This window comes from Legionella steigerwaltii, assembly GCF_001468065.1.
GTDB lineage: Bacteria > Pseudomonadota > Gammaproteobacteria > Legionellales > Legionellaceae > Legionella > Legionella steigerwaltii.
This window is the reverse complement of sequence record NZ_LNYZ01000042.1, coordinates 40,544-98,214: the sequence shown is the minus strand read 5'-3', so window position 1 is coordinate 98,214 and position 57,671 is coordinate 40,544. Positions and strand designations below refer to the sequence as shown.

The following is a 57,671-nucleotide window of genomic DNA, read 5'->3' as shown; positions in this document are numbered from 1 at the left end:
TTCGCCCAGAGATAATGTAGTTGATATGCGATGCTTCACAGCTCTTGGTTCCAGCTGTTGGTTTTACACATTCAGACCATTTCCATCCTGGCTGAAAGGTAGCCCGCATTACTGTAAGTCCTTCAAAGTTCACCACTTCAATTTTGGTTTTGGGTAGCTCACGAAGTTCATCAGGGGTGCTTAAATTTTTTACTTCCATGTCGATCATGTAGTGCTCCTTTTATGTCGAATTTTGTTTAATTTTAGCACATAAATTTATCGGCCGGTCGATGAAGCAACATAATCATTTTCAGCTAATTGTCGGCTAACTGGGTTTAGGCTTTTTATAGGGATGGCTTTATTATTGCTAATGTCTGATAAGAATGTGTAGCGAGTAGGACGGATTATATAGTTGTCGGGCCAAGGCCCGACGCTTAAATGAAAGTACTTAAGGCTTTTGCCAAATTGGGGCACCAGTATGCCTGTTCAGGCAGGTGATGTAAGTTTTTGTCCCTTTACGGTCTTTAGAAAAAATAAAAACATAATCACCTGCAAATTGCCATGATAATATTTTAGCGTGGAAGGGGACGTTCCATAAGCGTACTCCCGCATAGGTGTAGGCAGTGACATGATCTTCACTATCAAATGATGAAAGAACCATCACAGAATCAGGAGTGAGCTTCATTCGTTCCTGTTGGAACTCATAATCTTCTACAGGAACAGTAGCTGCTTGGGTGATCAGAGCGGTGGAAAATAAAAAGCCCAGCAACATCATTCGAAACAATTTCATATTAAAAACCTCTTAGGTGAAAATGAAGGTATCCCTACGGTCAACTTTCCCACAGGGCGTATAGGACAATTCGATTTGGTTCCTAAAAAATCCCAGCGGACAATACAATTATTCTGCATTTTTGTAAACAGTGTGCGATGTATTTTAGCTACCTAATTTTTGGAATATTTCTCTATCAATTATGAGAGCAAGGTCGTATCAAAAGTTATTGGTTCAATAATATGAATTTTTTCAAAAAAACTTTTTTGGCTTTCATCGTTTATCCGCAGGATTAAATCACTTTTAAAGTTAGTAATCATTAAAAAATAGCTATTGAGCTCATTTTATTTTTCCGTATTAATAAGATGCCTCCTATCAAAATAATCAGGTCTATAATTTAACTAATGTAGTATATTGGATTTTATTATGTCCCATTTGCTGGATTTATATAAACAATATAAGTCATTGATCAGTGTAAAAAGAATCCTTTTGAGTCTCTTCTTGAAAATAGCGGATCAATACGCTAGTAGAGAGCACCATTTAAAATTTCTTATTTCTGATCTGTTACTTCAAATTGAAGAAAAAGGATGATTCATTTGCGGTAGATGCCAACTTTTTTAGGATAATAAAATGCCCCTTATCAAAAGGAAGATTTGATGGAAATGAAACACATTAAAAAAGACGTGAAACAATTTTTACTCAATTCTTTTAGAATTAAGGATATTGGTTATTCGGATAATATTTTTGATACAGGCGCAATGCACTCTTTATTTTTCATTCAATTATTAGTTTTTATCGAAAAAAAATATAAAATTGATCTTGAGGTCGGGGAGTTTGATCCAAAACAGTTAACGAGTATTGATGCGATCGCTGGTTTTATTTCCAGTAAACTATAATTAACTCAATTCGGATAATTGTGATAGAGTTTTGGCCGTATAATGCATACAGAATGGACGCATCGATATGAAACAAAAAAAACTGACTCTTCTTGGTGCAGGGACAATGGGTACAGGCATTGCACAACTTTTCGCGCAATGTGGATTTTATGTCACCTTAATTGATAATCGTCAATCGCAGTTAGATAAAGCAAAAAACACAATCGCTAAAAATTTACACTATCTGGTATTAACTCAGAATTTACCATCGAAACCTTCACCTGAAACAATATTGGGATCAATTTCTTTTACAACAAAACTCGATGAACTCAAGCATTCGGAATACATTATTGAAAATATCCCTGAAAATTGGGAACTGAAAAAAGAGTTATATCAGGTATTAAATGAACAATGTAATCCAACGTGTATTTTTGGGGTAAACACTTCGTCCATATCGATTACTAAAATAGCATCATTCGTTGAACACCCTCAGCGCGTTATCGGTGTCCACTTTATGAACCCGGCACCACTAATGCCTATGGTAGAGGTGATTAAGGGATATCACACTGACGAATTAACCATAGAAAAAACCAGATCATTACTCGAGCAAGTCAATAAAAAAATGATTGTTGTAAAAGACTCCGCTGGTTTTGTGAGTAATCGAGCCATGATGATTTTTATTAATGAAGCTATTTTTATGGTCCAGGAAAACATTGCATCAATCGAAGACATTGATATTCTATTTAAACAATGTTTTGGACATAAAATGGGACCATTGCATACTGCCGATTTAATTGGTTTGGATACGGTTCTCTATTCTTTAGAATCAATCTATTCACAGCTCAATGATCCGAAGTACCGGCCATGCTGGTTATTAAAAAATATGGTCGATGCGGGGCTACTTGGACAGAAAACAAGAAAAGGATTTTACCAATATGAATAGGATCTGCTTACAATTCTACTTTCTTTGCCAAAATAGCAAATTGTAAGCAGATCCTAAGGAGGAATTTTGCCCACTTACCACCCTCGATATGTAAAACAACAGCGACTCTTTAATCAGTTCGTAGAAAACTGTCTTCACCCTCATGCAAAAATCTTTGATAAAGAACAAAGCATTCCACGCGATTTTTTTTATACATTAGCTCAAAATGGCTTTTTAGGCGCTTGCATTCCCAAACAATTTGGTGGGCAACAATGGGATGAATTGACCCTTGGCATCATGCATGAATCATTTGCAAAAGAGCTATGTTCCTTGGCAAATATTTTAACTGTATTGGGTATGGTGAGTAAGTCACTCGTGCAGTTTGGTTCAGTAGTGCAGAAGCAAACCTGGTTACCTCAGATTGCATCAGGGAATATTTTAGCAGCATTAGCATTTACTGAATCTAATATTGGTAGTGATTTGGAACATGTTGAAACTCAATTACTGGATAAAAATGATGAATTTATTTTAAAAGGGAATAAAGAATACATTACCTTAGGACAAATAGCGGATTTGTTTTTAGTTTTAGCAAACTACCAAGGACAACCCACTGTAGTTTTAGTTGAAAAGGACACGCCAGGTTTAACTATTTCAGCGATGCCTAATTTTTTAGGCTTACGCTCCAATATGCTGGCAGAAATTATTTTTGATAATTGCCGAATTCCTAAAACAAATGTATTAGGAGGTATCGGTATGGGGTTCGCCTATGTTGCCCAAACTGCTTTAGATGAAGGGCGTTATACCACAGCATATGGATGTGTTGGTTTAGGACAAGCATGCTTGGATGCAGCGCTTAGCTACGCTCAAGAAAGAAAACAATTCGCTCATACACTCGATGAGCATCAGTTAATTCAAAAAATGATCGCGGAAATAATTGTACACGTTAAAGCTGCTCGAGAATTGTGTTTTAACGCCGGAGTACTGAGACAACAAAAAAATCCGGCATGCATTGCGGAAACATTAGTAGCAAAATACGCTGCTTCAAAAATGGTTGTTTTTGTATCCAATCATGCATTGCAAATATTTGGCGCAGCAGGGTTTGATGAAACTTATCCTGTTGAGCGATATTATAGAGATGCTAAGGTAATGGAGATCATCGAAGGAACCTCACAAATGCACGAGATACTCATTTCGAAGCTTTGCATCAATTAAGGAGGCGATAAAAGCATGCATTATTTTTCTAGTCTCCTATGAGGGGATATTTTTATAAAATGAACTCTTCTGATCAGTGCACAACAATTTGCTCTTTATTCGAAGAGCAAGTAAAGCAAAATCCGGAAAATACCGCTGTTTATCTGGAAGATCGTCAGATTTCGTATGATGCTTTTAATAAACAGGCCAATCAATATGCACGATATCTGCAACGAAAAGGGCTGCCATTAAATGGAATTGTTGGCATACAACTCCCACGCTCTTTTGAAATGCTCGTGGCAATCTTTGCCGTATTAAAGGCAGGAGGAGCTTATTTACCAATCGATCCTCTGGCTCCTGTGATGAGAAATCAAACCATTCTTGAAGACAGTCAAATCCAATTTCTAATCGTTGATGATCAGTCATTAGCGACAGCAAAACCCGGTCTTCAAGTGTTAAGCATTCATGACGATGTGAGTCATGAAAAAAGCCATAATTTAAACCTGCTTCGAGGAAAACTCGATTTAGCTTATGTGATGTATACATCAGGTACTACAGGCAAACCTAAAGGGGTTATGATTTCGCATCAGGCCCTAGTTAATCGAATTCTATGGATGCAAAACACATTTCCTTTACAAAGTCCTGACGTCTTGTTTCATAAAACGCACATTTGTTTTGACATCTCAGTTTGGGAGATTTGCTGGTGGTCTGTTGTGGGCGCCGGTGTAGCTCTTTTACCACCAAAAAAAGAACATGATATTAAGTTATTCATTCATATGATTGAGCAATATCAGCTTAATGTTATTCATTTTGTACCTTCCGTATTCCATATCTTTTTAAGTTATATTGAACAAGATTTTGCTATAAGTCGCTTAAGCTCTTTAAAGTACGTTTTTTCAAGCGGAGAGGCGCTTGATGCGCGAAGTGTTAATCTATTTAATAAGCTATTTCAAGATCAAGAAACACAGTTAGTCAATTTATACGGCCCCACAGAGGCTACAATAGATGTTTCTTATTTTATTTGTGAAAAGCACACGCGTTATCGGACTATTCCAATAGGAAAACCCATCCAGAACACTCAATTTTTTGTGTTAGATGAGCAGCTCAATTCAACCGGTTTTGAACCCGGAGAATTATTCATTTCCGGAATTGGCTTAGCTCAGGGTTATTTAAATAATCCAGTACTTACTCAAGCATCATTCATAGACAATCCTTATATGCCTGGAGAAAAAATGTATCGTACTGGAGATATAGTCCGTTGGAATAAAAAGCATGAATTATTATTTTTAGGCCGCAAGGATGACCAGGTAAAACTACATGGAATACGTATTGAATTAGGAGAAATACAATATCATTTATTAGAGCATCCCAACATTCAGGATGCAGTTGTTGTCTGTGAGAAAGTGGATTTTCTTGATCATAGGCTGATCGCCTTTTTAATTGCTCATAACCAACAAATTGAGTTGAGTAGTGCTGAACTTAAATCGTTTTTAAAAACCAGAATTCCAGATTATATGGTTCCAGAGCATTACATCTGGTTAAATGCTTTGCCAATAAAAGAAAATGGAAAAATCGATAAAGAGAAACTATTGAGTTTCATTTAGGGTCTGTTTACAACTCGACTATCTTGGCCAAAATGGACGTGATTTTATGCGCTGCTCTACTCACATACTTCGTGTATGGTGCGTTTCGGTGCTCTAAAATTAAGTCATTTTGGCTCAATCCAGCGAATTGTAAACAGACCCTATCCTTAAGCAATACACGAAATAAAATGATCAATTTGTTTATTATTCAAATAAAAAATGACCTATATTTAAAATATACCGATAAAGCAATGCAAGGGTCCTTTAAATTATGAACATAAATTCTCTTTCAAACAAAGTTGCTATTGTAGGTATGGCTGTAAAACTTCCTGGAGCCAATGATCTTGATGAGTATTGGGATCTATTGAAGTCTGGTAAAGAGGCTGTGAGTCAATTTTCTGCAGAGCAATTACAAAGGTCGGGTATTTCAGAGCAATTAATTGCCGCTCCTTATTACAAACCATACAGAGGCATATTAGATGACTTAGAATCTTTTGATGTTCCTCCATTTAAAAGTACTACCAAAAATTTTGAATTGTTGGGTGTTCAAGGCAAAGTGATGTCTCATTTAACTTATCGTGCTTTGAGTGCCATGAGAAGTCAGGCAAATGACGCAAATAACTTTCTCAAAAATACTGCTGTTTATATTGGCGCCAATAATCAGCCAGCCGCCCATTTCTTAGGAGCCGCGTACTACCAAGCGATCGATACTCAAAAAGCGATAGAAAGGTATTATTCAAAAGTAATTGCACCTTATATTTCTTATCAATTTGGGTTTCAAGGAAGTTCTATTGATTTATATACGGCATGCTCGTCTTCTTTAACCGCGGTGATACAAAGCTGTCGCGAGTTAAATAGTTATCAATGTGATATGGCCATTGCTGGTGCGTGCTTGATCGATTTACCCCAGGAAGTTGGATATATTTATGAAGAGAACGGATTATTTTCCTCTGATGGTCATTGCCGTTCTTTTGATGCTTCAGCATCCGGAACTTTATACTCAAATGGTGCTGGGTTGGTTGTTTTAAAGCGACTTGAAGATGCAATTGCAGCTAATGATCTAATCCATGCGGTTATTATTGGATCTGCAATGAGTAATGATGGTAACTCATCAAAAGAAGGATTTATGGCGCCAGGAATTCATGGCCAATATACTTGCATTCAATCCGCTTGGAAAAATGCAGGAATTGAGCCAGGTGATCTTGATTATATTGCAGCCCATGGTTCCTCAACCAAACTGGGTGATGCAACAGAAATATATGCACTAAAAAAAGCACTTAGGGATGTTACACAGACACATCATTGTCCAATAAGCTCTGTAATTAGTAATCTAGGTCATACAGGCATAGTATCGGGTATGGCCTCAATTATTAAAACAGTACTTATGCTCAAAAATAAAGCGATTGTGCCATCAATTAATTTTGAAACTCCGAATCCAGATTTTATGTTGGACGATTCGCCCCTATATATTGCCACACAATTTCAAGATTTTCCCAGCATAAAGAAACACTATTTAGCGGGTGTTTCTAGCTATGGTGCAGGTGGAAGCAATACACATCTGGTTTTACGTAGCTATTAGAGCTTGTTGGAAATTCTACTATCCTATTCATAGTTGTAGCCTGGGTGAAGGCAAAGCCGTAACCCGGCTTTCGAGTAAAAAATCACGCTCCTATATCCCGGGTTTCGCTGCGCTGCACCCAGGCTACAACGATCACAGGAAACCTAAATTTTCGTTAGAAGATTGCATTTAAAGACAGTATCTACGATCATTCACCAACCGAATTCGATTTCAATGGTATGAACCGATTCAGTTTCCCCGAATACAAATAGATCATTTCAGGAACCTCAATAATATTTACTTTGGCGTCAAACAAACCTACTTTGCTTAATCGTAAGCGTATATTCTCTTGTAATTCGAACTTGTTTATAAAACCAGTGCTTACAATTTTAATATTAGCTCCATCTATTGTTTGTTCAACTTGATATTCCTGAATATTTTTTTCGGGTAAAAGTGCTCCTAAAAAAAGGGAATGATGTACAAAAATATTGCCAGGATAATTAAAGTCGCATCCAGGTCGACCTTTAGGTGCTTTTATAAGCTGATGTTGGACGCCACAATCACAGGTTTTATTTAAAAATAAAATTTCATCCGAGTTTTCGTAGCGGATTAGTGGCAAAGTATAATTATATAAATTAGTTATATACACTTTGCATGCCATAATTCCTTTATCCACAGGACGATTTTGTGCATCCAGAGGCTCAACAATGCATTGATCATCATTCAAATGCATCTCATCGGTATTCGCTCGACAACTTAACCCTACCATACCCTCGGTACAGCCAAATACATTAAAAATATCCACTTTAGGCCAAGTTTCTTTGATTAAAGCTAGAGTTTGCTCAAAAAGGGGTTCTCCACCAAGGATAAGAATCTTTGGTTCGATTTTTATATGTTCTTTTTGAACAAGTTGACATACTTTGTGAATGTATGAAGGAGCGGCAGTTATGATATCAGGAAGAATTTGATTGAGACGAGTAATGACTATGTTTAATGGGGTCACAGCCATAGGTAGGAAATATGTATTTTCATTATGTCGCCAAAAGGTTTTTGCTAAAGAGTAGGCCGCAATAGCCGTGTTTGCCACAAACAGGCTTACTGTTTTTGAATTTGCATTGAGCTTTTTAGTTACCATTTGGGTGCGTTCATGATTATAGAGTGGAAAGCGGATAAATGCAGTGTGAAATGAAATCCATTCATCCCAATCATAAATAAATATGCCTCGTTTTCCACTACTTCCTCCAGTGGCCACGACATGATAATTGGAGAATAGATACAAGGTGTCGAGCCTGTCATTTTTTTGGCTCATATGCTTTTCAACTAAGGCTAATGAAAGCTTAGGATTGGTAACAATTGCATCCCAATTTTCCATTAAAATGGTTTTATTTATCGTAGGAAGTTCTTCTAATCGTTCTTTGGTGAAGTGCTCTATGTTGATTTTTGCGAGAGTATTTTTATACCAAGGAGATTTTGATTTTGCATGCTGCAATAATGCCCTTAGTCTTTTATTGACTAAGTCTTGTAGTATTTCTTTGGAATAGTGAATTGCTTCTCGATTTTGTTGAAACTGTTTCTCGAAATCTCGAATGTGCTGCAAGGTTAATTCACGAGGAGTTATTGACCTATAATTCCTCTCATCCGTTCGATGAAACAAATGATTGAGCTTATTTAAGAAACGAAAAAAAGACATAAAATTACCTTACTTAATGCTCTTTAGAGCATTTTCTTTCCTTTTTAAAACGTGTTTTTACCCCTTTGATTGTAGTATAGATTGTTTTTTGCTTTTGTTTGATGTGCCAAAAGCTTCAGGTTTCTTGCAGATTAAAATTATTGTACCGAGTCTTAATACTATTCAAAACATTTCTGTCCAGAACGATTTAAAATTTGTACGAATCGCTCACCCTGTTGTCAACATACCACAAGAAATGCCGGTGACGGTTTTTCTTAAAAGAGGTAAATCTTTCCTTTTCATAGCTTCAATCTGAATGAGATTTAAGGGATGGACCAGGGTTGATCTTAATTGAATGCTTTCCCCAAGCCAGGGTTGATGAAAACAAAAATCCTTCTCACCTGTTATTTGATGGAAGAATAGGATTGTCGATTCCAGTTCTGCTTGAAAAGGTTTGAGATATTTATTGGAGCCAGTCAATTGGTATAAGTACTGTTCCCAGATGGGGAGGTACACTTTAGAAAGGGTTACACCCAATTGTTTGACAAAGGAAGCAAAAAGAGCATTTTCTTTATAGAGGATCTTAAGTCTATTTTTTTCAAGGTTATTTAGCTCTAGCCAAGTGGAACCAACACCCCACCAAGTTGGGAAAAGAAGTCGTGTTTGGGTCCAGCATAGGATCCATGGGATAGCCCGAAGTTTTCTTTGCTCAGATCCTGATTTTCGTTTGGTTGGACGAGAGCCAATCTTCAGTTCATTCAAAAAATGATAGGGCGAGGCTTGTTCAATTGTGGACCAAAACCATTCGCTTTGTATCAGCGCTTTATATTTTTCACTGACTTTTGTGGAAAATAATAACAGTTCTTCAGGATAATCAATATCCGTGTTTTTATCTTTTTGTGAATAGATATCAAGGAATTTGTCAATCTGACTTTTGAGTATGGAACTCGAACCAAAGAGTCTTGCAACCATTTCTCCCTGGATAGTCACTTTATAATTTGCCATCGTTTCCTTTGACCAGGAAGCGGTTTGTTCTTTGATATCTCCACCTCCTCGCTCAATACTGCCACCTGAACCATGAAAAAAGATAGGCCTAAGGCTCTTATTTTCCAGTGTAGACTGAATGCTTTTTAAGCTTTTCGCAATCATGAGTCGGGAGGGCAATACTCCATTCTCTTTAGATGAGTCAGAATAACCCAGCATGACTTCATAGTTTCCATCCCACTGCCTAAGATGCTTCTGTCTAATATCTTCAGTGATTGAATTATTTAAAATTGTATCAGCGCTGGTGAGCGCACGGTGATTTTCAAACAAGGGCACAACGGGTAGAGCGTAGCTTCTAAAAATTTGTTTCACCAGGTTAATTCCATTTTTTATATCTTCAGCGGATTCAACCATGCTGAGGATAAAGCCTCGTATATAGTTTTTGGGATCAGTCCCATGGGTTATAGAATAGACTTGCTCAAGCATTTTGGAGATTGTTGTTTTTTTGATACTGGTTAAACTCTCTCTTACAACGGCCGAATCTTCTCTGAGTTCTATAGGGATGACCAGTGCGGGATAGAGTTGAAAAATGCTGGAAATGATAGAGAATTGTTCTAATTTGAAATTTAAAAATTTCAGGGTCTCTGTCTGTATCGCAGCTAATTCTTTTTCGAATGTAGATACTTTTTCATAATCTCTTGGTTGTATTTTCTTAAGGTCGTGTGCTTTTTTAATCAATCGATTGATCTGATTTGTCACTATTTTGTTTTCATTTAATGCGGTTGAGAGCTTGATAATTTCTAGTATTTCTTTTAGGGCCTCCTGAATGTATGCAATAAAAAAGGATCGAGAAAGCTCAAGACTTTTAACCATAATTTTTTCATTAACACCTGAGTGTCCATCTTTATCACCGCCTACCCAAGTACGTAATTGAATAGGGACGCCTTTAGTTAAAAAGGAATGATAAAGTTCAATGTTGAGTGGATTGAGTGCGTATTGATAGATGTATTGAGCCTCATCTACTACGCTTGGTTTTTCATAATAGGAAATATTAATCTGAAGTGAGATTTTAAGCATTTGATCAAGATGAGATTCAGCCATCAGGTAGGGGGATTTAAGAACCTCAACAAAATAATCACGAATTGCTTTAAACAGCGTTAAAAATTCATTTGTGCGGGCTTCTGTTGGATGTGCTGTTAAGACGTAATGAATGCCCTGAGGCTTGTCAGGATAGACCTTTTCTTCCCTTTGGTTGATGCGAAAAATGCGGTAAGCACTTTCACAGACATTAATGAGTTCCATCATGAGAGAAAACCCATGAGCAATTTGATAAAGCTGATTTTTATCAAGTTTGGAAAGCTCAATTTGAAGGTTAGAAAGTGCATTTCTCAGTGCAGACTTTTCACTCCCAATCGTGTTTTGCATGGATAGTCGCATTTGCTCAATTCGCTCATAAGTTTCTTTTCCGTAGACTTCTGCGATGGCTTTCCCTAAACGAGTAAGTGACCAGGAGATCATACGGCTGAGCTCTCTTGGCAGATGGGAGACATTTTGTTTCATTGAAAACTCCGATTTTTCCTTATTCTATTTTTTTAGAACAAAATTTTTTCTCATATAAAAATAATAGAGATGTATTTGTTATTTTTCTAATGAGTCTGACTCTGTAGAATATCTAATAACTTCCCTTTATTGTCTATAATCAGGTAGCATGTATAGTAGCTGAAATTGAGCTTCTAGAGGAAGCAGCTGAGCCCAGTGAATAAGTTTTCAGCTGCTTTTTCTAGAATGATAACTTATAAGGGAGCCATTCAAATGACAGACAAGGATGACCGTAAAAAATTCACCACAACAGACGCAGGAATACCTGTACCCAGTGATGAGCACTCTCTAACCATCGGACCCAATGGGCCAATTGTTCTACATGATCACTATCTGATCGAGCAGATGGCAAATTTTAACCGCGAAAAAATCCCAGAACGTCAACCACATGCAAAGGGTGGCGGAGCATTTGGTCATTTCGAAGTAACAGAAAATGTAAGTAAATTCACAAAAGCCGCAGTATTCCAACCTGGAACAAAAACAGATGTAGTTATCCGCTTTTCAACAGTTGCAGGTGAGCGCGGAAGCCCTGATACTTGGCGCGATCCTCGCGGATTTGCAGTCAAGTTTTACACCAGCGAGGGTAACTTCGACATGGTCGGAAACAATACTCCGGTTTTCTTTTTGCGTGATCCAATGAAGTTTCAGCATTTTATTCGCTCTCAAAAGCGTCGTGCAAATAATAACTTACGGGATCATGACATGCAGTGGGATTTCTGGACTCTTTCACCGGAATCTGCGCACCAGGTAGCATGGCTGATGGGCGATCGCGGCATTCCGAAGACCTGGCGTCACATGAATGGCTATTCAAGCCATACTTACATGTGGGTGAACGCTCAAAATGAAAAATTTTGGGTAAAGTACCACTTCAAAACAGATCAGGGGATCGAATTCCTGAACCAGCAAGAAGCGGATAAACTCGCAGGCACCGACGGTGACTATCACACACGTGATCTGTATGAAGCAATTAAGCGAGGCGACTATCCAAGTTGGACACTGTATATGCAGGTTATGCCATTCAAAGCGGCTGAGACATACCGCTTTAACCCTTTCGACCTCACAAAAGTATGGCCACATTCCGACTATCCTCTCATCAAAGTGGGTAAGCTAACTCTGAATCGCAATCCAACTGATTATCACACTGAAATCGAGCAAGCTGCATTTGAGCCTAACAATATGGTTCCTGGTACTGGAATTAGCCCAGACAAGATGCTTCTTGCTAGAGTTTTTTCCTATTCCGATGCACATCGAGCACGATTAGGAGTGAACTACAAGCAAATACCGGTTAACAAACCCAAATGCCCTGTTTACAGCTACAGTAAAGATGGCGCAATGCGCATTGAAAATGTTTCTGATCCTGTTTACGCCCCTAATTCCAAGGGGGGGCCAAAAGCAGACAGTTCAAGAAATCCTGAAGTAGCAACATGGGAAGCACATGGAGATTTTGTACGTGAAGCATACACACTGCGTAAAGATGACAATGATTTCGCACAAGCGAATACGCTAGTACGCAAAGTGATGGATGATGAAGCCCGTAACAGACTAATCAGTAACGTAGTCGGCCATTTAAAAGATGGAGTAACCCAACCTGTTCTAGAGAGAGCGTTTGAATACTGGAAGAAAATTGACCAGGAAATCGGTGAACGCATAGAAAAAAGTGTAAAAGGAGGCTGATACCAAACGCATAAAGCTCGAGCACATCGTGTCATCAATTTCAACGAGCAAGAGCATTCTACCCTCTTGTAGCCTGGGTGAAGGCGAAGCCGGAACCCGGGTTTCGCTTCGCTGCACCCAGGCTACAGGGCTACGATTTCTTAGGTTGACGCAATTAGCTGAGGCCTTTATCTTTCGGAAACCAGTTTTTGTGTGTAAATGGCAGGCTTTCTGGATAATAGCGCCAAACAAAACACAAGCAAGCTAAACAATAATAAGTAGCCTAAATCCCAATACCGAGGCAAAATCTGTTTGCCACCATAATTACCAAGATAAGAGAAAATAAAAAGACCGATAAGGTATAATACAAACCAAATTGCTTGTTTTATATCAAGATCGCGATGCGTGTTTTTAACGAAACAATAAAGATAGGAACACATTAGCCCCAGAGTGGTGATCACGAACAACTTTCGCATACTGTGGAAACCAGCCCAATAAACACCAACCGTGCAAACATAAAATCCGATAAATGCAACGATATTACAACCCTTCAAACGAAAAGGTCTTTTATAGTTTGGTAATTGCTTACGTAAACAAACAAGTCCTATAGGGCCCATGGAATAGCTAATCATTAATATTGCGACAAGAAAAGCCGACATTTCCTGCCATCCATGTAGCACGAGTGACATTGTGGCAGCAAGTAAAAAGTTTATCCCTAAACTAATCCAAGGCACTTGGTATTTATTTCGTTTGGCAAGGATTTTAGGTGCGTGAATAACTGATCCCATACTGCTTAACATATGAGCTGCGGTCGTTGAATAAACCAAACCGGTTGAATAAGGCGATATAAAAGCATCAGCGTACAATAAAACACTCAACCACAGCATTCCAGCTAGTGAAGCCAGAGCTGCGAAAGGCCCTGCGTCGCCAGTAAATGATAAATTTAGCCAACCTTGTTTCAGCGCATGTTCGCTCACACTACAGATAAAAGACCATTGTAATCCTGTGTAAAGTAACGTTGTGAATAATAATGAGCCACTCAAAATTAGAGGAATATATTTTCCAGGTTTCTCAATTTCTCCCATCATGATAATCACTTGCCTAAATCCCAATAAGGAGAAAAGCACACCCCCACTTGACATCGCAGCCATAACACCCTGCCATCCATAAGGCATAAAACCACCGTATTGGAAAAAATTAACTGGAGAATAGCTTACTGTGATTAAACTTATTATGGTGAGGGCAGGGATTATTATCTTCCAAACTGTGAACGCAGCATTAATGCGAGCAAATAAACCAATGCCGAAATAATTAAACAAAACAAAACTCATTAATACAACTAAGGACAACACATAACCTAATGGAGTATTTTTATAATACGCACCAGAATGGGTTACTAGGCTTGGAATATAATTACTGGCGTACTGAATGACACCTTGAGTCTCAATTACAGGTAGTATGGCTAAGGAAAACCAGGTCATGTTATTGATAATTACGCTGGTTAAACGCCCATGAGTGTATAAAGGTAAACAAGCCAAACTATCGGACTGTGGAAACATCGTTCCTAATTCAGCATAAGAAAAGGCAACAAATAAAAGTAAAAACCCAGCCAGTGGCCAAGCGATAATCGCTGCAGGGCCGGCAAAATGAGCAGAATATAAAGAGCCAAATAACCAGCCTGAACCAACCATGCTGGTAATTGAAATCCAAAGTAAACTCAAAGCACTTAAATTTTTATTCATCTGTATGTTCTGCTTTATTTTTTTAATCCATACCCCGTTTTAAAAATCCAGCTAATAATTGCCAGACATATTACGGTAAATGCTAAAATCATCGTGACACTGATTGTGACACTCACATCACTGTGTTCGTAAAAGCTCCAGCGAAATCCGCTCACCAAATAAACCACTGGATTTGCCAGTGAAATCTGATACCAGAACGAAGGCAGCATATGGATGGAATAAAAACTGCCACCAAGAAAGGTGAGCGGGGTAATGATTAGGAGAGGAATCAATTGTAATTTCTCAAAATCATCGGCCCATATTCCTGTGATAAAACCAAGTAGGCTAAAGGTAATGCTGGTCATAATTAAAAAAAATGTCATCCAAAGCGGATGTGCAATATGCAGCGGTACAAAAAACCAGGCTGTTGCGAGCACAATCACACCGATGAGCACCGATTTAGTTGCTGCTGCCCCCACATAACCTAATACTATTTCGACAAAAGAAAGCGGGGCAGAGAGAATTTCATAGATGGTTCCTGTAAAACGCGGAAAATAAATGCCGAATGATGCATTGGACACACTTTGGCCCAAAACGGTTAGCATAATAAGGCCTGGAACAATAAAAGCACCATAAGGTATGCCATTAATCGCTTGCATGTGGGAGCCGATAGCAGACCCAAACACAATAAAATACAGGACAGTTGAGATAACAGGAGAGGCAATGCTTTGTCCAATCGTACGAAACGTGCGCGACATTTCAAATGTATAAATTGCACAAACACCACGTATATTCATTTTTTCCCCAACAATCCAATGAAAATTTCTTCTAAACTGCTTTGATGACTGTAGATATCTTTGGGTCGTATGCCATGTGATTTTAGGTTATCCAATATTTCTGAAATATCATTATCGGCTTCAACATCATACGTCAGAATCAATTTGCCACCATTGTCATCTTCTTCTAGTGTCAAAGGGTAGTCTCTTAATCCTGATGGTATGGTTGCTAGTGGCTCGCGTAACATGAAAATCATCTGCCGTTTACCCATTTTATGCATTAACGTTTTTTTTTCTTCAGTCAGAATTAAATTGCCTTTGTTAATAATACCCACACGGTCGGCCATTAGTTGTGCTTCTTCGATATAGTGGGTGGTAAGAATAATCGTAATACCTGTTTCACGTAAGGTTCTTACTTGCGCCCACATGGATTTGCGCAGCTCCACATCAACACCTGCTGTAGGCTCATCAAGAAAGAGAATTTGAGGTTCGTGTGATAGCGCTTTGGCTACCATGACTCGACGTTTCATCCCACCCGACAAGTATTGAATCTGTTCGTCTTTTTTATCCCAAAGTGAAAGACGTTTCAGTAGTCCTTCAATATATAAAGAATTCTTTGGCTTGCCAAATAAACCTCTGCTGAAGGTTACTGTGTTCCATACCGTTTCAAATGCATCAGTCGTGAGTTCTTGTGGAACTAAGCCGACAGCAGTGCGTGCCTCACGGTATTGGGTGATGTTATCATAGCCCGCTATGGTAACAGTGCCACCAGTGGGTTGTACAATGCCGCAAATTGCATTAATGAGAGTCGTTTTGCCTGCTCCATTCGGCCCAAGCAACGCAAAAATCTCACCCCGACGAATCTCAAGGTGGATATCATCCAGTGCTTTAAACCCATTATCATAAATCTTTTTAAGCGCTGTGATTGAAATGGCAATATCGTTTTGCATGAATGGGCTTTACTCCTTGCGTCTTAAGGACATTATGCGGCCAACGAAAATTATATGCTACGTTCAATTTCGGTTACTATGCTATTTTTTATAATTATTTATTCGTAGCAATATATCTTCCTACAAGCTGGGAAATAAAAATAGCTAAATAGGCTTGTCCACAGAAGGCTTCCATCCAGGACAGGCATTGCATGACTGGGTCTGTAGCTACCACATCGCCAAATCCCACCGTGGTTAATGTGATAAAAGAAAAATAGATTGCTCTAGTATCAGCGTAGGGTTCCAAACCTGATATCGATTGAGGATACAGTAAATAAATAAGTAAGTATAAATAGGCGAAAGTTAATCCAATAAATAGATAAGCAGAGAGAGAACCAAATAAGGTTGTAATACTAATTGTTTTATCCTGCAATGTCAGTTGGATACAGGTAATAGTCATCAATAGGAAAAAAAGTATTCCAAATAGTAATCTTAAAATATGTTCAGGAAAACTTATTATCCATATGTTAATTGCAATCAAACCTATTTCGAATACTCCTAAAATGAATAGGGCGTAAACAAATTTTTGCTTATGCTCAGCAATTACTATCAAGCTCGTAATAATAAGTGTAATTAAAAACAAATCTGCTATTGGTCGTATGCCAGTTAGAGCGTCAATAGCTCTGAGCATACAAAAAATTAAAATAACAAAGAACAAAAAAAGGAAACGCAATTTTTTTATCAGAGCTATCATCAATAATCCATTAATTAAACTCCTGTCTATTTAAAAATTATAGAATCTAATTGGCAAAACTTTGATTCAATAAAAAAGTTTATTGATAAACATGGAAATTCTGGTCCAATTTAATTCAATATTGAAGATTCCGCTTATTCCAGTATCTATATGTTCAAAATTGAATAGGCAGAAAATTATAGCCATGGCTTGGAGATGGGATATGAGTCAATTAAATACTATCAAATTTAAAATTTTCTGATTATATTAACTCGAACTTTCTAAAAATTTTGAACGTAATCTTAGACGCTACAAACTAATTTTAAAAAAGGATCGATTAAATCAATATGTTGTGGTGATTACCGAACTATTTAATCTTTTTAAAGGAATATGCCTCGATGAAAAAAATTTTAACCCAACTTACCGCTGCTCTATGCCTGATACTAACGCAAGTATGCATCGCTGCTGCAGGCTCTGTTTTTGATGTGTCGGCTACAGGAAATCCTGGTGCGGTTAATTTAAATTTATGCCTAGATGGGAAAGGGGTACTGCCACGTGCCAAAACACGAATGTCTCCGCATTAAGTCTCAATATAAGAACTACTGTGCCCAATCACGTTTATTTATCTGCTGGAATTAAAATCAATACACCAGGATATAAAATTGCTGACCTAGGTGTCGTGTGTAAGCCAATACCTAATGGGTACTGTCTATTTTCAGTTAGCGATAAGACTCCCAAAGCGATTACCCTTTTAAAAACGAACGCTTATTCAATTAGTGGAAGTATTTCTGGATTGACAGCAAACGGACTCGTATTACACAATGGCAGCGATAATTTACCTGTCAGTGCCAATGCCAACGCATTTCAATTTCCTTCATTGGTTCCCTACGGAGGGAGTTATAATGTTACTGTGGTGAGCCAACCTGCCAATTTAACCTGTACGGTTACTAATGGCTCGGGTTCTAATATAACCGCTGATGTGACCAATGTAAGTGTTTCTTGCACCGTAAATACGTATACTGTAGGTGGAACAATTTCTGGATTGACGACAAATGGATTGGTCTTACAAAACAACGGCGGTGATAATTTACCCGTAAGTGCTAATGACAAAATATTCCAATTCCCAACTGCACTGACTAATAACAGTTCCTATCTCGTTACAATATTGAGTCAACCTACAGGCCTTACCTGCACTATTACAAATGGTGCTGGAGTTATTAATGGCTCGTCAATTAATAATGTAACGGTTAACTGCCACCCTAGATTTGCTTATATTACGGATCTATCCGCTAATCTGTGGCAATGCCCAATGAATGCTACGGGTGGGTTTAGTGGTACATGCACGTCCTTGACTAATACACCCTCACTATTTCCGACTACTGGTGCAACGCTCGATACATTTTCTGGTACCACTTATGCCTATATTGGTACTGAAAACAATCCACTATGGCAATGCCCAATCGATCCTACTACAGGTGGCTTTAGCGGTACTTGTACTAACCTTACCAATTCACCATCATTTTTTGATGCCTTTGCCCCTTCATTTCATACTTTTTCAGGTGTCACCTATGCCTATGTTGGTGATTTAACTAATACGCTATGGCAGTGTCCAATAGATGCAACAACAGGTGGATTTTCCAGTAGCTGTACAGCCCTGACCAACACACCAGCATTTAATGCGATTAGATTTCTAACCTTTCAAACTTTTTCTGGTATTACCTATGCCTATCTAAGTGATACAACAAGTAAAATTTGGCAATGCCCAATGAATGCTACCGGAGGTTTTAGTGGTACCTGTACTGCGCTTACAAACCCAACATCGCCATTTAATAGTACGGTTAACGTGGCGTTTTATACTTTTTCAGGTACAACCTATGCTTATATTGCAGATAACACTTCTACACTCTGGCAGTGTCCAATGAATGCTTCAGGTGGATTTTCTGCTCCATGCACGGCGCTTACAAATAGCCCAGCATTTCTTGATATAATCTTCAATTCATTTTATACATTTTCTGGCACTACTTACGCTTATATCGGCGATGCAACTCAAACACTTTGGCAATGTCCAATGAATGCTACAACAGGTGGATTTGCTGGTCCATGTAACCCGCTTACCAACACACCAGCATTTTCGGCAACAGTTAGTGCTACGTTTAGTGCTTGAAAAACAAGAAGTAGGTTGGGTCAAAATGATCCAACCTATTTGCTGGAAAATTCTCTGTTTGATCGATACCAAGAATCGTCGCATAATCCACTTCAGGTATCTTAAATATGTTGTATAACTTGTTTTAATAACGAATGTAAAAAGGAGAAGGATAAAGATATGAACCATAAAAAAACATATAGTGTTCAAGAAACACGAGCAAAAGATGTAAGTCTTAAAATAAATCAACAAGAATTTGAAGTAAAAGGAGTCTGCAAAAGCTCTTTATTTACAAGTTCAAGTCTTTATAAACATAAAAGGAATCAACCCTCATGAATGAAAACAATGATCAAAGACAACTACGCTCAAACGAAGAACTTATTGATTTCAGAAAAAAACACTTTTTACCTACTGCTGGATTTTACCATAAAGAGCCAATTCAACTTGTTAAAGCGCAGGGTACTTACGTATGGGACTCCGAAGGAAAACGTTACCTTGATGCCATAGGTGGAATTGTTTGTATCTCAGCCGGACACAATCATCCTAAGATCAAAAAAGCGCTTATTGACGCACTCGAAGATGATGTAATTCAACACACGAGCTTACTCTATTTAAATAAGGAACCCATCGAAACCGCAGAACGGTTGCTTGAAGAGGCACCTAATGGTATGGACAGGGTATCCTTTACTAATTCCGGTTCCGAAGCTAATGAACTTGCCATAATGGCAGCACGCCATGCAACCGGAGAAACGATGGTAGTGAATGTACGTCACTCGTATCATGGGGGTACTTCTGCTGCACTTGCCTCATGTGGCCATTCAATCTGGCGTTTCAGGGGACAGCCTGTTACTGGCGTAACATCTGCTGTTGAACCCTATTGCTATCGTTGTCCATTCAAACAAAAACCTGATAGTTGCGATCTGTCATGTGCGAAAAATGTTGAAACAACCATTCAAAATTCAACACACGGAAAAATCGCTGCTTTTATCCTGGAACCCGTGCTGGGTGTAGGTGGTTTTATTACTCCTCCTGATGAGTATTTTACAGAGGTCGCCCGCATTGTTCATAATTACGGTGGTAAATACATCAGTGACGAAGTACAAACCGGAGCAGGTCGTGGGGGTGGTGATGTTTTGCTTACCAAAACTTTGGATATCGATGCAGATATGGTAACCATGGCTAAAGGATTAGGTAACGGCGCTGCAGTTGGGGCAGTACTGATGAAAACTGAGGTTGCTGAAACAATGACTGGAAAAACGTATTTTAATACGTTTGCAGGTGACCCATTGCAAATGATCCAGTCTAGACTCACATTGGAAATTATTAAAGAAGAACAGCTTGTTGAAAATGCACGTCTTATGGGCAATCTACTAAAAGATGGTTTCCAGCAATTACAAAAGAAATACCCTATCATTGGCGATGTCCGCGGTCGCGGCTTGCTTTTAGGGATTGAACTTGTCAAAGATCCCATAACAAAAACACCAGCATCTGATGAAGCATTTCAGTTAATGGATTTGTGTAAGGATAAAGGGTTATTAGTTGGAAAAGGAGGACAGTTTGGTAATGTCTTTCGAATAGCACCGCCTTTGACAATTAATCAGGAGCAAGTAAATTTCATACTCGAAACCCTTGAGCAATCCTTATCAGAGTTAGCACGATTATATACTCTATAAAAAAACATATGTTGGCTCGAGATGGCCTAAATGTAGCCCGGCTGCTTGCAGCCGGGAAATCGGGCCATAGGTTCGATATGGATTTTTAATTGGACATTGAATCTATTCTTTGTATGTATCTTGAATCAGATTCCTCATCTCTTCGTTGCAAAAAGGATGAACCATTATTTTCATTGTCAAAAAAGGAAAAGGAAGTTTCTGAAACTTTTGGACTGGGTGTATCTTCCATCCTAGATACAGATTCTTGAGTTTCCGAACGTGTATCGGTTGCCTCCTGACTATTTGTATCCGCATCAAAATAATCATCGCTAAACCAACGGCTTGTCAGTCTGTTCCTAATCGAAGTAGCTGCTGATTCAGCTTTGGGAGCATCTTCCTGAATACGTGGCTTTTCAGTGTCAGTTGCAGGGGGATTGAGTAGTTTTACCTGATCTAGATTGTCTAATTTTTCTGCAAAATTAGATGGAGTTGCCCAAGGATCGTTAATTAAAGACTTGCCACCAGCTGCTAATAAATGTCCTGTAAGCGTAACACAGTTATATACTTCTGTGTTCTTAGGATTCCCTGAAAGAATGCTGTGTAGAAAGCCAGATGTTTTTACTCCAGGGAGAAGTTGGTAGCATACTTCGCCTGTATCAAATCCTTCTTTTATTCGGGTGAGCTCATTTCTCATTTTTTGTGTATCAAGGCCACGTACTACAAATACTTTATCGGGTTTTACAGGTAAAATCTCGACAGGCTCCATAAGATTTGCGAACTCTTCTTTGGGTCTAATTGCTTCCTGCATGCAATCATCTTCTAATTTTGTAGCTAAAGTGGCTTTTAATGGCCATATTGACGTAAGACCTCCAGCAGGGGTTGATTTTGGCCAAATACTCCCATAATCGTCTTTAAACTTAATTGAGACATGACCAAGGCTATTGAATCCGCTTGACCAAACATAGATGATGGCTGTATCGTCTTCTATTAGATCTTCTAATTGGACTGATCCTATACTTGCGTCTTCCTTTTTACTTAACATAAAGGATTCCTCCCTTTATTGGTTATTTTAACAGCAAACCAAACCAATGCTGTTGATGCGACGAACATCTTTGATAAAAATTGCCCAAATGATTATATGGAACAATGGGGCTGGTTGCAAGGTTAGTAGCTAAGGCACGCCTTCATGAAAACTATGAGAGACATTCTCTAGCACAAAAACATACCGCCCTTTAAAAGGGCGGCAGCTTGATTAAGTTAAAAATAAGACCCAACAGTGGCATCACATCTTTGAGAAAAATTCAAATCACTTTCTTCTTCCCTTTGTTGAGGAATAGTTTCACTGAAAAAGGATTCAGAACTTTCTGAAGCTCTCGGAGTAGAGGTATCTTCATCTCTAGATGCTGGCTCTGGAGTAGAGGTATCTTCATCTCTAGATACTTGCTCTTCAGATGTGTCTGTCTGCACCTCCACTTTTTTAGGTTCCTCGGAAGGCGCACTATCATGAGCAGACCAATCATAATCGTAGCTAATCGAGCTTCCATACGTTGTTTCTCTGCTGGAATGAGTTTCTTTCGAAGTTTCTTTCGAAGTTTCTTTCGAAGTTTCTTTCGAAGTAAAGAAGTCTCTTACAGAATTGAACATGCTTCTAAAAAGACCGGGTTGCTCTGTATCAGTATCTTCTGTTGCTTTAAACTGAGACTCAAAATGACTATTAATTTTTGCTGGTGCAGGAAAGGACATTATGCCTTCGGGTCTCTCCATACCACCTGCTTCGAGGACTCTGCTTACTGCTTCGGCACAATTAATTACTTCAACTTTTGAAATTTCAGAATCAATGAGATCTCTATCGAACGTCTTCAATCCTAACATCATATTCGTGGTAGAAGAATTGCTGTTCAAAATTGCTGCTGTAGTTTTTGTAAGTGAACCCGGGGTTAAGCTAAAGCTAGCCAGTCCTGAATCCATTGATTCGTTTAATTGTTCCATCGCTTCAATAACCGCACCTATATTCTCTATCTTATCAGTAACGTCATATGAGGAATGAATAGGACTGTCCGATTTAGATGGGGAACTATGATTTACTGCTTTTGTAGGGAAAACATGGAACGTAGCCGTTGCAAGAGGTGTTAGTGCAGATAACTCAGAAGTTGGATAAACACTAATCACGTGCTTTCTACCCCCATGAGTCGCTACTATTGAAACATGTCCAGTACCACCGACTTCGGGATGTTTGTGGTAATTTACCACTACCTTTGAAGTTCTTTCGACAACTTCGATTTCTATTTTCTTTTGCATAATACACACTATATGTTTTAAAAGTACAGGATGTATTATAAATGAACATTATTAAGAGGGTATTAAGTGTTATTGCTCATTAAACTCAAAACTACTTATTTAAACCATGCGCTGTTTATTCAATATAACGGGTTTGTCAAGCACCTGTATAATATCAGCAGAGCCATATATGATTGTTCTTCCAGAGCGATAAAGTGCTGTTAAAATATTTTTATCTTGAAGATTATGAATAGCATAATAGGTTCTTGATAGAGACACATCTAATTCATTAGCCATCTCACGAGCGGTAAAGAAAGGAGTATTGAATAGCTGATTTATGATTTTATTTTCAATAGTTTTTAAATGAGTAGAGGCACGAATTTTATACTCTTTAAGTATTTGTTGGATATGCTCCATTCTAGAGACTAATTCACAACAGACTAATGAAATAATATCAAAAAAATAAATAAGCCACTCATACCAATACCCTTTGCGCGCTTGACTAATTGCTTTCGAATAGGCCCCTACAGTTGAATAAAAATAGCTGTATATGAAAAACACGACTACAGATAAAAAATGCTCCGGAAATTGTTTATTTTGAGCAAGTAATAATCCAATTAATAAGTTTCCAATTCGACCATTTCCATCATAAAAAGGATGAATCGATATAAATTGAACGTGGCTAATAGCCGCGTGCAGTACTGGAGAAAACGTTTTATCTTGAAGAAATAAATCATGATTTATCAAGCAATAAGGTAAACATTTTGCAGACGGAGGTTTATATTGGATTTTCCCTGTTTTATGATTTTTTAATACGACTTGTTTTGCCCTGATTTCTCCGGGATGAAAACGTTGACTATTCGAATCATCTTGCGTCATTTTTTTGTGTATTTTTTGTAATAATTCTATGGATATCAAGTTAGTGCTTAATAATTCCAAACTGTATTCAATCGCTACATGATAGCGAAGCAATGTACTTAAATCAGTTAAATTTCCACGTGGACAAACGATTATTTTATGCTGGTCTGTAATTTCTTCTTTTTGAGTTAGCGATGGATTAGTTATGAATGGTTTTAGAAGTAACGAGGGGGTTAAAAAATATTTACTAATAGTGTTTAGACGATTTAAATAGTGCTCCGCTTGCAATAATGACTGTTGCAATTTTTTATTCCATATTAAGGCGGGCATGGGGTTGAGAGTAAATAGAGTTTCTTCGCGAAACAAAATGCTTATTTCTGCAGTAATATCCTGTTTTTCCACGATAAATTGCATTGGCTTCACGTGATTGCTATAGGTCAGATCAATTAATAATGTGTGGTAGTTCCGGCTGTATGCGTCGTAGAATAGGCCGTTTTATTCGTTAGTTTACTAAGCTTTACCAAATGTTTTGATCTAATTTTTACCGTGCTTTTAGAAACATCCCGGGCGTTTTTTATATCAGCAGATTCCAGAGATATTGTTTGAGGTTTATTTTGCAAATCGTTATTTATGTTTCCCCAAATAGGAGATGCAAAAGTATTGATAATGGCTAATGAGGTCACAATTTGTAATTTTTTACCCTTGTCCATTCCTGATTTCCCTTTCATGGATAATATAAATTAGTATAAACAAATCATGATTTTTTTCAAATTTGTAATACCCTATTTTGGGATCACTTATTGAGTTCAATAAGCTTATCAGCTTAAGATAGCCATTTAGATACCGAACGGTTATTACTCAATTGTGGATTTACAATGCAATCAGAAGAAATATCAAATGAAGAAAAGGCAATCCTCTCTGATGAAGAACTACATGCTCAAGCGAATCAGTATATAGGTGAATTTAATCAACTTATCTTTCAGAGTCTTCCTCCCGTGATATCACAGATTATTGAACGGGAAATTTGGAAAAAAAGAAATAATTCCTATAACAATTTTGGGGAATATGCTCTTGATAAATCAGCAGACGGCCTGGGTATTACCAACAATGAAATGTTGTGGTTATTACGGTCTGCCATGGACATAAATAAGCAGCATGTAGCTCATTGGGGGGATGTTCTTAGCATGGTGGATAACTGTGCCAGGGTATATGCAAAGGAAAATAAAATCTCTATTAAAGATCTGAATAATGACCTTAGAGAGCAAGATAATACGAATCCTAATCTGTATCAGGAAAACAATATTACGTATTTACCCTCTCGTTCGAGATCTGTAGATGGGCAACTTTTGAAATTAAAAAAGAAAGATCCTATTGCCTATGAACATGTGATACAAGGAAAAATAAATCTAAACGATGCGTGGGTCAGAGTTCCCAGAAAACAACAACATCCTATTGAGACAATTAAAAATAAATTTTTTAACTTGTCTCAAGCCGATCGTAATGCCTTTTTGGAATGGCTTGAACAAGAAAAAGATAATCTTCAAAATTAGCAGTTTAGTAACTGTCTTAAATTTTTATTTGAAGGCAGTTGCTGTGCATGCTTATCCTTCTACTCGCATGGTAATCCTTACAGGATAATAGCAACATGGCAATATGCTATTATTATTTAATCTATGTTATCAGTATTGGTAGGGGATTATTATGCAAGAAAAGAGTCAGCCTACAAAAGAAGAGAAAGGATCTTCATTAAGCCTAGATCAAAAAAAGAAAATATGCGTTACAAATATACAAGCTGTTATGACAGCGCTTCTCAAGGAGTATCCTGAACAATTTAAAAAAAATCCAAAAGACTATTTTAAAGTAGCCGTTTCAGAGCGGCCTAAGAAGGCTAGTAGTTTGGTAATGGGCAAAGATGAAAATGCTGGGGTGGGTTTTTTATCTGTAATGCAACCCACTGGCGACGCGTGTAAAGTGATTCAAAAGCTTTTTGAAGGATTCACAAATGTAAGGCCGGCTTTAGTAACTCGCGATTTTAGGGAAATAGCTTATTTCTGTAAAAATACTGATGCAGAAGTAGATTTACTTTTAAAGAAATCAGAACAGCTTAAAAATCTATATGGTCCGTTTGATATTAAACTACTTAGGTCATTAGCTTCTCCTGTGCCTGCGTCTACAGGAGGTCTTGGTTTCTATGATAGAAAGCCAAAATCATCTGCGCTTGAAGATGAGAACATCTCCAGCTTAGTCGCTAAATTATTTACAGGGAAATCTATGCATTCAGTTAAAATAGAAGCGGATCTAATAAGCTTTAGAGGTAAACGTGAAGACGCCGAGGAAGTCTTTATGAAAGCAATGGAATCCTTAAAAGAGAGCGGTCTTTCAGCAGATGGGATCATGTCTAATTTGAAAATAAAATATGAACCAACTATTGAAGTAACACTCGATATAGAAAAAGTTGCTGCTGAATTGAATAAGCCCAAAGAGGAAGCTGGATTAGACTCGATCGGCACTTAGGATCCGATGGGGACGGTCCGGGACGGACCCCAATGTGATTTGAACAAGTTGACTAATAATTATTGGGGTCCGTCCCGGACCGTCCCCATATTTACTGGTCAAATCACCACTGATAATTCGGTAATATTATCTGGATTAGTTGTCGTTGTTTGTTTTTCATTCTCTTTATTATTATTGAACATGCTGACTTGTACAATTAGACCTTTTGCCGGTGGTAATTCTGGTTTAGCAAGCTGCTCTGTACTAATTTTTGGAACAGCAAAAGTATCTTCCACGTCCGTGGTAGGAGCCACTCCATTAAATTTACGGTGTTCCTTTTCATCTTGAGGCAGAGCCAAGTACTCTTTAATCTCCTTTCGCCATTCTTCTTGCAATGAGCCATCTTGCAGAAATTCTTCACCATATTTCTCTATGAGCGTATAAAACGCACACCAATCTTTTCTTCTACCACCCTCACGATTGATTCGTTGATGTAAGCTAATGAAGGCTTCTTTCGGTGGTAAGACAGGAATTCCCTCCTTTTCTACAGAGACTATATGGCCAGCGCCAAAATCGTCTTTATTGACCAGTTGAACTGTTAAATCTGGGTTTTCTTTAGTTGTATCCACAAAAGTACAATCATAAACTAATATGTTACCACGGGTAACTATTCTATAAGGTGAACCCGTTTTTTCCAGATGCTCTCCTAAGCAACAGATTATCTGATGCGCTAGTTTCACATTCGATGCAAGGATATCTACATCACCCGGATTATCATTTTTCTGAAAATCGACCCCATGGAGCAAAAGCCCCATACTTCCTTGAACAATAGGTTTAATTTGGAGATGTTTTTGCGCGTGTTTGTCGTAAGTCGAAAAAGTAGATGTCACCAAAGCAGTTACTTTTTTAAGATTTTCTGTTGAATGTGGGACAGTAATTACAGGAGCATGATTATGTTGCACACTTGTTAATTTGGCGTTTGACCTTTGGCCTGGAATATTTCTCTTTAATCGACTATTTCTCTCAAATTTTAATTGCATTTTTACACCTGTCATATTTATTTTTGTATATGATAATGCCTTAATGTTAACATTTTATTAAATTAGGATTATATTTGGTCATTAAATGCAATTTCATTATTTTTGAGAAAACAATGGTTGATGTTCCAGTAGACTTTTTGCCTCTGTGGAATGGCGGTTACCTGGAGCTCGAAGTGGAGCGTAACGTGTCAATTTGAATTGATTGTCAATACAAATAACTGTACTATTATTGACACATTTATGCTGTGGAGGTAGTCAATGCTCGATTGTGTGGAAAATAAAGTGGTATCGGGAAATAGATATCGTTTAAACGCCGCCGATGAACTACTGTTGCAGCAAATTAAAAATAATACATTCGATGAAAAAGCATTTTTTAGCCGAATGAGAGAGTCCTGTAATCTCAATTTGATTATTAAACTGGCCAATATAAGTCCAATCTTTAAATCACTCTGTAAAAAGGACATCTACGACTCTTTATGGAAGCAACAATACTGTTTATACGGACTTTATTTATCGGCATCAGAAAAAATTCAGACTGTTTTTTTGCTACATGAAAATGTAGATGTGTTCGATTTATTACAAGGGGCTTATTTTTTTCACAAAGCACAGCAAGTGAAAAAACAACAAGACCATTTTTCTTTAGAGGAAATTTTCTGGTTACAAAAAGCAATCACCTTTAATTCAGTGCATGCAGTTCAGCGATATAATCAATATCTTTACTCCAAAATTGAGCAATCTCAGCTGGATAGCGACTATTGTGACGAACTATTAAAAGAGGCAATAGAAAATTGTAAAAACTTACTTGAGCTTTATGGAAGCTATGCTTATATGATGTTGGCAGAAGCTTATTTTCATTATGCCAATTGGGCTATTCGAGAAGATAATCTAAGTGGAGTCTCTGCTTCTATCGAAGCTGCACTAAGAGCTTGTGATCTAGCTCAAACTTATTTAGACAAAAGTCAAAGCTCTATCCATAATGCAAGTCTTGGTCAAGGATTAGCAGCGAGTAATTCATTTGAAATTAGTGAGCCGTTACAAGCAAGGGCACTTCTAGAGAATTGGCTTAATGAACAACAGATTTTAAACCAAAGGCCTATGAAACTACAGTAACTTCCTTTCTGAGACATAGGTAACAAAATATACCGGAGACATAGGTTACACTCATTGCATTTTCATGAGCTCTGAATAGGAAATCAAGAGTCAGAAAATAAGCTATAATTTAAAATAATTAATTTATGTAAAAAGATATGAAAATGCTTTACCCCCCAATTCTTTTTATCTTAAAGGCATTAAAGTTTTTAGTTTGGTGCTTAATACTTACGATTATTTTGGGGGCTGTTGCCCCTTATATTAGCCACATACATTCTTACTCTTATTTAACGTCATTACTTGGTGTAGACCATGCAATTCATGAGAATATAAAACATTATATTCCCACAAGGGTAGGTGGCTGGGATATTTCCAGATTAATTACAATTATTGGCCTATTAATTGTTTCTTCCATTATTTCTAAATGTATTTTTGTTATACAAAAAGCAAAAATTAAGGCTAATATTAAGGAATTTAAAAATAAAACAATGACAGCAGAACAACAATCTTTAATACACAGTATGGAAGAAACCATCGGCAGCTCAAAATTTAAGGAAAAAAGCAGGCAACAGTTAGTGAAGCAGTTTGTCGAACTAAAAAAGGAACTTGAAAAAACAGGAAGAGATCTATCATTTTTAGCAATCGACGTGGTTGAATCCACTGAAATGAAAGTCGGGGAAGATCCTGTTGTTGTTGAGCATGATTTTAATCAATATCACGATTTTATTTCGTGTAAGTTTAAGGAAAATGGCTTCATTAAAGCATCCTGGACCCCTGATGGAGTTATGGCTTGTTTCAATACAACTGAACAAGCCATTGCAGCTGCAAGAGATATATTGTTAAGTCTGACCGATTTTAATAAATCAATTAAAATGATGAAACGTGACTTTCATATTCGTTGTGGCATAAATACTGGTTTTGTGTATTATGATTTATCAACTCCTTTAGAAGAGTTTAGTGACAGAGTTATTGATATTGCGGGACACATGCAGAAACATGCTCCAATTGATACGGTGCTCATAGCTAAAGACCTCGTTAAGCCCATTGAGTCCCATGAACTATTTGAACCTACCAAAAACACAGTCGATGGATTTGAAGTATATGAGTGGAGCTCAGCAACTAACGTGAAAAATCCAAATTAGTATCAATGGGGACGGTCCGGGACGGACCCCAATGTATTTTGAACAAGTTGACTAATAATTAACGGAGTCCGTCCCGGACCGTCCCCATATTTATGGCGAGGAGGATGTCAAAACGGTTCTTCTCTCTAAAGTAGCAAACTCTTCATTCGACTCTGTATCAAAAAATCTTGGCCCAGTTTGCCTAATTTTAGAATTATTAAGTTTGGGAAATTTTTCTGATACTGGTAATCGAGTATTGTTTTGAAGTGTATCTAAAGCATGACTTTGACTCACTGGCTTCTCCACCTGTGAAGGATATTGAGTCGATTTTTTTCTATGAAAAACGCTAGGCCAAGTAAAAGCTATCGATACGAATACTAAAATGACTGGAGACAATATTGCCATGGTAATGGTTAATGCAAATTTTTCCCCTATTGCTTCACCCAGCGTTTCACCAACATGAATTCCGCTTCGGATTCCACCGGCAACAGAATAAGCAAGAGAATCACCTATCAAAGCACATAATTTGAGCATATTGAGGGCTCCATGCTTTATCTTTTGTCCTTTTGTTTGGTTTTCTTCCGGTGGTTGATATAGTGATTCAAATTTTTCTTTTAGATCGACATATGTTTTCGGGTTAAAGACTTTATATACTTGTGAAAAAGTATTAACAAACATAGTTGTCGAAGTACATATCATAGCAATAGTATGTGCTAAGAGGGTATCAGGAGTCGCACCTACAGCATTAAAAAACTTATTAACCCCTGATACAGTAGTAAACCAAGTTAACGTCGCATAAACAGCTAAAAAGATCGTACTTACGATTCCTAATAAGACACATCGCAAAAGACCATAAGGTTTTTGATAATCTTCAATAAAAAGATTTTTAAATTTTGCATAATTTTCACGTATGCCTACAGCTTGAAACGAATAAAAAGAAATCGCTGCAATCACAGATAATCCAATCGTAGCTGCCAAAACTAGAGGATTAGAGATAAGCAAACCTGCCCCTAAAAAAGTAAGAAGCCCAACGAGACCAGCATATCCAGTAATGCCGGCAGAAATACATGCCAACAACGTCACAATACCAAAAAGTAATTTCTGACCTCTATCGAGTATTGTTTTTTCCTTTTCATTTTCTTCAGGGGTCTTAAACGTTTTCTGTTTGCTAGGTTGAAAGCCAGCACTATCAAGCATGGCCTTCCCACGACTTAATAAACACACTATCCCGTTACATAAGGAAAGTACTATCGCTAAGCCGAGGCTAAAACCAAAGGGCGCTCCTAAAGTACTTAATAATCCCAGACAAAAGACCATACAAAGCGCCATGGAGGTAACCACTTTACCAATGACTAATGGCACTCCTTTTATCAGCCTATTTCTATTTTGAATGGGGGTTCTTGTAAATTCTTGGCCATTGCAAGAGCAGGTAGCAATTTGTAAGACCTCTTGCTTAGATAATCTTTTTCCACCCGAAAGTATCTCTCCCCACTTAAAGGTAAGGAAGCTCCAAAAAAAGTGGGAAAACGGACGTATTAAAATATCTGTTATGCGAAGATCCCCATTTAGAATGGCTTGTTGAACTTTTTGCGATTCTTCCTCAGTAAATTGATATTGATTGAACGAAGCAATAATCCAATCTTTTTGAGTACGAAATTTTCTTCTCAAAACCGTTATGACATCAGGACGTTTATGAACAGCAGAATTGATTTGCTCTTTTTCTAATAAACTAACTATTTCTTTCATTCCAACAAATCCCTTTTTAATACAAAGTGCGTAGCTTATTTATAATTTCATAAGAATTCCATTTAAATTTTTAAAAAATTATCAATAGGCAGCATGCCGCTACCATTTTCATTAAAAATGATTTGACATACTTGGCGAGTTACATTCTAATCGTATTTTTTTATCATGATAGGGAACTTCATGGCATTTTTGACTTTTCTAAAACCTGCCCCTTATCTTAATGAAATTCAGGATAAAACTATTGTTGAACGGCAATATCGTTATTGGCGTATTCGCACCTTTTATGCAATGTACATAGGATATGTTTTGTTTTATTTTACGCGAAAAAGTTTTACCTTCGCGATGCCCGCATTACAAAGCACCTTGGGGATGACCAAAACTGAACTGGGAATGATTGCTAGCATTTTGAGCTTAAGTTATGGCATCAGCAAATTTTTGAGTGGAATTCTTGGCGATAAGTCAAATCCTCGTTATTTAATGGCGATTGGACTAATTTTGACCGGTATTTTTAATATTTTGTTTGGTTTGTCTTCCACCTGGTGGTTATTTGCTATTTTTTGGGGATTGAATGGTTGGTTTCAAGGGTGGGGATGGCCAGGATGTACTAAATTATTAACCCATTGGTATTCTCAATCAGAACGCGGTCGTTGGTGGAGTATTTGGAATACATCACATAACGTTGGGGGGGCATTGATTCCATTGATTGTTGCTATGTGCGCGCAGTATTTCGGCTGGCGTTCAGCCATGTTTGTGCCTGGAATCTTCTGCATTTTAGGAGGTCTTTTTTTAATCAATCGTTTAAGAGATACTCCACAGTCGCTTGGTTTACCTGCGATAGAGCAATATCGGCAAGATTTTTCTGGATTATCAAATCAACATCAAGAAAAAACAGAACTATCAGTTAAAGAAATTCTTTGGAATTATGTGTTAAGCAACCCATATATTTGGATACTGTCCATTTCTTATTTGTTTATTTATGTTGTCCGAACAGCCATTAATGATTGGAGCATGATGTACTTAACGGAAGTGAAGGATTATTCCTTAATCACAGCAGGGAGTTGTGTCATATGGTTTGAGGTGGGTGGTTTTTTTGGAAGCCTGGTTGCCGGCTGGGCCTCTGATAAACTATTTCAAGGTAAACGCAATCCAATCAATGTACTCTTTACTGCTGGTGTATTTGCCACTTTGTTGCTCTTTACCTTGACTAGAGGATATACCCCATTCCTCGATTCTTTGTTTCTTTTTTTCTTTGGTTTCTTTATCTTTGGACCGCAAATGATGATTGGTATGGCATGTGCGGAGTTAGCACATAAAAAAGCAGCGGCGACTGCAACTGGCTTTGCCGGATTTTTTGCCTATTGTTTAGGTGCTGTTCTGGCTGGTGCTCCATTAGGTGCAATTATCAAAAATTACGGCTGGGATAATTTCTTCCTCACATTGTTTATTTGCTGCCTGATTCCATTTTTTTTGATGCTGCCACTCTGGCATGTGAAATCCTCAAGGCATCGTAAATCAGAATTTACAGGCAATTCTGAGTTTGCTTAGTAACATCAGTGGGGACGGTCCGGGAGGACGGTCCGGGACGGACCCCTATGTGTTTTGAACAAGTTGACTAATAATTAACGGAGTCCGTCCCGGACCGTCCCCATTCTCACGTACCCTCATTTTCTCTTCAATAACAGGTAACTTGAGGCAATCGAAAATCAACAATTCCCCTATTTTAATGATTCCTTAAGAAAGCATTTGTATAATAATCGCGCAACTCTTGATTTATTTAAATTAAGGAGTTGACATATCAGCAATATTTAATAAGAGGAAATTATATGAGCTTCTTTAAGCATGATAAAAACCGCGAAGGTTGTGTTAAAATTCCAAAGCCACAAATCGGTGATCAAGCTTGTGTTAAAACCCCAGATTTTACAAGTATTCTAAAAACATCCATTTTTGGCAAAACTCAACCTGAGTGCATTAAAACTCCTACTCGTGGTCAAATAATGAGTGCTATAGGAGATAAAATACTCGAGTCACTAACTACTAATCGTCCATGATCAATACTCACTATAGCCACTCTAGCGCTTATAGCGCTTAGGGGACGGTCCGGGACGGACCCCTACGTGTTTTGAACAAGTTGACTAATAGTTAACGGAGTCCGTCCCGGACCGTCCCCACCATTTAATTAAAGGTAGTCTATACAGCTATGCCCAACAGTGAGCCAATACCTGCACTCACCATCATCGCTAGCGTTCCCCAGACCACAACACGTAGTGCTCCTAATATGATGCGAGCTTGGCCAACTTTTGCAGCCACTCCTCCGAGTAATGCTAAAAATAGAACTGCCATCACTGATATTGTTAGAATAAGATAGGTTCTTGGAGCAATAAAAATGATTAATATCGGTAATAATGAACCCAGAGTAAAACTACAAGCGGAAAATATTGCTGCCTGAAGAGGACGTGCACTCGATATTTCTGTAATACCAAGTTCGTCGCGAGCATGTGTACCTAATGCATCCTTAGCCATCAATTGTTTTGCAACTTCTTTTGCGAAAGTGGGCTCTAATCCACGATTGATGTATATAGTGGTTAGCTCTTCCATTTCATTTGGTAAACTCGACTCAAGTTCATTCTTTTCACGTTGCAGAGCAGATTTTTCTGTATCTGCTTGTGAGCTTACGGATATGTACTCACCTGCAGCCATCGACATAGCGCCAGCAATTAATCCTGCAATCCCTGCTACAAGTATTCCATTATATGGCGTGTGAGCAGCAGCAACACCAATCAACAAGCTCGCAGTAGAAATAATGCCGTCATTTGCACCCAATACCGCAGCGCGTAACCAGCCAATTCGTTCAATTCGATGATATTCTTTATGTTGCATATACATCAAAACTCCTATGTGGAAGATCTGAATCGATATGCCACGAGTTACTCTTGTGGCATATCAGATTTGTGTTTATATACTGCATTTTCAGGAATATCTGTAGATGAATAGACACTTATTATTTTGAATGGTTTCTTCGCATTGAGATTAATAAAATTATGAGGAATTCCTTGAGGGATAAAGATCATATCACCTGCTGTGACGGTTGAATTTTTACCATTGAGAACCGATTTAGCCTGGCCTTCAACAACAAATATGACCTGATCAAATTTATGGGTTTCCATCCCAATCTCATTGTTGGGGTTAGTCTTAGGGGTGATATTCATAAATACAACCTGCGCATCTTTACCCGTCACAAGTGCTAGCTTCCAGTTTTCATTCCGTTTTGCCATTTCAAAAATTTTGGGAGTAATGACTGCGTTTATTTTATTATTAACTGTGCTTTCTTCAGAACTAGCAAATGATGATGTTGCGATTAAAATTGACACCAATAACGTAGATATAAAAGTTCTTTTTATCTCTTTTATTTTCATAAAGGCTCTCCATAATTTAAAATTAGTTATTCACTCTATATCAACATTTGATCTTCTTTTGAGTTGTGCAATAAACGCATAAGCCTATTTAGTGTAGCATATGATTAAATTGGACATGATGAAATTAGAAAAACTATAATTTTCTCCGTAAATATTGGCTAATTACTCATTAGATTTAAGCTTGGTTGTGTGGGGGACGGTCCGGGACGGATCCCCTATGTGTTTTGAACAAGTTGACTAATAATTAACGGAGTCCGTCCCGGAGCATCCCGTCCTTTTGATACTGGTCCATCATCGCCACTCGAGGTCGGGCGCCATGCCTAATAGTGCAAGCAGTCCCCATACACATAGTGATAGGCAACCGCCAGTATGCCAATACCGGTTGCGAGCAAGAATAATACACTCAGCCAGTGAGGCATCATGATGCACAATTTGCGCCGGTGATTTTTCTTGCTATCACCAAAGCGATCATAATGGCCACGCTGAGTGAGCCCGTTAGTAGGATCTCAAATGGCCACAGGTTATGCGAGGTTGGGTCGACCGAGACGTCGATAAAAAGACGCAGTACCACGAATACCATTAGTGCCATCGGTACTGCTGCAGCGATGCGCCAGCCGTCACGCCATCGCCATAATCCCCATGCAGGCATAGCGATGCCCAAAGCGCCGAGTGCGAGTATGCCCAGCATGAAACCACTGAACATGATCTTGTCACCAATAGATAACGGCGTATTCATCCTCCTCTCGTAATCGGCTTTTTGCACCGCAGTATCGATCGCATCCAATCGAGTTACCCAATCCGGATTACCCTGCGAAGTAGTCGGTTGATTACCACCAGTGACCTGGACCGGATATGTCGCAACTACGGAGGTTCCCCCAAAAGAACCATCGCCTGCAGAAATTCGAACCTCATCCACCTGTGTACCTGGCTTGAATAGAAAGAACCAGCCGAGAGCTTCGCCACTGCCGGCTGGATAGACCCGCGATGGGTTACTGCCTGCATTTACCACCTCGCCATGAAAATATGGCTTTACCCAGATCCGGGTTGGATGATCGCTCTGATAATATAGGTGCAAGTAGAAATTCTGCTTGTTGCCCAACGTGACTACATTACTGGACGGATAGGTCGAAACTACCTGCACTGTGGTTGCGGCATGGGCACTGGGAGCAACAGCGTCCAGCAAAATGCTGAGGGCAAAAAACAAAATTGCCGTCATTCTGCGCATGCTGGATCTCCTTGCAATTTCGACATTTAATAGCATCATTATTTCCTACTGATGTGCCCATGTGACGCATAATCTTACCCTGGATGAAGATTACCAGAGATAATACTTTCACGAATTTTCTCATAAATCAAATCAATTAGTATCGCTATTATTGCATTACTCACTGCAGTGATGGGGAGTCACAGTTTACTGGAATTTATTGCTCCTTTTGATGTACAGGAAGTCAAAGATGAATTCCAACCCTGTTAACTGATGGTAGGTCCATTACAATAGAGTCAATGTTTTACACTGAAAATCCAAACGTAGAGAAATGCTTCATGTTACTCTGGCTACTTTTATAGATAAATTTCATGTTAAGGAAATTCAAACTAAGTACGTTTAGAGTCCTTAGTTAAATTAGAAAAAATTGTTGTCATCACTAAGATTCACAGTTCGGCGGTAGCGTGATGCCATCCAGGGTTTTGTCAACATATAGAGTCCCTGATTGGTAGTAAGATTAAACCACTTATTGATGTGCCCCATGTCGGTGGGAGCCGGCAATTTCTCTTCTGTACCATAAAAGAACAAAAGTAGTTCTTTCATCATGCAGTCACTGAGAGGCTTTAAGTAGCTTAACGGATTAGCAAGCGCACCACAGTAATCTACTGGGTTACGATATTGCTCTCTATCGATATTATCCGAGATAATTGCAATCCCATAACGCACTTTGAATCTAAGGCTCTCCAGAGCCTCATTATCTGCGCGATTATCTAAATTTCGAGCTAGATCTTCTGCAAGTTCACGTGTTGGATTCGCATAAGTCACTGCAAGCTTCAATGGATTTTGTGTGTTTCTGGAGGCCATATATACAAAAGGTCGATATTCGATTGCCATTAGAGACTGTGCAGTTCCTTTGTCTTTTGTATCGAACCCCCATTTATTTAAAGGCCACATCCAAGAAGTGAGCATTAAATTCACGAGTACATCGCTATTATTTTGAAGAAAATCTTCAAGATCAGTATTTGTCTCGTAGAGGCCGGTACAGACTGGTACCGCATGCTCCTCCAGATAATCATTGTCTAAAATTTTACCAAGAAGGCTATCCGATTCGTGTAACACCTGTTTCGCTATGTTACGCACATAACTCATTAGCAATTGTTTCGGCCGCAGGGAAAGAATCGCGATTTTTTCGTTGTCTACAAATCCTGATGCGTTGGACTCTTCAGAAGTGGAAATCATGGTGTTTGAACTCCTGGATTATAGGAATTATCGGGGGCGGATTTGATATAAGAATCTAAGTCTTGGAGTGCTTCCTTACCTGCCGTTGGAGCACATTTATCGTACCCCAAAAAACCTTTGGCTAATTGTTGTGCGTCTTTTAATGAAGGCTCTCCCTCTAAGGGAATGTTTTTTGCTTCTTCCCTAAGCGGATGATGATATGGTACTTCTAGGCCTGAGCTTTCAGCGATGCTGGAGGGTGTATGCGGACTGATTTTTGAGTCTTTAGTAAGTAAACAATTTACCAAATCTCTAATTGTATTTTTGCTAGTCATGTTTAAGTCATAGCCTATCTACATCCACTATAAATTAAGGTATAGCATACCAAATATTATTTTTCCATTTCCCGTGCTGGCTCGTGATGTATCAAAAATAGGGTATAGGAGTTTTAAACCACCTATTCCCCAAATACAAATAAAGGTTGTATTTGATACGTCCAATGAGAAGGAAGGATCCCATCTCGAATAGATCGATGGATGTTTGCTAATGTGTGATTTTAAAGAAACTTTTAGATCAAAAATGAAGACGCGATTCCATTTTTTGCTCTAATTAAGTATTTATAACAAATTATCAAGTATTCACAATACAACAAATAAATTGCGGAGATACCAAGACATGGACTAGTGAAATTCATTTAACGCCGTCACAATTCTTTCTGTACGAGAATTTTCAGAAGCGTTCTGAATGGAATGTTCACCAGGAGTATTCGAAATAAACTTCTTGAAAAAACTAAAGCTGCTGTTATTCAGTGCATATTTATGTATATCTTTAACTAAAGTTACATTTTGCGCAGATACATCATCAAGATGAATATTAGCTAATCGCCAAGCTTCTGCTGCTCTTGTATTAGGATATTTCATGACGTAATCAACAATATGATCGTAAGACAGAATCATTTCTGGCTCATAAAATAGCCCTTTAGTTTTTAATGCATTACTTTGACCAGAATAGAGGGCATGATAAATTCTTCTAAAAGCTTCAACTTTCTTACCATCCTCAATTGAGCCAGCAATGGGATATAATCGTTGACCTAAAGGTATCGAATTTATTGTATAGCCTGCTAGTTTTAATATTTCAATAATGCCGCATAAATGGGCTATACCAACAGCAATAAATATTATGCCTAATTCTTGTTCTAAACATTTTTTAATGGATTCAGCTAATGTGGGATCTCTATCATAACTCAGTTCCTTATGATATTGATGCACCACACTTGGTGTATGTCTATCTTCTTGAGGATGGGCTTTAAAGAATTTCATATCTTGTTTTAAATAAGCTTCTTTCGATAAATTGAAAAGTGTTTGAGTCCTATGTAAGTTATTCGTAATATAGTTATAAAATTTATAGTGAAAAACAAAATCAAACTGCAATCCATACAATAAATGTATTTGTTTTTCCCAGTCTTCTAGATAAAGAACGCGTTTATCTTTTTTTTTAGCTGCAGAGATAAGTTGTAAATCTAATGGATTTATAAGTCGTGAAGAATGACTCCCAATACTTAATGCCAAAGCTTCCGGGATAAGAGGTTTACACTCCCCTGAAATAATTTCCAGATCACCTGTAGCATTTAGAGTCAACGGAGGTTGTTTAGCACTCCAAGTTTTAATAGCCTGCTTAATTTTTTCCTGATCAACGAGACTTGTATCTACCTCAAAGACACAGCAATTAGAGCTATCAAAGGCAACTTTTACTTCTAATGGTAAGGTTATAACTTCTTCATCATTAACATGCATTGTTCCGAAAAGATAACTTTTGCTACCATTAGGAGATATAATCTCATAAAGCATAATAATTCCTTTTACTTCAATATGAATACGCTGTTATTTACCTATTATCTAGTTTGACTAAATCATCCTAATTTTAATCAAATTTAATCCAAAAGATGCATGCTGGATAATTTATCGGAAGTATTTTGTATTGTCGATGATTTTTTTAAAGCATTTGAATACCTTTAATAGGATTATTAAAAAACAAAAGCTTTAGGAGCAATTCTGGCGTTTTATTTTAAATAACTGGTGATGTACTTTCGTGTAGGTCCGCCCCATCTCATAACTCAGTGCACAATGGGGTCGCATCTTGACTCTTGCTTTTTTTCAAGAGGTTATGAGGCGCAAGTCACTTTTGTTTGATATTCAATTTGGTTGGTTATGACATGATATTATTGAGCAAAAGGTAAGACGTGGCACTGCGACTGCGGACTAAAGATCCAGCAGAATCATTGGCTATCGTGGAGTAGTTTAGATACTGCGACTAATTATAGCATATGCAACATATTTGGTCTGAAAGTTCAAGAAACCATCTTATGACTATGCTATAATTATCCAAAGAATTGCCAGTCAATGGGGAAGGGTAGAATGTTTTTCGCTCGAGAACTCGAGAATATCGCTTGTCTAAGCCAAGATATACTAAAAGGAATTAAAGATTTAAAAGAAAATGATATTGTTTATTTTTCTCTTGGAGCAACACAGGATCAAGAGTTTATTCCCCCTAATCTTTTTAACGAAGCAGGAGAACACCGACAGGTGGTAGGGTTTTGTTTCAATAAGGATTCCAGTATTCTTCACAAAGTTCTCCCTCAGGATAAATCAAAAGCAAATTTTTCAGTTAATGCATATAAAGTGGATATTGCAAGTATTCCCCAACGATGGTTAGAGGCTTGGTTTAGAAAATTGGCGGAAAAGAAGGTTGTTACCGTGGTATATGATGGGGTAGGGATGTACAGTCTCTGTTTTAACTTTATACAAGCTGAACGAGCAGGTCTACAAAAAAATCCGGACTTTCAGTGCATTCATGCGGCAGTAGAACAACCAGCTCTCATAGACTCTAGAAAGTTTGATTTCTATGGTTCAATCACTGACGATAATAAGATTAAGCATGATTTCCTACCTGTAGTAATGGGTAACCAATCTCCAGTAACACGCGACGAATTTTGTGCTCGTTGTGAATTAATTTGCAAATATGATAAAAATTTAGCAGGGCTTGAGCGCACACATTTCTCTAGTATCTTTGAGAGCATAATAGCAGGAGGAAATCGTGAAGCTTTTTTTGAATTGCCGGTGGACCAGTTATTTCAATTAGATAAAGTTCTACGTATTGCAGATAAACCTTCTGAACATGTGATACATAATCTTTGGTGTGTAAATAAAGTTCTTGAACTGACTCGGGGAATAATGGAGGGTGAATCTAAAGAGAGTGATAGTGCTCCTCCCCCAATGAGCCCGTAGTATTAGCAGCTTTTCAAAGAGCCCCCAAAATCCCCACAATGGGCTTTAGAGGGTTGAGAGAATCAATTGTAACTTATTGAATTTAGAGAATGTCCTTATTGAGACATAGGTAACAAAATATTCCGGAGACATAGGTTACACTCATTGGCATTTCAGGAGAAGGGAATGCCTTGAAAGGAGTGTAATAAGGTGGATGAAAAGATAAAATTTGTAGCAAGATTATTAGATGGTGAACAAATGTCTTCTTTATGTCAGGAATTTGGTATTTCTCGAAAAACTGGATACAAGATCTATGATCGTTATAAGGAAAGTGGATTAGAAGGTTTAAACGGTACCTTATTTTTTTTAACAAGCGCTCATTTTAACAAGGCCAATCGATATTTTCCAATTTCGTGAAAACCAAGAGCTTGGTAAGCACATATAGCAGAATTATCATTGGTGAATAAAATTGCTCTTTTGACTTGTTGGGCAGCAGCTTGCTCTAAGCAAAGATATACCGTAATTCTAGCAAACCCTTTATTTCTTAAAGAAGGAGGAGTATAAACAGGACCAAGCTGTACAATATCGGGTAACTTGGCATTAAACCCACATAATGAAACAGGTATGTTATTTACAAATAAAACCCATCGATTTTGGCTAAGCTTTGTATCTTGAATTTCATCAATAATGGATTCTTCAAGTTTGGGATTATTCAGATCATCTCCAAGTGCTTCTATATGATAAGCGATAAGCCATTCTTTGATGACATCCATTTCACAATCTTGGAGTGTTTTTAGTGTGCAGTTATATGAGTCCATTGATTGAGGAATAATCATTTTGTCAAGATTGAGCAGGAATAGTTTTTCCTGATAATTAATAGCAAATTGTGATGATTGTAAGCCCAGCCTCTCAATGACAAAATTGGCTTGAGTGTCTTCACCCAGTATTCCACCAATTGGTCTTATTTTTTTAAGTTTAAATTCGTCTATCAAAGCTGATAATGCAGAGAAACTTTCAGCTTGCATCATTACATTACCATTCCAATAATGAACTAAAACACCATTAAGTTTGTTGTTTTCATAGGAACCATAATATTCTCCGTGAAATGGCACATCTTGGTAGGTTATTCCTGAGTGGTATAAATTATTCCTAATGAACATAGTCGTTTCTTGATAATGATTGAGATAGGATGACAATTCATCTATGTGCAATTCTTCTAGCTTTTTTATCGCAATCATTTTTTTCTCGGTATGATAAGTATTTAAGTTTAAAGCATATAATGCCATGCCTCTATGATCATAACCATGGCCAATCTATCTAATTCACAGTATCTCAACAAAGCATTTCTAATTTCTTCTCGTTCAAAATAACTCATATTCGTAAACTGTAATTTTTGAGATGTAAAGGTGAATAAGGTCAAATGCAAATCCATTTGATACAAATATTCTTTATTTATTTGTAATTAACGAATTATGTATCATTATTTAAATATGAATGAGTACTTCAATCTATTTAAGCCCGGAAAGAATATAAATCATGTATAACCGATTATTTTCTCCTACTAGTTCAGCACTAGGAGCCGCTTTGTTCTTTGGGGCTAGCACGCCATTTGCGAAACAACTTGTTGGGCAAATGTCACCTTTGTTGCTTGCCGGATTGTTATATGCTGGAAGTGGCATAGGATTACTATTCACACGTTTGGCCAAAGACCGTGGCTGGCGTCATTCTGGAATAGTAAAAGGAGATTGGATTTGGTTGCTAGGGGCCATAGGTTTTGGCGGAATATTAGGACCGATTCTGTTAATGTTTGGTTTACAACAAATAAGTGCAGCATCGGCATCGTTATTGTTAAATCTTGAAGCAGTGTTTACTGCTTTATTAGCATGGTTTGTTTTTAGGGAAAGCACCGCTTATCGAATTATGCTTGGCATGTTTCTAATTGTAGTAGGCGGTATTTTACTCTCTTGGCCCTATAGCAACACAACTCAAGAAAATATACTTGGAGCAGTTACAGTTACAGGTGCTTGCTTATGTTGGGGGATTGACAATAATCTTACTCGTAGGGTTTCTGCTGGTGATCCCTTTTTTATTGCAGGAAGCAAGGGCTTGGTCTCTGGAACCGTGAGCACAAGTCTTGCATTGAGTTTAGGTATGTCATTCCCTCATTGGTTGACTGGATGTTATGTACTCTTAATAGGCTTTATTGGTTACGGTGCCAGCCTTGTTCTCTTTGTTTTTGCATTGCGTGGCCTAGGTACTGCGCGAACAGGAGCCTATTTTTCAACAGCTCCCTTTATAGGAGCAGCAATTGCAATTTTGTTTTTTCATGAAACGACGTCTGTTTTATTTTGGATTGCGGCTACATTAATGGGGATTGGTATATGGTTACATCTTACAGAACACCATGAGCATGAACATACGCACGAACCTTTTGCTCATAGCCATAGTCATATTCATGATGACCATCACCAACATAAGCATGATTTTCCTTGGGATGGTAAGGAGCCACATATACACTATCATCGCCATGAATTTATGAAACACTCTCATCCTCATTATCCAGATATCCATCATAGACATAAGCATAAATGAGTTTCTTGGCAGCTAAAACAACTAAGCAGGTCGAATTAAATATCAAGAAAAAACATTGAATATAATTTATGCTCAGAGCTATTTTTAATTCTCATGAAAAAAGATGATAAGGATATTGCTCAATGAAAAGGGAAAAGCGGGTCTAAATCAGTTACGGCTTAGTCAGCGCTCAAAGATAGGGGAACGTGTTCATTATGTATTACTCTCTAATTCAGGAAAATCAGTATCTGAAATAGCCAACCATTTAAGCCGTAATGAACATACCATCAGACTGTGGCTCAAGCGTTATATAGAGAATGGACTGATGGGCTTAGAAACCCGAAAAAAGCCAGGCCGTCTTGCAAAGAAAGCGCCTTTGATTGAATCACATCTTCCAGAGCTTTTGAGCAAATCCCCGCAAGACTATGGTTATCAAGAGGCGGGTTGGCAGATAAACCTATTACAAGATTGGTTTATAAAGCAAGGAATACCTGCTTGTGATAAAACGATAATAAAGTCTATGAATAAGCTGGGATTTGTGTACAAACGTTTTTCAAAAACCATGCCGTTGAATATCCCATCACCTGCTGAAAAGAAAGCACGCATTAATGAAATTGTTGAAGACATTAGCCAAAACACACTATGGATATTGAAATATTGTTCGCTGATGAATCCCACTTTTCGAATCAACCTTATGTAAGCAGAGGTTGGTTTAAGCACGGTGAAAAAAAGTAGTCAATAACGTTAAAAACAGGTTAAGTAAAACGATTTTTGGTGCATTAAACATGCGAACAAACCGATTTTTATTGGAAACAAGCAGACAAGGGGGATAGCCAGCAATTTATTATATTCCTTCATCAGCTACATAAAGCTAATCCTGATAAAAAGTTAATGGTTATTCTTGATAATGGTTCCATTCATAAAAGCAAAAAAGTGCAAGCTTTTGGCAAAAAACATGATTGGATAGAGTTGTTTTTTCTTCCTGCCTATTTACCTGAATACAATCCAATTGAGCGCTTTTGGCATTGGCTCAAGCAGAAAGTTTATGGTTGTAAATCATTTACAACTATGGAGGAGCTTATACAGCAAATACATAAATTAATCTGGCATTTTCATGAAGGGAGAACGGTTTCTAAAATTCATTTCAATTACGATGCTTATTCTGATTTGTTATAGATTTTAATTCGACCTGCATATTAAGAGATCTCTTTACCAAGCTACATTTGTTGTCGAGATTCTGGATTTATTTGTTGTTTTTGGATGTGAATCAGTTTATGAACTTCATTATCAAATATTTCTTTTATCTTACTAACAGGCATTCCATAGGTTGGTGAAAGTTCAACTGATTTTGCAGAATGCATCTTACGTATTGCCATAATAGTATTAAATACCTCTTTGACTTCAATGTTATCTTCTGGAGAAATTTTATCCGCAATTATTAACTCTAGTGCTTTTATTGACCTGGAAGGTTCAAGATTTAATATATTGTTAAAAAGAGAAAAATCGGGCATAACAGGGGGCTCAAATTTTTGAAACATTAATACTGGCCAGTGATATGGTCGCTGAAATAGTTTCTGATATGGAATCTCAGGGAAATAAGACAGGTCCTCGTTTGTTATTGGTGCATCTTCTTTTTTTTCTTGCATTTATAACACCTAATAAAAATGTACTAATATTGATCAATGGTGATTCGAAATATATTTTTAATATTCTTCTCAACAAGCTTTAGCGATTTAATAAACAATTTTAAAACAAATTGTTATCGTCTCTAAACTTATTTTTCATGGAAATTAAAAATAACTCGGAGCATAAATTATATTCAATGTTTTTTCTAGATATTTAATTCGACCTGCTTACACAAAATCCCCACAACATTTTGTTGTGTTGTATTTCATCTTTAATCGGAATACGATTACATTTATCACTCTTATTAGATAGAGCCTTGTATTGGGTCTAAATGCCAAACAGACCTATTTTATCGACAAACGAGATTTTAGGCATCAGAAATGTGCAATAATGTCCATTGCTCCCAGTACAGTATAACGTTTGGTTGGTGGAATTCCTGCATTGACATTGCCATTGAATGCATTTCTATCAAGGGCATAGTCATAATCAATTTCTGGACGCAATTCGATTTGCGGTGATAACCAATGTTGCCAACCGAGCCCGAAATTAAGATAGCGAGTTTTTACACCAGTACGTTGGCCTTGTTTATCATCATAAAATTCTGGTCTAAAGGAAATATTATCAAGAGGAGAGAATTGATAATTAATGTAAGCTACGGTAGCTAAGACTGAAGCAGTACAAGTAAGTACCGATGTGCTATTACATTGTGCTGCATTTGGCGCATTAAACGGTATGTATTGAGGTGAAAAAGGGGTTCCTCCAGCGGCAATGGCAGCAGCCACAACAGGGTTGTTGATGTTAGCAACGTTGTTTTGATGGAGTGTATAAATTTCATAAGCAATATGCCAACGATCGTTGAATTTGTGGTAAAAAGTGAAGCCATACCACTGCAGATTATTGTAACCCCACACTCCATTATTGATGCCATCCATACAGGGATAGAATGTGTCTTTGCCATCGTTCCAAGTAAAACGAGCACAGGCAACAGCTGTTAATCTTGCTCCTGGGTCTTTCAGAAAGGTTGAATTCGGATATAAGGGGTTTGGAGCAGGATTATTCACTTTCTTCCCTATATTCCAAATCGCGGTATCAGTTCCTCCTACTAGACCTAATTGGAAAATGACATTTTTGGCAACTGCTAAACTCGCGACGACACCTTCGTTGGTGTAGTTATCAAAACTGTACGACATAGAATGTGAATACATATAATTATTGGGCGCGAGTTGTGCCTCGATATCAGGAATTGAAATATAGCGTCCAACTCGAAAAAGTAATCCTTGAGCCACTTTAGGAATATATAATTCACCATAAACCATGGGAAAGTCGTAGCCATAAACCGAGTTGTTATTTAAAAGCTGATAACTGGCAATCCCATATGCGGTAGTATAGCGGTAATTTTCCCCATAAATTCCTGATAGTCTAAAACCCCAATCGAGATGGCTTGTTTGAACCGTATCGGGAACGCGTTCGATATAGAGAACAGCTTGATCCAGTTCAACAGTATTGGGCGTATACATATAGGCCATAGGTGCATTGCCGCCTGGTTTTACAGTGTTGGTGCTTATGTTGCCTCCACCATTGACCCAACCATAAGCTTGAATATGATTTTTTTGTAACCATTTTCCAGCAGAGGTTTTAGCAATGCCAACCATGAATGGGCTATCAACGGAATTAGGTAGGCTGACCCCTAAAGATGTTGTAGCCCCATAAGGCCATTCTGTAAATGGCATAGGCGGGGTGGATTCCGGCGTGGCTGGCCAGCCGACTCTATGAGAGGGAGGTGCGTGAGGATCAGAAGGAGCTGCGGCATGTCCCATTTCCAATTTATAATAACGAAAAAAACGGGCAAAAAAATTCTCACCTAAATAACTGTCCAAACATGCGTAGTTGTCATAAGGATTGCATTTTGAGGTAGTTTGAGTTCTATCTTTTGCCCAAACAGAAATAGTAGTTGTAGTTAAAATGAAATAAAAGAATGTCCCTAAAAAAATAATTTTTTTCAAATTTAAAACTTCCTGTAAAAACTTAATAAATTAACAAAGCAACTTATTGAATAAAAGTTAAATCTTAGACAAAAATATTTGAATAAAGAACACCTCGAGGGTAATTTTTTTATGTTTCCCAAGTGGATGACCAATAGTCCCGCTGCTTCTGATCATTAAATATTATATAAAATAATATGTTATCTACTTCCTACTAACTGGTGTTGTAACTTTTGTGGGGAATATTCGACACAAAATCTCTGCAATATTTTAGACAAATGAAGGGTATAAATTGTAAGTTATTGATTTTTAAATATTTTGTTGGTGGGCCCACTAGGACTTGAACCTAGGACCAACGGATTATGAGTCTGTAAAATAGGGGTTTTAGCTACTTTTACCAACTTTGAATTTCTTTTAAAAACCCTTTAAAATCAACGTTATTAAGCCATTTTTAATTTTATTGACAAATATTTGGTTTTAAATAAACTGTCTACATGGTGTCTACATGGAATTTTAGGGGTAAAAATGGCAGTCACTGAAAAAGGTATTAAATTAACCAAAACCATCGTTGATAAACTCGAGCATATTCCCGGCAAAACCCAAACCTTTTATCGTGATAATGATTTAAAAGGTTTTGCTTTAAGAGTTACTTCTGGTGGTGTTAAAAGTTTCATCGTTGAAACCAGAATCAATGGCAAGGTAAAAAGAGTCACTTTAGGCAAATACGGCAATTTGACGGTTGAAGAAGCCAGAAAACAAGCCAAAAGTCTGTTGGGTAGTGTAGCCCGAGGCGATGATCCTATAGCGGAGAAGAAAACCAAGAAAGTTCACGCTATGACCCTACAGCAGGTATTGAATGACTACCTCAAAGCAAGAAAAGACTTAAAACCACGCACCTTAAACGATTATCAATGTGTGCTGCATGAAGTAGTACCTGATTGGCTTGATAAACCTCTGGTGAATATTACCCGCGAGATGATTGCCAAACGGCACACCAAACATGGCCAGGCAAACAGTAAAGCACGTGCAAATAATGCCATGAGAGTATTAAGAGCCATTTTTAATTACGCCATGTATGAATATCAAGATGGCAACGGACATCCAATTATTACTATTAACCCAGTCAAATACCTCTCGCATACCCGGGCATGGTATCGAGTAGATCGAAAACAAACAGTCATCAAGCCGCATCAATTATCTGACTGGTATAAAGCGGTCATTGTATTGGTTGAGACTGATAATTACCGCAATGCCTTATTGTGGCATGATTATTTTTTATTGCTCCTGTTCACCGGCATGCGAAAAATGGAAGCAGCTTCTTTACGTTGGGCGGATATTGATCTCAAATCCAAAACCATCACCTTGCAAGATACTAAAAACCACGAAATCCACACATTACCTATGTCTGATTTTGTTTATGAGTTAATGGAACGCAGGAGCCGGAATAAAACCAGTGAATTTGTATTTCCAGCGGAAAGTAAAACGGGCTATATCTATGAGCCTAAAAAGGCGGTGAATAGGGTGGTGGAGTTATCCGGTGTACCATTTACTTTGCATGATTTGAGAAGAACATTCGCCACTATTGCTGATAGTCTTGATTTACCTGCTTATGCGTTAAAAAGGTTACTCAATCATAAAATGAATAACGATGTAACAGCAGGGTATATCATGAAAGACGTTGAGCGATTAAGAAAACCCATGCAACAAGTGGCTAATTTTATACTTAAGCATATGATGGAGACTGCGGATATTAGTTAATCAAAAAAATTTAATCGCTTGCACCGTTGCTCTAGCAATTCGAGATATTTTTCCTGCATCGGTTGAGATAAAAAACTGAAACCAATCAGCTCTTGCCATTTTGGCATTACCTGATGGAACTCTTGTACGATCCCATCGATGACGTTCTGGTTTAATCCTAATTTTTCAATGGCAAAATATTTAAGAAAATCACTCTTTGTTAAATTATTTTTTTTTCCTTTTAGAGGTAAAGCCAGTTCTTCTTTGGTATTTTTTTGAGCGATGGTTGAGTTAAGTAAATCGTAGGCTGGTGACATGGAAATTTTTCTATCCTTAGTAATTAATGAAAAATTTTTTAGATGCATGTCTTCATTGCCGACCAAGAAGTTAAACAACGTCAACTTAAATAATTTCACGAATTCAATTTTTGGGAATGTACAAAACTGTTCTATGACTGCAATTACTTTTTCCATAGAGCTTTTATATTTTGTATGTCGATCTTCACCTGATAGCTGTGCAAAATCTTCTAAAGCTAACTTTTTATTATGGCCTATTCTATCAAAGCGTTTAATGAAGTAGGTCAAACTGTTGTCTTTAGAATAAACCAAACCATGAACCGGAACTTCGAGGCCAATGGCCTTTGCAAGGGTCATAGTAATGGCTTCATTTTCCGGCAATTCTGGGTAAATATCACTTTGTGGTTTTAAAATGTACTGACCCTTTTGATCAACGATTTCAAAACCTCCTTCCTTAATCTTTAGTTTGGCACTTAGTTTCTTTTGGACGCCTTGAATAGACATCTTTCCTACACGAGCAATTGCTTCCTGTCGCTGCTCATCAGCACTTAAATCTAATGGGCTAAGGTTTTTTAATTGAGGGGAAAGCAAATGCAATCCACGTTGAGAATAGTTTTCTTGGTCACTAATTACGTCATAAGTAATAGGGCAGCGTTTCATCTTAGTTCCTCAATAGTCACTGCGCCTACGACATCTTGGCCAACTAGTATCAATTGGCCAAAATAATCATTTTTATCGATTTTATATTTGCGTAATAATGCTTCAAGCATAATACCTTCAGGTAGCAATCCTTCAAAAAAAGGGGGAAATACGTCAAAATTATAGATCTTATTTGTTAACGGCATGGTGAGAGAAACAGGTGCCCCCTGATAATCATTAAGGTAAGTAAATTGATATTTTTTACCTTCTAACTCCTCTAATATTCCAGCTCTAATGCCATTGACTGATACGTATGCTTTTCTCATGTATTATTATCCGTTGTTTGAGGAAAAGGCGTTTCAAATTTCATTTGAATATTTAACACATCTAATACTTTTAGCAATGTATTTAGCCGCACCGATTCTTTCCCTTTTTCAATATCATAGATAACCGTCTTACCGACCCCAGCTAACCGAGCTAATTCCTGTTGCGATAAGCCGCTGTGTTTGCGGTAGTAATGGACTAAATTGGCAATTTCGTGTGTGGGCATGGAACACCAAAAATTAATTATATATTACTGTTATAGCAGTAAAAATGATAAATATAAATTTATTATTGCATTTCTTTGCATTAATTTACCATAAATTACTGTTATGGCGGTAAATTTGATTGATTTTCTGATTTTCCCATATTTATTTATTATAAATTCCCAAAAATTACTGTTATCGCGGTAAATTTGAGGGGTAATAACAAAAAGTCATGTTTAGCCTCAAAATACGTCCATTATGGATTAAAGGTTTGGCTAATATGGATTATAAGTTCGTCCAAAATGGATTATATGTCCGTCTAATATGGAATAGAGCTTCGTCCAAAATGGAATGTAAATGAATTTTTCCGATTTATTTAATGCTCATTGGTAGACATATAAAAATATCCGGGACTAATGGGACACGTGGGGCATCCAGGTCATTACTGGGCTAGACACGTCCCTAGCTTATTTGGAACTTTGGGACGTATGGGACACGGATAATTCCTGCGCTTAAGTAATAAAACTAAAAGTTATGATAAATTCGCGATTCGCGAATTTATGACATGTTATATTTCATTTTTAGTATCAATCAATATCCTTCGATAACACCTCTTTGAAATTGATCTTTTGTGCTTGACATTCTTTGAGGGAATACGAGATACTTTTTCCAAGCTTAAGGAGTAAGCCCGATGTTCCAACAAAATGTAGGCAGTTGGAAGTCAAAGGATTAGGAGAAAAGAATATCAATCAATTGTCCAGGGTGATACTGGATGATGCGTTGAGTTCTGTTCAAGGAAGATACATCTCGGCATTTGGCTGAGGTGTAAATAACTGAGGAATTTCCTATGACTTTAAAAAAACCATCCCGTTTACATCTATTAAACGAATTTGAATCTGCGCCACATTCTGCGCTTTTTAATCAACAAACCATTGCTGCGGTATTAAGCTGCTCCACCCAGTTACTTGAACGTAACCGTTGGGCGGGTGGTGGTGTTCCTTATTTGAAAATCGGTCGTAAGGTGTTGTACCGAAAAAGCGATGTGTTGAATTTTCTCCAACAACAAAAAATTTATTACTCAACCAGTGACGAAGGTCAGTTACAGCTCGTTGAGAATGCATAAATTTAAAATTTGTCAGAATGAATTGCTTCATTCCGATGGTTTTACTGTTGTTTGGAGAATAATGTATGTCACAAAATCATGTTATTGAATTACCGAATACATCAAAGCAGCGTCCAATTGTTTGTGACTATGCCGGTGGTCGCTTTCGATTAACTGCTGAGGGATTAACTTTTATCGGTATTGATAAGGACGGCAACCTATTACCACCTCGGTGGATATGTGCGCCATTGCATGTTGTTGCAAAGACCCGAGATGCCCAAAGTGGTGAATGGGGGCGTTTGCTGGAATGGCAGGATGATGACGGAATAACTCATCAGTGGGCGATGCCACTTGCTTTGTTGCAGGGTGATGCCTCCGATGTGAGGCGAGAGTTGGCAAGATTAGGATTGAGTATTTCGCCTAATAGGATTGCTCGCGATTTGTTAGCCTCCTATTTACAAGTTTTTCCAGTAGACGCACGTGCACGGTGTGTTGATAAACTGGGTTGGCATGGTGATGTCTTTGTAACTGCTTCCCAATGTATTGGGCAATCAACAGAGAAGATTGTCTTCCAGAATACCAATGCCATTGAACCAGCAGCGTCTATCAAGGGAAGCGTTGAAGAGTGGCGAGACTCAATAGGTCCGCTGGCATCAGGCAACTCAAGATTAGTGTTTGCCATTTCAGTAGCCTTAGCACCTGTACTGTCAAAAATTGTAGGTGAAGATTCGGGCGGTTTTCATTTCAGAGGTGCGTCCTCATCAGGAAAAAGTACTGCATTGAGTCTGGCAGCCTCGGTTTGGGGAAACCCACAATCCTATTGCCGTTTATGGCGCAGCACCACCAATGGGCTTGAAGGCTTGGCGTCATTACATAATGATGGGTTGCTGATTCTTGATGAACTCAGCCAAATGGATCCCAGGGAAGTAGGGGAGGCGGCTTATTTGCTGGCTAACGGTCAAGGAAAAACACGTGCCTCTCGTACAGGCACAGTCAGACAATCTTCCCGATGGTCTTTATTCTTCTTATCTGCTGGTGAAGAGTCTTTGACAGCACTCATGGCAAAATCAGGACAACGCATAAACGCAGGTCAGGAAATCAGGCTTGCTGATATTGAGGCCGATGCAGGTTGTGAGATGGGGATTTTTGAAACAATTCATGATCAACTAAGCCCCGCCAGCATGGCATTATCTCTTAAGAAATATAGCAGCCGATATCATGGTGCAATCGGTATGGCGTGGTTGAATCAAGTGGTTGCCAACCGGCAAACAATCAGCCGATATATTACCGACACTATTCAAACCTTTGTTGATGCAGTTATTCAACCCGATGCAACAGGGCAGATAATCCGTGTTGCCAGACGCTTTGCACTGGTTGCTGCTGCCGGAGAACTAGCCAGTCATTTTGGACTGACTGGGTGGCAAAAAGGTGAATCGTTCCAACAAGCTGCGAAGACTTGCTTTATTGCATGGGAGGATGCTTTTGGGGCTGATGGTCATCACGAAGATCGCGCCATTATGGCGCAAGTACGCGCTTTCTTTGAATCTCATGGTGCCAGCCGATTTGATAATGCCAACTCACCCAACAATGACAAGATCCTCAATCGAGCAGGATTTTATCATACAGATGGGGAAGGGTTTCGAATCTACATGGTATTAACCGAGACGTACAAAAATGAACTGTGCAAAGGCTTTGATCAACGCACAGTGACAAGGGTTTTATTACAAGCTGGTTGGCTCAAACCAGCACCTGATGGTAAAGCCTCGCACAAGCCAAGAATCAAAGGAGTTGGAACCCCAAGACTGTATGTTTTTACTGGTAAGATTTGGGGATGTGAATAAAAATTGATTATAAAAATGCTTTTTACGTTGAGCACCGAAGGTGCGAATAAGACTCGTGAAGTTTAGTAACCAGCTTGCTGGTTAGCTAACTTCACCTATCTTGCCCTGTATTTTGAAATTTATTTTGGAACCTTCATTTGGTAATTATTCGTAATTGTTCGTTATATAACGATTAAAAACGAAAATAATCATGAATAAACAAAAATAAATAATAAATTACCGAAAGTTACCAAAAAGGACTTTGCCAGTGACCAAAAAGGTCGAAAATAAATAGAAATAAACGATAAAACTCAAAGGATTGAATAACCAGTAATATGGAGAGTAGATTATGAAAAAATCCTTAACAGAAAACATAATGACGTCTAAACAGAGCCAACAAAGAACGTACTCCAGAAAAAATAAAGTGGCATTCCTGGTTATGCGCGAAGACATATCCGAAGCCTTGGAAAAGGGATGGTCTATTACGGTCATATGGGAAACTCTTAGAGATGAAGGAAGCTTTACTGCAACTTACAATACATTCAGGTTATACGTATTGAAATACCTGAATGGTCAAAAGTCCGGTTATTCGCAAAAGGAATCTGGTGAAGTTCGAACTAAGAACCCAGCTGTAAACTCCAGTGAGAAAAAGGATATCTCTTTCCCCATATTTAAATATAACCCTATTCCAAATATAAAAGATTTATTGTGAACGCTTGGCTTTGCGCTAGACGAACAGTGTTTTTATTAATAGAAAGAAACAATTTTTTGTCCCTTACGCCCCACCTTCAAATTTGAGGGTGGGGACGCATTTAATCCTTTATTTAGGTGGCTACCCACTTGTCCCGTTTGTCCCCTGTATTTTTTATATGTATGCAAATAAACTATTATTTTTTTAGGAATGATAGTTTGATTTCCCTGTTTGCAAGCAAACAGGGAAACCGCTTAAATATTTATTACGTGTTGTAATAAATGAACTGTTAATAAAAATATTGATGGTTAAGGGAAATATATGAATAACCCAGATAGTTTTAGTGAGGCATGGCTTCCTCAGCCAGAATGTAGGCTTTTAAAGCAAATGTATGGTATCGCTGGTGATGGTCTTCAGTATCTTTATTACAAAAGGTGGTTTAATGAGAATGAACAGTACATTTAACAGATAGACTCTGGATGGTATACATACACTGTAAATGGTTATTATGACTTATCTTTGCGCAATTGGTGTATGTTATTTGGAACTTATGATGAACCAACCCATTATCATAAATTATTGGATTACACTGGTATTAAAAGTAATTTACAAACAATATACTTGGGTGAGGAAATTGACAAGAATAAGCTTCGAGAGAAACTATTAGAGTCAATGAGCATATCTTTTGAAGATTTCTGCGCCTATCAAAAGTGCCTAGTGAAATATAGAAATAAATATTTATCCCATAGAGAGCATCATCCAAATCAGATTAAAGATGGTGATTTAACTTACCCTCGTTTAGATATTGCGAGGCAATCACTCCTTTCAATATTTTTTATATTAATTCAGATATTAAGAGAATACCCAAACACGAGCACTAAAGATAATAAATATTTCTGTGAATATAAGAATTTTAATTCGATAGATGCAATTGAAGAATATTCTACAAAAATCTATCCTGAAAAATTGCTTTGTATAAAAAAGTAAATGCTTGTAATCAGAAAGTCCGGATGAAGTTAAACGAAATCTGGGATGTTCGAAGCCCAATATCCCGGATTACGGCTGCGCCTGCATCCGGGCTACGCTAACTGATTTGTTTGGCATTTAGTTTGTTCAATATGAAATTGGCAGGTGAGCCTTCAATAGATTTACAAAAATGTTGTATATTTTTATTGAAAGTCTCACTATCATTAATTAAATGTTTTTTGAACTTTTCCAATGACTCCTTGATACGATCATCTTCTAATGCTATGGTTTCTATTTTGTTTACATCAATTCCATCACTTAAAAATGCCAAGTAAATATCAAAGGAATCCCTTTCTCTCTTTTGCTTTTGACAACTATCCATTTTTGTAATAAACATACCCAAAAAAGACACCAATTTAAAAACCTCGCCAGATTGCGAAAATTCATCAAAAAGACCTTCTCTAAATAATATTTCAGAATTCGGCAGGACTATAGACATCATTTTTTTTAGTTCTGTTTCAGAGTTATTTAAAGGTACATCCAGCTCTAAATGATCCACAAACATCCCAATTTGGTCTGAACATTCAGTCATGTTAGGGTGAAGAATATCTACGTTATAGATAAATCGCTTGCCATTTATCTCTTTTGGTTTTAGTAGTTGAAAGGGATGTTTAGCAGAAGGCATAAAGCCTTTGCTAATAAAGGATTTAATCACATTTTGTAAATACCCTGACTTGTATGATTCTTTGAACAATATATCAACATCTAGAGTTCCTGGATGCTTTATACTTGAAGTATTCCTTAATACTGGGCACCAGCCCCCAATTACCATATATTCAAGATCAGGAAAACTTGAAAGTATTTCTATTGTGTCTTTAAGTAAAGCCAATGCTCCATCATTTATAGACTTGATAATATTACTCCTTAAGTTAGTTGTATGCCTAACATATGAAATGAGCGAATAAATTGTTCGCAGGGTAATTTATTCGCTCATCTGATTCGATATATACCTTATTATATGGAAATATAAGTTTCATTTTTGTTTATATAATATTCATAGTGTTATCTATCGTAAACATCGAGCTTTTGTCATATTTACAATCAAGTAGGCGTAACAACTGTCCTGAGTTTTTAATTCAGGACAGTTGCTACTTGCTTCAATATAATTAATTTTTTACTTTAAATTTAATTTAAATTTAATTGCCTCTGATTGAAATATTTTTTGAAATTCATCCGAGGAGAATCCTAATTTTGAAAAAATTAAAAAGCATAATAGAACATCCATTTTGAAACAAAGTTCTAACAAATTGTTTTCATAAGATTTTTTTATATTTTTAGCATCTATATGGGTTAAGTTATTTCTTGTTCGAACAATTCTAGTTATTAAATTGTCACATTCTTCATTATCTTTTAAATATACTTTAAATGGCTCGATTAATTGGTTGAGCCTTTGCTTGAAAGTTATGTCATTCATATGAGATATTACATCTTTTAACCATACTTGATGGATATTATTTCCCTCTATAGTACACCATTCTAACATATGAGTTTTTAAAGTTTTAAATTGCACAGGGTCCATATAAGTTTGATTTTTTTTCTCTAGATCAATACGATGAAATGCCTCTAAAGATTGTGCTAATGCGAGGAACTTAGTTTCAAGCACATGATATTGTTCACTCAAGTATGATAAATACAAATAAAAAATAGGGTGATGAGTTTCATAGAGATCTATGAAGTTTTTCAAAATTAGTAAAAAATTCTCAAAATCATAAAATTCTAAAAATTCACTAGATTGAAAATCTTTATTCTTATCAAAGATAGTTGATTGGTGGTAAACAAGTACCTTACACTTGTTTTCATCAACCATACTTATTTTTTTTAAATTTACTATTTGATTCAATATCAGAATAAAAAAGTATTCAACTATTTTTATTTTTTTATAAAATTCCTCTTGTGTGAATGGAGTTGAGCTAATTAATACAAAACTAGTGTTATTTTTATTTACTTTTAGGGTTAATAAAGTGTCATCGTTTATTTTAATTGAAGTTGTGATTTTTTTATTGAACCATTTGTAAAGTGAAATAAACCTAAATGTCCCTTCGATTAAATTAATTTTACCAGCAGTTAGATAATGTTTACCAAATAGTGCTTCATGAACATGTAGTTCAAATTGTTTATCCAAAGGATATAAAAAAGGGTATCTTCTATAATAGGAGTTAATAAGACTTACTGGCCTATTATCTATTAGGCCGTGTATAACATCAAAATTATCTTCGGAATTTCCAAGCGGTTTTTCCATTAATAATTTAATTCTTCCTCCATCAGTTATTATTAAATTCCCTTCGAATTTATTTTCATTCATGGGCAACCAAAATAATCCCTTGTGTATTATTTTTTTAAGAATTCTCATTTTAACTCCTAAAATGATTTCACTTAGTATAGTATGTCTTGATTAGGATTGGAGCATTTTGATATGCCCAAGCCAGTCAGCATATACCCAACAAACACAATGCAAGAACTGTTACCATGTACTTAGTCGAATGCTCACCCAATCTGACAAGAGTTTGATGAATTCCAATCTTGATATTAAAATATATATGAAGATATCGTTATGAGTTATTTTCAGGATTGAAATCTTTAGGGAGTTGATACCATTTCCCTCTTTTTTTTCGAACCAAGCGATGGATAGTTAAGGTGTCTGGGTTTTGAGGGTCAAAATCTACTTTTTCTCTTGGTATTGGCTCTGCATTAATCATGCTCTGAATTTCTTCGAGTATTTTTGGATTAATTTCATTGATAGGTTTCTGGGTACGCCAATCGGAAAAATATCTATCCCAAATTTTGCTAATTAGAAAACTGTCTTCTTTTGGTGGTGTTTTCGCAAAAGAGATAATTCCTTTCTCCTTTTCTTCAGGGGCAAAATTATCAAAATACTGGTCAATTTGTTTTAAACCTTCTTTTAATTCAGTTCCTCGAACAAACAACTGGTTGTCTTTCAAAAATAACGGTGCACATCTTTCGTGAAGCTTATCTTGAGAAACAAAAAAGTCACAAAATGGAAGATAGTTAAGGTATGCCATATCCATTAAATGTGAGTTTCTCTCTCCCGATTCTAGGTTTGATGCTATTAAAATGTAAAAGAACAGTTCCACCGTTGCTACATAAGCTGCATAAGGGGCATAACGACTAAGTGGCATATTGCCCGAACTATTCCAGCGAGCAAATATTTGATGCATGTATGATTTTGGTGTTCTTA

The 57,671-nt window shown here is 37.4% G+C and carries 55 protein-coding genes and 1 pseudogene (1 of these 56 cut by a window edge); 27 read left to right on the top strand and 29 right to left on the bottom strand.

Features of this window, described 5'->3' with window-relative positions; genetic code table 11:
• Both Lstg_RS16720 and Lstg_RS16715 read right to left on the bottom strand, forming a co-directional pair.
• Positions 1 to 208: the 5' portion of a cupin domain-containing protein gene (locus Lstg_RS16720; protein WP_058478748.1), read on the bottom strand. Its footprint begins 149 nt before the window's first position; the window shows 208 of its 357 coding nt (coding positions 1-208); the start codon lies at positions 206 to 208; its stop codon lies off the left edge, out of view.
• A 219-nt stretch (positions 209 to 427) separates the two neighbouring features.
• A complete protein-coding gene (locus tag Lstg_RS16715) occupies positions 428 to 769 on the bottom strand; it encodes a hypothetical protein (RefSeq protein WP_058478747.1) in 342 nt (113 codons plus the stop codon).
• Positions 770 to 1,404: 635 nt separating this feature from the next.
• On the opposite strand from Lstg_RS16715, the gene Lstg_RS16710 reads away from it, so the two are divergent.
• The 5 genes from Lstg_RS16710 to Lstg_RS16690 all read left to right on the top strand — a co-directional run bounded on the left by Lstg_RS16710 (position 1,405) and on the right by Lstg_RS16690 (position 6,898).
• Positions 1,405 to 1,644 (top strand): acyl carrier protein, encoded by a 240-nt coding sequence (locus Lstg_RS16710; RefSeq protein ID WP_058478746.1) that lies wholly within the window; start codon positions 1,405 to 1,407, stop codon positions 1,642 to 1,644.
• A 67-nt stretch (positions 1,645 to 1,711) separates the two neighbouring features.
• On the top strand, positions 1,712 to 2,566 hold the full coding sequence (locus Lstg_RS16705; protein ID WP_058478745.1) for a 3-hydroxyacyl-CoA dehydrogenase family protein: 855 nt from the start codon (positions 1,712 to 1,714) through the stop codon (positions 2,564 to 2,566).
• Between the two features lie 66 nt (positions 2,567 to 2,632).
• Positions 2,633 to 3,757 carry an acyl-CoA dehydrogenase family protein gene (locus Lstg_RS16700; protein ID WP_058478744.1) on the top strand — a complete coding sequence of 375 codons (1,125 nt, stop codon included), beginning with the start codon at positions 2,633 to 2,635 and terminating at the stop codon, positions 3,755 to 3,757.
• Between the two features lie 59 nt (positions 3,758 to 3,816).
• Positions 3,817 to 5,340, top strand: a complete 1,524-nt coding sequence (locus Lstg_RS16695; RefSeq protein WP_058478769.1) for an amino acid adenylation domain-containing protein — start codon at positions 3,817 to 3,819, stop codon at positions 5,338 to 5,340.
• Positions 5,341 to 5,590: 250 nt separating this feature from the next.
• Positions 5,591 to 6,898 carry a beta-ketoacyl synthase N-terminal-like domain-containing protein gene (locus Lstg_RS16690; protein ID WP_058478743.1) on the top strand — a complete coding sequence of 436 codons (1,308 nt, stop codon included), beginning with the start codon at positions 5,591 to 5,593 and terminating at the stop codon, positions 6,896 to 6,898.
• Positions 6,899 to 7,085: 187 nt separating this feature from the next.
• Here the strand turns inward: Lstg_RS16690 and Lstg_RS16685 are convergent, their stop codons facing one another.
• Together Lstg_RS16685 and Lstg_RS16680 are read right to left on the bottom strand one after the other, a co-directional pair.
• Positions 7,086 to 8,567 (bottom strand): phenylacetate--CoA ligase family protein, encoded by a 1,482-nt coding sequence (locus tag Lstg_RS16685; RefSeq protein WP_058478742.1) that lies wholly within the window; start codon positions 8,565 to 8,567, stop codon positions 7,086 to 7,088.
• A 207-nt stretch (positions 8,568 to 8,774) separates the two neighbouring features.
• Complete coding sequence (locus tag Lstg_RS16680; protein ID WP_058478741.1) at positions 8,775 to 11,090, bottom strand: phosphoenolpyruvate carboxylase; 2,316 nt, start codon at positions 11,088 to 11,090, stop codon at positions 8,775 to 8,777.
• A 252-nt stretch (positions 11,091 to 11,342) separates the two neighbouring features.
• On the opposite strand from Lstg_RS16680, the gene Lstg_RS16675 reads away from it, so the two are divergent.
• A complete protein-coding gene (locus tag Lstg_RS16675; RefSeq protein ID WP_058478740.1) occupies positions 11,343 to 12,803 on the top strand; it encodes a catalase in 1,461 nt (486 codons plus the stop codon).
• Between the two features lie 167 nt (positions 12,804 to 12,970).
• On the opposite strand, the gene Lstg_RS16670 is transcribed toward Lstg_RS16675, so the two are convergent.
• The 4 genes from Lstg_RS16670 to Lstg_RS16655 form a co-directional block, all read right to left on the bottom strand.
• On the bottom strand, positions 12,971 to 14,524 hold the full coding sequence (locus tag Lstg_RS16670) for an APC family permease (protein ID WP_058478739.1): 1,554 nt from the start codon (positions 14,522 to 14,524) through the stop codon (positions 12,971 to 12,973).
• Positions 14,525 to 14,538: 14 nt separating this feature from the next.
• Positions 14,539 to 15,300, bottom strand: coding sequence for an ABC transporter permease (locus Lstg_RS16665; RefSeq protein WP_058478738.1), 762 nt, complete (start codon positions 15,298 to 15,300; stop codon positions 14,539 to 14,541).
• Positions 15,297 to 16,229, bottom strand: a complete 933-nt coding sequence (locus Lstg_RS16660) for an ABC transporter ATP-binding protein (RefSeq protein WP_058478737.1) — start codon at positions 16,227 to 16,229, stop codon at positions 15,297 to 15,299. The genes Lstg_RS16665 and Lstg_RS16660 overlap by 4 nt, the downstream gene beginning before the upstream one ends.
• 94 nt (positions 16,230 to 16,323) lie before the next feature.
• A complete protein-coding gene (locus Lstg_RS16655; protein WP_058478736.1) occupies positions 16,324 to 16,962 on the bottom strand; it encodes an ion channel in 639 nt (212 codons plus the stop codon).
• A 377-nt stretch (positions 16,963 to 17,339) separates the two neighbouring features.
• On the opposite strand from Lstg_RS16655, the gene Lstg_RS16650 reads away from it, so the two are divergent.
• From Lstg_RS16650 to Lstg_RS16640, 4 genes are all read left to right on the top strand, one after another.
• Entirely contained in the window at positions 17,340 to 17,525 is a 186-nt protein-coding gene (locus tag Lstg_RS16650; RefSeq protein WP_058478735.1) for a hypothetical protein, read from the top strand.
• A gap of 20 nt (positions 17,526 to 17,545) precedes the next feature.
• Entirely contained in the window at positions 17,546 to 19,105 is a 1,560-nt protein-coding gene (locus tag Lstg_RS16645; RefSeq protein ID WP_058478734.1) for a hypothetical protein, read from the top strand.
• Positions 19,106 to 19,264: 159 nt separating this feature from the next.
• Positions 19,265 to 19,420: a hypothetical protein gene (locus Lstg_RS18070; protein WP_165481740.1), complete on the top strand. Its 156-nt coding sequence runs from the start codon at positions 19,265 to 19,267 to the stop codon at positions 19,418 to 19,420.
• Entirely contained in the window at positions 19,417 to 20,757 is a 1,341-nt protein-coding gene (locus Lstg_RS16640; RefSeq protein WP_058478733.1) for an aspartate aminotransferase family protein, read from the top strand. The genes Lstg_RS18070 and Lstg_RS16640 overlap by 4 nt, the downstream gene beginning before the upstream one ends.
• 85 nt (positions 20,758 to 20,842) lie before the next feature.
• Here Lstg_RS16640 and Lstg_RS16635 read toward each other — a convergent pair whose 3' ends face one another.
• The 4 genes from Lstg_RS16635 to Lstg_RS16620 form a co-directional block, all read right to left on the bottom strand.
• The gene (locus tag Lstg_RS16635; RefSeq protein WP_058478732.1) at positions 20,843 to 21,778 is read right to left on the bottom strand and encodes a hypothetical protein; all 936 of its coding nucleotides are present in this window, start codon (positions 21,776 to 21,778) and stop codon (positions 20,843 to 20,845) included.
• Between the two features lie 215 nt (positions 21,779 to 21,993).
• Positions 21,994 to 23,034: a hypothetical protein gene (locus Lstg_RS16630; RefSeq protein ID WP_058478731.1), complete on the bottom strand. Its 1,041-nt coding sequence runs from the start codon at positions 23,032 to 23,034 to the stop codon at positions 21,994 to 21,996.
• A 99-nt stretch (positions 23,035 to 23,133) separates the two neighbouring features.
• Positions 23,134 to 24,285, bottom strand: coding sequence for a Fic family protein (locus tag Lstg_RS16625; protein WP_058478730.1), 1,152 nt, complete (start codon positions 24,283 to 24,285; stop codon positions 23,134 to 23,136).
• Between the two features lie 32 nt (positions 24,286 to 24,317).
• On the bottom strand, positions 24,318 to 24,581 hold the full coding sequence (locus Lstg_RS16620; protein WP_058478729.1) for a hypothetical protein: 264 nt from the start codon (positions 24,579 to 24,581) through the stop codon (positions 24,318 to 24,320).
• 165 nt (positions 24,582 to 24,746) lie between these two features.
• Between Lstg_RS16620 and Lstg_RS16615 the strand changes: the two genes are divergently transcribed.
• Both Lstg_RS16615 and Lstg_RS16610 read left to right on the top strand, forming a co-directional pair.
• On the top strand, positions 24,747 to 25,421 hold the full coding sequence (locus Lstg_RS16615) for a hypothetical protein (RefSeq protein ID WP_058478728.1): 675 nt from the start codon (positions 24,747 to 24,749) through the stop codon (positions 25,419 to 25,421).
• A gap of 151 nt (positions 25,422 to 25,572) precedes the next feature.
• Positions 25,573 to 26,385 carry a hypothetical protein gene (locus tag Lstg_RS16610; protein ID WP_058478727.1) on the top strand — a complete coding sequence of 271 codons (813 nt, stop codon included), beginning with the start codon at positions 25,573 to 25,575 and terminating at the stop codon, positions 26,383 to 26,385.
• A 98-nt stretch (positions 26,386 to 26,483) separates the two neighbouring features.
• On the opposite strand, the gene Lstg_RS16605 is transcribed toward Lstg_RS16610, so the two are convergent.
• Positions 26,484 to 27,404 carry a hypothetical protein gene (locus Lstg_RS16605; RefSeq protein ID WP_058478726.1) on the bottom strand — a complete coding sequence of 307 codons (921 nt, stop codon included), beginning with the start codon at positions 27,402 to 27,404 and terminating at the stop codon, positions 26,484 to 26,486.
• A gap of 258 nt (positions 27,405 to 27,662) precedes the next feature.
• Here Lstg_RS16605 and Lstg_RS16600 point away from each other — a divergent pair, with 258 nt between their 5' ends.
• Positions 27,663 to 28,514: a DUF5630 domain-containing protein gene (locus tag Lstg_RS16600; protein ID WP_058478725.1), complete on the top strand. Its 852-nt coding sequence runs from the start codon at positions 27,663 to 27,665 to the stop codon at positions 28,512 to 28,514.
• A gap of 143 nt (positions 28,515 to 28,657) precedes the next feature.
• Complete coding sequence (locus tag Lstg_RS16595; protein ID WP_238585472.1) at positions 28,658 to 29,635, top strand: adenylate/guanylate cyclase domain-containing protein; 978 nt, start codon at positions 28,658 to 28,660, stop codon at positions 29,633 to 29,635.
• 90 nt (positions 29,636 to 29,725) lie between these two features.
• Here the strand turns inward: Lstg_RS16595 and Lstg_RS16590 are convergent, their stop codons facing one another.
• Positions 29,726 to 31,360 (bottom strand): hypothetical protein, encoded by a 1,635-nt coding sequence (locus Lstg_RS16590; RefSeq protein WP_058478723.1) that lies wholly within the window; start codon positions 31,358 to 31,360, stop codon positions 29,726 to 29,728.
• A gap of 180 nt (positions 31,361 to 31,540) precedes the next feature.
• Between Lstg_RS16590 and uhpC the strand changes: the two genes are divergently transcribed.
• Together uhpC and Lstg_RS16580 are read left to right on the top strand one after the other, a co-directional pair.
• Positions 31,541 to 32,905 (top strand): MFS transporter family glucose-6-phosphate receptor UhpC, encoded by a 1,365-nt coding sequence (uhpC, locus tag Lstg_RS16585; RefSeq protein WP_058478722.1) that lies wholly within the window; start codon positions 31,541 to 31,543, stop codon positions 32,903 to 32,905.
• Positions 32,906 to 33,183: 278 nt separating this feature from the next.
• Complete coding sequence (locus tag Lstg_RS16580) at positions 33,184 to 33,408, top strand: hypothetical protein (RefSeq protein ID WP_058478721.1); 225 nt, start codon at positions 33,184 to 33,186, stop codon at positions 33,406 to 33,408.
• A gap of 139 nt (positions 33,409 to 33,547) precedes the next feature.
• Here Lstg_RS16580 and Lstg_RS16575 read toward each other — a convergent pair whose 3' ends face one another.
• The 6 genes from Lstg_RS16575 to Lstg_RS16550 form a co-directional block, all read right to left on the bottom strand.
• Positions 33,548 to 34,243, bottom strand: a complete 696-nt coding sequence (locus tag Lstg_RS16575) for a VIT1/CCC1 transporter family protein (protein WP_425324445.1) — start codon at positions 34,241 to 34,243, stop codon at positions 33,548 to 33,550.
• A gap of 41 nt (positions 34,244 to 34,284) precedes the next feature.
• On the bottom strand, positions 34,285 to 34,773 hold the full coding sequence (locus Lstg_RS16570; RefSeq protein WP_058478720.1) for a cupin domain-containing protein: 489 nt from the start codon (positions 34,771 to 34,773) through the stop codon (positions 34,285 to 34,287).
• A 418-nt stretch (positions 34,774 to 35,191) separates the two neighbouring features.
• On the bottom strand, positions 35,192 to 35,998 hold the full coding sequence (locus Lstg_RS16565) for a DUF4407 domain-containing protein (RefSeq protein ID WP_238585471.1): 807 nt from the start codon (positions 35,996 to 35,998) through the stop codon (positions 35,192 to 35,194).
• Between the two features lie 396 nt (positions 35,999 to 36,394).
• Entirely contained in the window at positions 36,395 to 37,216 is an 822-nt protein-coding gene (locus Lstg_RS16560; protein ID WP_058478718.1) for a hypothetical protein, read from the bottom strand.
• Complete coding sequence (locus tag Lstg_RS16555; protein ID WP_058478717.1) at positions 37,213 to 37,530, bottom strand: hypothetical protein; 318 nt, start codon at positions 37,528 to 37,530, stop codon at positions 37,213 to 37,215. Before Lstg_RS16555 ends, Lstg_RS16560 begins: the two co-directional genes overlap by 4 nt.
• A 345-nt stretch (positions 37,531 to 37,875) precedes the next feature.
• Positions 37,876 to 39,042 carry a TraB/GumN family protein gene (locus Lstg_RS16550; protein ID WP_058478716.1) on the bottom strand — a complete coding sequence of 389 codons (1,167 nt, stop codon included), beginning with the start codon at positions 39,040 to 39,042 and terminating at the stop codon, positions 37,876 to 37,878.
• Positions 39,043 to 39,609: 567 nt separating this feature from the next.
• On the opposite strand from Lstg_RS16550, the gene Lstg_RS16545 reads away from it, so the two are divergent.
• Complete coding sequence (locus Lstg_RS16545; protein ID WP_133129190.1) at positions 39,610 to 40,479, top strand: hypothetical protein; 870 nt, start codon at positions 39,610 to 39,612, stop codon at positions 40,477 to 40,479.
• Between the two features lie 189 nt (positions 40,480 to 40,668).
• Positions 40,669 to 40,875 (top strand): helix-turn-helix domain-containing protein, encoded by a 207-nt coding sequence (locus tag Lstg_RS18065; RefSeq protein ID WP_058478714.1) that lies wholly within the window; start codon positions 40,669 to 40,671, stop codon positions 40,873 to 40,875.
• Here the strand turns inward: Lstg_RS18065 and Lstg_RS16535 are convergent.
• Positions 40,836 to 41,744 carry a GNAT family N-acetyltransferase gene (locus Lstg_RS16535; protein ID WP_238585470.1) on the bottom strand — a complete coding sequence of 303 codons (909 nt, stop codon included), beginning with the start codon at positions 41,742 to 41,744 and terminating at the stop codon, positions 40,836 to 40,838. The genes Lstg_RS18065 and Lstg_RS16535 overlap by 40 nt on opposite strands.
• Positions 41,745 to 41,994: 250 nt before the next feature.
• On the opposite strand from Lstg_RS16535, the gene Lstg_RS16530 reads away from it, so the two are divergent.
• From Lstg_RS16530 to Lstg_RS16520, 3 genes and pseudogenes are all read left to right on the top strand, one after another.
• Complete coding sequence (locus Lstg_RS16530; protein WP_058478713.1) at positions 41,995 to 43,050, top strand: DMT family transporter; 1,056 nt, start codon at positions 41,995 to 41,997, stop codon at positions 43,048 to 43,050.
• A gap of 103 nt (positions 43,051 to 43,153) precedes the next feature.
• Positions 43,154 to 43,729 carry a helix-turn-helix domain-containing protein gene (locus Lstg_RS16525; protein WP_058478712.1) on the top strand — a complete coding sequence of 192 codons (576 nt, stop codon included), beginning with the start codon at positions 43,154 to 43,156 and terminating at the stop codon, positions 43,727 to 43,729.
• Positions 43,730 to 43,836: 107 nt separating this feature from the next.
• A pseudogene (locus Lstg_RS16520) lies at positions 43,837 to 44,205 on the top strand (IS630 family transposase); the annotation flags it as partial.
• 41 nt (positions 44,206 to 44,246) lie between these two features.
• Here Lstg_RS16520 and Lstg_RS16515 read toward each other — a convergent pair.
• Both Lstg_RS16515 and Lstg_RS16510 read right to left on the bottom strand, forming a co-directional pair.
• Positions 44,247 to 44,675, bottom strand: coding sequence for a hypothetical protein (locus Lstg_RS16515; protein WP_058478710.1), 429 nt, complete (start codon positions 44,673 to 44,675; stop codon positions 44,247 to 44,249).
• 354 nt (positions 44,676 to 45,029) lie between these two features.
• Positions 45,030 to 46,658, bottom strand: a complete 1,629-nt coding sequence (locus tag Lstg_RS16510) for an outer membrane beta-barrel protein (RefSeq protein WP_058478709.1) — start codon at positions 46,656 to 46,658, stop codon at positions 45,030 to 45,032.
• Between the two features lie 504 nt (positions 46,659 to 47,162).
• Here Lstg_RS16510 and Lstg_RS16505 point away from each other — a divergent pair.
• Entirely contained in the window at positions 47,163 to 48,395 is a 1,233-nt protein-coding gene (locus Lstg_RS16505; RefSeq protein WP_058478708.1) for a tyrosine-type recombinase/integrase, read from the top strand.
• Here the strand turns inward: Lstg_RS16505 and Lstg_RS16500 are convergent.
• From Lstg_RS16500 to Lstg_RS16490, 3 genes are read right to left on the bottom strand one after another with little or no spacing between them, the layout of a single operon-like run.
• Positions 48,392 to 49,330 (bottom strand): lpg2370 family Dot/Icm T4SS effector, encoded by a 939-nt coding sequence (locus tag Lstg_RS16500; RefSeq protein ID WP_058478707.1) that lies wholly within the window; start codon positions 49,328 to 49,330, stop codon positions 48,392 to 48,394. The genes Lstg_RS16505 and Lstg_RS16500 overlap by 4 nt on opposite strands.
• Positions 49,327 to 49,635 (bottom strand): HipA N-terminal domain-containing protein, encoded by a 309-nt coding sequence (locus tag Lstg_RS16495; protein WP_058478706.1) that lies wholly within the window; start codon positions 49,633 to 49,635, stop codon positions 49,327 to 49,329. Before Lstg_RS16495 ends, Lstg_RS16500 begins: the two co-directional genes overlap by 4 nt.
• The gene (locus Lstg_RS16490; protein WP_058478705.1) at positions 49,632 to 49,859 is read right to left on the bottom strand and encodes a helix-turn-helix transcriptional regulator; all 228 of its coding nucleotides are present in this window, start codon (positions 49,857 to 49,859) and stop codon (positions 49,632 to 49,634) included. The genes Lstg_RS16495 and Lstg_RS16490 overlap by 4 nt, the downstream gene beginning before the upstream one ends.
• Positions 49,860 to 50,683: 824 nt before the next feature.
• Here Lstg_RS16490 and Lstg_RS16485 point away from each other — a divergent pair.
• The 5 genes from Lstg_RS16485 to Lstg_RS16470 all read left to right on the top strand — a co-directional run bounded on the left by Lstg_RS16485 (position 50,684) and on the right by Lstg_RS16470 (position 54,436).
• The gene (locus Lstg_RS16485; protein ID WP_058478704.1) at positions 50,684 to 50,959 is read left to right on the top strand and encodes a MerR family transcriptional regulator; all 276 of its coding nucleotides are present in this window, start codon (positions 50,684 to 50,686) and stop codon (positions 50,957 to 50,959) included.
• Positions 50,960 to 51,024: 65 nt separating this feature from the next.
• Positions 51,025 to 52,779, top strand: a complete 1,755-nt coding sequence (locus tag Lstg_RS16480; RefSeq protein WP_058478703.1) for a DUF927 domain-containing protein — start codon at positions 51,025 to 51,027, stop codon at positions 52,777 to 52,779.
• Between the two features lie 328 nt (positions 52,780 to 53,107).
• Positions 53,108 to 53,470, top strand: a complete 363-nt coding sequence (locus Lstg_RS16475; protein ID WP_058478702.1) for a TraK family protein — start codon at positions 53,108 to 53,110, stop codon at positions 53,468 to 53,470.
• 300 nt (positions 53,471 to 53,770) lie between these two features.
• Positions 53,771 to 53,914 carry a hypothetical protein gene (locus Lstg_RS17785; RefSeq protein ID WP_156413876.1) on the top strand — a complete coding sequence of 48 codons (144 nt, stop codon included), beginning with the start codon at positions 53,771 to 53,773 and terminating at the stop codon, positions 53,912 to 53,914.
• A gap of 69 nt (positions 53,915 to 53,983) precedes the next feature.
• On the top strand, positions 53,984 to 54,436 hold the full coding sequence (locus Lstg_RS16470) for a hypothetical protein (RefSeq protein WP_058478701.1): 453 nt from the start codon (positions 53,984 to 53,986) through the stop codon (positions 54,434 to 54,436).
• A 97-nt stretch (positions 54,437 to 54,533) separates the two neighbouring features.
• Here the strand turns inward: Lstg_RS16470 and Lstg_RS16465 are convergent, their stop codons facing one another.
• The 3 genes from Lstg_RS16465 to Lstg_RS16455 form a co-directional block, all read right to left on the bottom strand.
• Positions 54,534 to 55,304 carry a hypothetical protein gene (locus Lstg_RS16465; RefSeq protein ID WP_058478700.1) on the bottom strand — a complete coding sequence of 257 codons (771 nt, stop codon included), beginning with the start codon at positions 55,302 to 55,304 and terminating at the stop codon, positions 54,534 to 54,536.
• 285 nt (positions 55,305 to 55,589) lie between these two features.
• On the bottom strand, positions 55,590 to 56,825 hold the full coding sequence (locus Lstg_RS16460; RefSeq protein WP_058478699.1) for a HEPN domain-containing protein: 1,236 nt from the start codon (positions 56,823 to 56,825) through the stop codon (positions 55,590 to 55,592).
• A 199-nt stretch (positions 56,826 to 57,024) separates the two neighbouring features.
• A partial coding sequence (locus tag Lstg_RS16455) for a hypothetical protein (RefSeq protein ID WP_238585469.1) occupies positions 57,025 to 57,671 on the bottom strand: 647 nt, incomplete at its 5' end.

Coding starts and splice junctions, on each gene's coding strand:
- Lstg_RS16590 (WP_058478723.1), bottom strand. CDS start 31,360: ATGAAAGAAATAGTTAGTTTATTAGAAAAAGAGCAAATCAATTCTGCT.
- Lstg_RS16555 (WP_058478717.1), bottom strand. CDS start 37,530: ATGACTAGCAAAAATACAATTAGAGATTTGGTAAATTGTTTACTTACT.
- Lstg_RS16625 (WP_058478730.1), bottom strand. CDS start 24,285: ATGCAATTTATCGTGGAAAAACAGGATATTACTGCAGAAATAAGCATT.
- Lstg_RS16595 (WP_238585472.1), top strand. CDS start 28,658: ATGCTTTACCCCCCAATTCTTTTTATCTTAAAGGCATTAAAGTTTTTA.
- Lstg_RS16610 (WP_058478727.1), top strand. CDS start 25,573: ATGCAAGAAAAGAGTCAGCCTACAAAAGAAGAGAAAGGATCTTCATTA.
- Lstg_RS16665 (WP_058478738.1), bottom strand. CDS start 15,300: ATGAATATACGTGGTGTTTGTGCAATTTATACATTTGAAATGTCGCGC.
- Lstg_RS16565 (WP_238585471.1), bottom strand. CDS start 35,998: ATGCGCAGAATGACGGCAATTTTGTTTTTTGCCCTCAGCATTTTGCTG.
- Lstg_RS16635 (WP_058478732.1), bottom strand. CDS start 21,778: ATGTTAAGTAAAAAGGAAGACGCAAGTATAGGATCAGTCCAATTAGAA.
- Lstg_RS18070 (WP_165481740.1), top strand. CDS start 19,265: ATGAACCATAAAAAAACATATAGTGTTCAAGAAACACGAGCAAAAGAT.
- Lstg_RS16630 (WP_058478731.1), bottom strand. CDS start 23,034: ATGCAAAAGAAAATAGAAATCGAAGTTGTCGAAAGAACTTCAAAGGTA.
- Lstg_RS16570 (WP_058478720.1), bottom strand. CDS start 34,773: ATGAAAATAAAAGAGATAAAAAGAACTTTTATATCTACGTTATTGGTG.
- Lstg_RS16485 (WP_058478704.1), top strand. CDS start 50,684: ATGACTTTAAAAAAACCATCCCGTTTACATCTATTAAACGAATTTGAA.
- Lstg_RS16560 (WP_058478718.1), bottom strand. CDS start 37,216: ATGATTTCCACTTCTGAAGAGTCCAACGCATCAGGATTTGTAGACAAC.
- Lstg_RS16670 (WP_058478739.1), bottom strand. CDS start 14,524: ATGAATAAAAATTTAAGTGCTTTGAGTTTACTTTGGATTTCAATTACC.
- Lstg_RS16655 (WP_058478736.1), bottom strand. CDS start 16,962: ATGATAGCTCTGATAAAAAAATTGCGTTTCCTTTTTTTGTTCTTTGTT.
- Lstg_RS16535 (WP_238585470.1), bottom strand. CDS start 41,744: ATGGCATTATATGCTTTAAACTTAAATACTTATCATACCGAGAAAAAA.
- Lstg_RS16460 (WP_058478699.1), bottom strand. CDS start 56,825: ATGAGAATTCTTAAAAAAATAATACACAAGGGATTATTTTGGTTGCCC.
- Lstg_RS16475 (WP_058478702.1), top strand. CDS start 53,108: ATGAAAAAATCCTTAACAGAAAACATAATGACGTCTAAACAGAGCCAA.
- Lstg_RS16680 (WP_058478741.1), bottom strand. CDS start 11,090: ATGAAACAAAATGTCTCCCATCTGCCAAGAGAGCTCAGCCGTATGATC.
- Lstg_RS16640 (WP_058478733.1), top strand. CDS start 19,417: ATGAATGAAAACAATGATCAAAGACAACTACGCTCAAACGAAGAACTT.
- Lstg_RS16715 (WP_058478747.1), bottom strand. CDS start 769: ATGAAATTGTTTCGAATGATGTTGCTGGGCTTTTTATTTTCCACCGCT.
- Lstg_RS16675 (WP_058478740.1), top strand. CDS start 11,343: ATGACAGACAAGGATGACCGTAAAAAATTCACCACAACAGACGCAGGA.
- Lstg_RS16530 (WP_058478713.1), top strand. CDS start 41,995: ATGTATAACCGATTATTTTCTCCTACTAGTTCAGCACTAGGAGCCGCT.
- Lstg_RS16525 (WP_058478712.1), top strand. CDS start 43,154: ATGATAAGGATATTGCTCAATGAAAAGGGAAAAGCGGGTCTAAATCAG.
- Lstg_RS16695 (WP_058478769.1), top strand. CDS start 3,817: ATGAACTCTTCTGATCAGTGCACAACAATTTGCTCTTTATTCGAAGAG.
- Lstg_RS16620 (WP_058478729.1), bottom strand. CDS start 24,581: ATGGACAAGGGTAAAAAATTACAAATTGTGACCTCATTAGCCATTATC.
- Lstg_RS16705 (WP_058478745.1), top strand. CDS start 1,712: ATGAAACAAAAAAAACTGACTCTTCTTGGTGCAGGGACAATGGGTACA.
- Lstg_RS16660 (WP_058478737.1), bottom strand. CDS start 16,229: ATGCAAAACGATATTGCCATTTCAATCACAGCGCTTAAAAAGATTTAT.
- Lstg_RS16470 (WP_058478701.1), top strand. CDS start 53,984: ATGTTATTTGGAACTTATGATGAACCAACCCATTATCATAAATTATTG.
- Lstg_RS17785 (WP_156413876.1), top strand. CDS start 53,771: ATGAATAACCCAGATAGTTTTAGTGAGGCATGGCTTCCTCAGCCAGAA.
- Lstg_RS16605 (WP_058478726.1), bottom strand. CDS start 27,404: ATGCAATTAAAATTTGAGAGAAATAGTCGATTAAAGAGAAATATTCCA.
- Lstg_RS16690 (WP_058478743.1), top strand. CDS start 5,591: ATGAACATAAATTCTCTTTCAAACAAAGTTGCTATTGTAGGTATGGCT.
- Lstg_RS16505 (WP_058478708.1), top strand. CDS start 47,163: ATGGCAGTCACTGAAAAAGGTATTAAATTAACCAAAACCATCGTTGAT.
- Lstg_RS16545 (WP_133129190.1), top strand. CDS start 39,610: ATGTTTTTCGCTCGAGAACTCGAGAATATCGCTTGTCTAAGCCAAGAT.
- Lstg_RS16615 (WP_058478728.1), top strand. CDS start 24,747: ATGCAATCAGAAGAAATATCAAATGAAGAAAAGGCAATCCTCTCTGAT.
- Lstg_RS16600 (WP_058478725.1), top strand. CDS start 27,663: ATGCTCGATTGTGTGGAAAATAAAGTGGTATCGGGAAATAGATATCGT.
- Lstg_RS16500 (WP_058478707.1), bottom strand. CDS start 49,330: ATGAAACGCTGCCCTATTACTTATGACGTAATTAGTGACCAAGAAAAC.
- Lstg_RS16515 (WP_058478710.1), bottom strand. CDS start 44,675: ATGCAAGAAAAAAAAGAAGATGCACCAATAACAAACGAGGACCTGTCT.
- uhpC (WP_058478722.1), top strand. CDS start 31,541: ATGGCATTTTTGACTTTTCTAAAACCTGCCCCTTATCTTAATGAAATT.
- Lstg_RS16685 (WP_058478742.1), bottom strand. CDS start 8,567: ATGTCTTTTTTTCGTTTCTTAAATAAGCTCAATCATTTGTTTCATCGA.
- Lstg_RS16490 (WP_058478705.1), bottom strand. CDS start 49,859: ATGCCCACACACGAAATTGCCAATTTAGTCCATTACTACCGCAAACAC.
- Lstg_RS16575 (WP_425324445.1), bottom strand. CDS start 34,243: ATGTATATGCAACATAAAGAATATCATCGAATTGAACGAATTGGCTGG.
- Lstg_RS16580 (WP_058478721.1), top strand. CDS start 33,184: ATGAGCTTCTTTAAGCATGATAAAAACCGCGAAGGTTGTGTTAAAATT.
- Lstg_RS16495 (WP_058478706.1), bottom strand. CDS start 49,635: ATGAGAAAAGCATACGTATCAGTCAATGGCATTAGAGCTGGAATATTA.
- Lstg_RS16710 (WP_058478746.1), top strand. CDS start 1,405: ATGGAAATGAAACACATTAAAAAAGACGTGAAACAATTTTTACTCAAT.
- Lstg_RS16650 (WP_058478735.1), top strand. CDS start 17,340: ATGAAAAAAATTTTAACCCAACTTACCGCTGCTCTATGCCTGATACTA.
- Lstg_RS16550 (WP_058478716.1), bottom strand. CDS start 39,042: ATGCTTTATGAGATTATATCTCCTAATGGTAGCAAAAGTTATCTTTTC.
- Lstg_RS16480 (WP_058478703.1), top strand. CDS start 51,025: ATGTCACAAAATCATGTTATTGAATTACCGAATACATCAAAGCAGCGT.